This window comes from Georgenia satyanarayanai, assembly GCF_023715365.1.
GTDB classification, from domain to species: domain Bacteria; phylum Actinomycetota; class Actinomycetes; order Actinomycetales; family Actinomycetaceae; genus Oceanitalea; species Oceanitalea satyanarayanai_B.
Genome location: NZ_JAMBNZ010000012.1, coordinates 1 through 55,210 on the forward strand (window position 1 = coordinate 1; position 55,210 = coordinate 55,210).

At 73.1% G+C, this 55,210-nt stretch carries 57 protein-coding genes (1 of these 57 cut by a window edge); 35 read left to right on the forward strand and 22 right to left on the reverse strand.

The features are described from left to right. Positions 1-198 precede the first annotated feature (198 nt). Entirely contained in the window at positions 199-1,104 is a 906-nt protein-coding gene (locus M3148_RS13555; protein WP_251305241.1) for a universal stress protein, read from the forward strand. A 6-nt stretch (positions 1,105-1,110) separates the two neighbouring features. Here M3148_RS13555 and M3148_RS13560 read toward each other — a convergent pair whose 3' ends face one another. Together M3148_RS13560 and M3148_RS13565 are read right to left on the reverse strand one after the other, a co-directional pair. After that, the gene (locus M3148_RS13560; protein WP_251305242.1) at positions 1,111-1,854 is read right to left on the reverse strand and encodes an ATP-binding cassette domain-containing protein; all 744 of its coding nucleotides are present in this window, start codon (positions 1,852-1,854) and stop codon (positions 1,111-1,113) included. A 30-nt stretch (positions 1,855-1,884) separates the two neighbouring features. After that, positions 1,885-2,133, reverse strand: coding sequence for a hypothetical protein (locus tag M3148_RS13565; RefSeq protein ID WP_251305243.1), 249 nt, complete (start codon positions 2,131-2,133; stop codon positions 1,885-1,887). A 59-nt stretch (positions 2,134-2,192) separates the two neighbouring features. On the opposite strand from M3148_RS13565, the gene M3148_RS13570 reads away from it, so the two are divergent. Next, positions 2,193-3,026 (forward strand): LLM class flavin-dependent oxidoreductase, encoded by an 834-nt coding sequence (locus M3148_RS13570; protein WP_251305244.1) that lies wholly within the window; start codon positions 2,193-2,195, stop codon positions 3,024-3,026. Between the two features lie 131 nt (positions 3,027-3,157). After that, positions 3,158-4,420 (forward strand): DNA polymerase IV, encoded by a 1,263-nt coding sequence (gene dinB, locus M3148_RS13575; RefSeq protein ID WP_251305245.1) that lies wholly within the window; start codon positions 3,158-3,160, stop codon positions 4,418-4,420. 7 nt (positions 4,421-4,427) lie between these two features. On the opposite strand, the gene M3148_RS13580 is transcribed toward dinB, so the two are convergent. Next, positions 4,428-5,366 (reverse strand): NAD(P)-dependent oxidoreductase, encoded by a 939-nt coding sequence (locus M3148_RS13580; protein ID WP_251305246.1) that lies wholly within the window; start codon positions 5,364-5,366, stop codon positions 4,428-4,430. 102 nt (positions 5,367-5,468) lie between these two features. Here M3148_RS13580 and M3148_RS13585 point away from each other — a divergent pair, with 102 nt between their 5' ends. After that, entirely contained in the window at positions 5,469-6,707 is a 1,239-nt protein-coding gene (locus tag M3148_RS13585; RefSeq protein ID WP_251305247.1) for an alpha-hydroxy acid oxidase, read from the forward strand. Between the two features lie 3 nt (positions 6,708-6,710). Here M3148_RS13585 and M3148_RS13590 read toward each other — a convergent pair whose 3' ends face one another. Next, positions 6,711-8,474, reverse strand: a complete 1,764-nt coding sequence (locus tag M3148_RS13590) for an alkaline phosphatase D family protein (RefSeq protein WP_251305248.1) — start codon at positions 8,472-8,474, stop codon at positions 6,711-6,713. Between the two features lie 130 nt (positions 8,475-8,604). On the opposite strand from M3148_RS13590, the gene M3148_RS13595 reads away from it, so the two are divergent. Next, complete coding sequence (locus M3148_RS13595; protein WP_251305249.1) at positions 8,605-8,982, forward strand: VOC family protein; 378 nt, start codon at positions 8,605-8,607, stop codon at positions 8,980-8,982. Between the two features lie 3 nt (positions 8,983-8,985). Here the strand turns inward: M3148_RS13595 and M3148_RS13600 are convergent, their stop codons facing one another. After that, positions 8,986-9,333 carry a DoxX family protein gene (locus tag M3148_RS13600; protein ID WP_251305250.1) on the reverse strand — a complete coding sequence of 116 codons (348 nt, stop codon included), beginning with the start codon at positions 9,331-9,333 and terminating at the stop codon, positions 8,986-8,988. A gap of 173 nt (positions 9,334-9,506) precedes the next feature. Here M3148_RS13600 and M3148_RS13605 point away from each other — a divergent pair, with 173 nt between their 5' ends. After that, complete coding sequence (locus M3148_RS13605; RefSeq protein WP_251305251.1) at positions 9,507-10,328, forward strand: SDR family NAD(P)-dependent oxidoreductase; 822 nt, start codon at positions 9,507-9,509, stop codon at positions 10,326-10,328. Positions 10,329-10,410: 82 nt separating this feature from the next. Beyond that, positions 10,411-12,012, forward strand: a complete 1,602-nt coding sequence (sppA, locus tag M3148_RS13610) for a signal peptide peptidase SppA (RefSeq protein WP_251305252.1) — start codon at positions 10,411-10,413, stop codon at positions 12,010-12,012. A 257-nt stretch (positions 12,013-12,269) separates the two neighbouring features. Here sppA and M3148_RS13615 read toward each other — a convergent pair whose 3' ends face one another. Beyond that, a complete protein-coding gene (locus tag M3148_RS13615; RefSeq protein ID WP_251305253.1) occupies positions 12,270-13,007 on the reverse strand; it encodes a LysR family transcriptional regulator substrate-binding protein in 738 nt (245 codons plus the stop codon). A gap of 63 nt (positions 13,008-13,070) precedes the next feature. Between M3148_RS13615 and M3148_RS13620 the strand changes: the two genes are divergently transcribed. After that, positions 13,071-13,445: a DUF5997 family protein gene (locus M3148_RS13620; protein ID WP_251305254.1), complete on the forward strand. Its 375-nt coding sequence runs from the start codon at positions 13,071-13,073 to the stop codon at positions 13,443-13,445. 2 nt (positions 13,446-13,447) lie between these two features. Here M3148_RS13620 and M3148_RS13625 read toward each other — a convergent pair whose 3' ends face one another. Both M3148_RS13625 and M3148_RS13630 read right to left on the reverse strand, forming a co-directional pair. Continuing rightward, positions 13,448-14,188 carry an ABC transporter permease gene (locus tag M3148_RS13625; protein ID WP_251305255.1) on the reverse strand — a complete coding sequence of 247 codons (741 nt, stop codon included), beginning with the start codon at positions 14,186-14,188 and terminating at the stop codon, positions 13,448-13,450. Next, positions 14,185-15,138, reverse strand: a complete 954-nt coding sequence (locus M3148_RS13630; RefSeq protein WP_308203251.1) for an ABC transporter ATP-binding protein — start codon at positions 15,136-15,138, stop codon at positions 14,185-14,187. The genes M3148_RS13625 and M3148_RS13630 overlap by 4 nt, the downstream gene beginning before the upstream one ends. Positions 15,139-15,315: 177 nt before the next feature. Between M3148_RS13630 and M3148_RS13635 the strand changes: the two genes are divergently transcribed. The 10 genes from M3148_RS13635 (at position 15,316) to M3148_RS13680 (ending at position 24,774) form a co-directional block, all read left to right on the forward strand. Next, the gene (locus tag M3148_RS13635; protein WP_251305256.1) at positions 15,316-16,032 is read left to right on the forward strand and encodes a helix-turn-helix transcriptional regulator; all 717 of its coding nucleotides are present in this window, start codon (positions 15,316-15,318) and stop codon (positions 16,030-16,032) included. Continuing rightward, a complete protein-coding gene (gene sufB, locus M3148_RS13640; RefSeq protein ID WP_251305257.1) occupies positions 16,032-17,465 on the forward strand; it encodes a Fe-S cluster assembly protein SufB in 1,434 nt (477 codons plus the stop codon). Before M3148_RS13635 ends, sufB begins: the two co-directional genes overlap by 1 nt. Before the next feature lie 44 nt (positions 17,466-17,509). Further along, positions 17,510-18,685 carry a Fe-S cluster assembly protein SufD gene (gene sufD / locus M3148_RS13645; RefSeq protein ID WP_251305258.1) on the forward strand — a complete coding sequence of 392 codons (1,176 nt, stop codon included), beginning with the start codon at positions 17,510-17,512 and terminating at the stop codon, positions 18,683-18,685. Continuing rightward, on the forward strand, positions 18,682-19,029 hold the full coding sequence (locus M3148_RS13650) for a non-heme iron oxygenase ferredoxin subunit (protein WP_251305259.1): 348 nt from the start codon (positions 18,682-18,684) through the stop codon (positions 19,027-19,029). The genes sufD and M3148_RS13650 overlap by 4 nt, the downstream gene beginning before the upstream one ends. Before the next feature lie 33 nt (positions 19,030-19,062). Next, on the forward strand, positions 19,063-19,821 hold the full coding sequence (gene sufC, locus M3148_RS13655; RefSeq protein WP_251305260.1) for a Fe-S cluster assembly ATPase SufC: 759 nt from the start codon (positions 19,063-19,065) through the stop codon (positions 19,819-19,821). 20 nt (positions 19,822-19,841) lie between these two features. Continuing rightward, complete coding sequence (locus M3148_RS13660) at positions 19,842-21,152, forward strand: SufS family cysteine desulfurase (RefSeq protein ID WP_251305261.1); 1,311 nt, start codon at positions 19,842-19,844, stop codon at positions 21,150-21,152. Then, positions 21,145-21,639 (forward strand): Fe-S cluster assembly sulfur transfer protein SufU, encoded by a 495-nt coding sequence (gene sufU, locus M3148_RS13665; RefSeq protein ID WP_251305262.1) that lies wholly within the window; start codon positions 21,145-21,147, stop codon positions 21,637-21,639. The genes M3148_RS13660 and sufU overlap by 8 nt, the downstream gene beginning before the upstream one ends. Further along, positions 21,636-21,974, forward strand: coding sequence for a metal-sulfur cluster assembly factor (locus M3148_RS13670; RefSeq protein WP_251305263.1), 339 nt, complete (start codon positions 21,636-21,638; stop codon positions 21,972-21,974). Before sufU ends, M3148_RS13670 begins: the two co-directional genes overlap by 4 nt. Positions 21,975-22,162: 188 nt before the next feature. Next, positions 22,163-23,056 carry a KPN_02809 family neutral zinc metallopeptidase gene (gene ypfJ / locus M3148_RS13675; protein WP_251305264.1) on the forward strand — a complete coding sequence of 298 codons (894 nt, stop codon included), beginning with the start codon at positions 22,163-22,165 and terminating at the stop codon, positions 23,054-23,056. 128 nt (positions 23,057-23,184) lie between these two features. Next, the gene (locus tag M3148_RS13680; protein ID WP_285884749.1) at positions 23,185-24,774 is read left to right on the forward strand and encodes an ABC-F family ATP-binding cassette domain-containing protein; all 1,590 of its coding nucleotides are present in this window, start codon (positions 23,185-23,187) and stop codon (positions 24,772-24,774) included. Positions 24,775-24,838: 64 nt separating this feature from the next. Here M3148_RS13680 and M3148_RS13685 read toward each other — a convergent pair whose 3' ends face one another. The 3 genes from M3148_RS13685 to M3148_RS13695 are packed head-to-tail and all read right to left on the reverse strand — an operon-like array spanning position 24,839 to position 26,222. Next, on the reverse strand, positions 24,839-25,672 hold the full coding sequence (locus M3148_RS13685) for an SURF1 family cytochrome oxidase biogenesis protein (RefSeq protein ID WP_251305266.1): 834 nt from the start codon (positions 25,670-25,672) through the stop codon (positions 24,839-24,841). Then, complete coding sequence (locus M3148_RS13690; RefSeq protein WP_251305267.1) at positions 25,669-25,890, reverse strand: hypothetical protein; 222 nt, start codon at positions 25,888-25,890, stop codon at positions 25,669-25,671. Before M3148_RS13690 ends, M3148_RS13685 begins: the two co-directional genes overlap by 4 nt. Then, the gene (locus M3148_RS13695; protein WP_251305268.1) at positions 25,887-26,222 is read right to left on the reverse strand and encodes a DUF3099 domain-containing protein; all 336 of its coding nucleotides are present in this window, start codon (positions 26,220-26,222) and stop codon (positions 25,887-25,889) included. Before M3148_RS13695 ends, M3148_RS13690 begins: the two co-directional genes overlap by 4 nt. An 87-nt stretch (positions 26,223-26,309) precedes the next feature. Here M3148_RS13695 and fabG point away from each other — a divergent pair, with 87 nt between their 5' ends. From fabG to M3148_RS13720, 5 genes are all read left to right on the forward strand, one after another. After that, positions 26,310-27,026, forward strand: a complete 717-nt coding sequence (gene fabG, locus M3148_RS13700) for a 3-oxoacyl-ACP reductase FabG (protein ID WP_251305269.1) — start codon at positions 26,310-26,312, stop codon at positions 27,024-27,026. A gap of 26 nt (positions 27,027-27,052) precedes the next feature. Beyond that, on the forward strand, positions 27,053-27,820 hold the full coding sequence (gene fabI, locus M3148_RS13705) for an enoyl-ACP reductase FabI (protein WP_251305270.1): 768 nt from the start codon (positions 27,053-27,055) through the stop codon (positions 27,818-27,820). Next, entirely contained in the window at positions 27,821-28,327 is a 507-nt protein-coding gene (locus M3148_RS13710) for a SixA phosphatase family protein (protein WP_251305271.1), read from the forward strand. Between the two features lie 88 nt (positions 28,328-28,415). Continuing rightward, entirely contained in the window at positions 28,416-29,141 is a 726-nt protein-coding gene (locus M3148_RS13715; RefSeq protein ID WP_251305272.1) for an ABC transporter ATP-binding protein, read from the forward strand. Then, the gene (locus M3148_RS13720) at positions 29,138-29,851 is read left to right on the forward strand and encodes an ABC transporter permease (protein ID WP_251305273.1); all 714 of its coding nucleotides are present in this window, start codon (positions 29,138-29,140) and stop codon (positions 29,849-29,851) included. The genes M3148_RS13715 and M3148_RS13720 overlap by 4 nt, the downstream gene beginning before the upstream one ends. A gap of 24 nt (positions 29,852-29,875) precedes the next feature. Here the strand turns inward: M3148_RS13720 and serB are convergent, their stop codons facing one another. Beyond that, positions 29,876-30,766: a phosphoserine phosphatase SerB gene (gene serB / locus M3148_RS13725; RefSeq protein WP_251305274.1), complete on the reverse strand. Its 891-nt coding sequence runs from the start codon at positions 30,764-30,766 to the stop codon at positions 29,876-29,878. 126 nt (positions 30,767-30,892) lie between these two features. After that, on the reverse strand, positions 30,893-32,149 hold the full coding sequence (gene glgC, locus M3148_RS13730; RefSeq protein ID WP_251305275.1) for a glucose-1-phosphate adenylyltransferase: 1,257 nt from the start codon (positions 32,147-32,149) through the stop codon (positions 30,893-30,895). A 67-nt stretch (positions 32,150-32,216) separates the two neighbouring features. Between glgC and glgA the strand changes: the two genes are divergently transcribed. Continuing rightward, a complete protein-coding gene (gene glgA / locus M3148_RS13735) occupies positions 32,217-33,428 on the forward strand; it encodes a glycogen synthase (RefSeq protein ID WP_251305276.1) in 1,212 nt (403 codons plus the stop codon). 11 nt (positions 33,429-33,439) lie between these two features. Here glgA and M3148_RS13740 read toward each other — a convergent pair whose 3' ends face one another. Continuing rightward, on the reverse strand, positions 33,440-34,261 hold the full coding sequence (locus M3148_RS13740) for a hypothetical protein (RefSeq protein WP_251305277.1): 822 nt from the start codon (positions 34,259-34,261) through the stop codon (positions 33,440-33,442). A 49-nt stretch (positions 34,262-34,310) separates the two neighbouring features. On the opposite strand from M3148_RS13740, the gene M3148_RS13745 reads away from it, so the two are divergent. From M3148_RS13745 to M3148_RS13775, 7 genes are all read left to right on the forward strand, one after another. Beyond that, positions 34,311-35,105, forward strand: a complete 795-nt coding sequence (locus M3148_RS13745; RefSeq protein ID WP_251305278.1) for an ABC transporter ATP-binding protein — start codon at positions 34,311-34,313, stop codon at positions 35,103-35,105. A 24-nt stretch (positions 35,106-35,129) separates the two neighbouring features. Next, positions 35,130-35,585 carry an NfeD family protein gene (locus M3148_RS13750; protein WP_251305279.1) on the forward strand — a complete coding sequence of 152 codons (456 nt, stop codon included), beginning with the start codon at positions 35,130-35,132 and terminating at the stop codon, positions 35,583-35,585. After that, positions 35,582-36,901 carry an SPFH domain-containing protein gene (locus M3148_RS13755; protein ID WP_251305280.1) on the forward strand — a complete coding sequence of 440 codons (1,320 nt, stop codon included), beginning with the start codon at positions 35,582-35,584 and terminating at the stop codon, positions 36,899-36,901. Before M3148_RS13750 ends, M3148_RS13755 begins: the two co-directional genes overlap by 4 nt. 294 nt (positions 36,902-37,195) lie before the next feature. Then, positions 37,196-38,923, forward strand: a complete 1,728-nt coding sequence (locus M3148_RS13760; protein WP_251305281.1) for an ABC transporter ATP-binding protein — start codon at positions 37,196-37,198, stop codon at positions 38,921-38,923. Further along, the gene (locus M3148_RS13765) at positions 38,920-40,842 is read left to right on the forward strand and encodes an ABC transporter ATP-binding protein (RefSeq protein ID WP_251305282.1); all 1,923 of its coding nucleotides are present in this window, start codon (positions 38,920-38,922) and stop codon (positions 40,840-40,842) included. The genes M3148_RS13760 and M3148_RS13765 overlap by 4 nt, the downstream gene beginning before the upstream one ends. 63 nt (positions 40,843-40,905) lie before the next feature. After that, a complete protein-coding gene (locus M3148_RS13770; protein WP_251305283.1) occupies positions 40,906-41,727 on the forward strand; it encodes a TrmH family RNA methyltransferase in 822 nt (273 codons plus the stop codon). Positions 41,728-41,762: 35 nt separating this feature from the next. Then, positions 41,763-41,933: a hypothetical protein gene (locus tag M3148_RS13775; RefSeq protein ID WP_251305284.1), complete on the forward strand. Its 171-nt coding sequence runs from the start codon at positions 41,763-41,765 to the stop codon at positions 41,931-41,933. 8 nt (positions 41,934-41,941) lie between these two features. On the opposite strand, the gene M3148_RS13780 is transcribed toward M3148_RS13775, so the two are convergent. Both M3148_RS13780 and M3148_RS13785 read right to left on the reverse strand, forming a co-directional pair. Beyond that, the gene (locus M3148_RS13780; protein ID WP_251305285.1) at positions 41,942-42,475 is read right to left on the reverse strand and encodes an OsmC family protein; all 534 of its coding nucleotides are present in this window, start codon (positions 42,473-42,475) and stop codon (positions 41,942-41,944) included. A 91-nt stretch (positions 42,476-42,566) separates the two neighbouring features. Next, a complete protein-coding gene (locus tag M3148_RS13785; protein ID WP_251305286.1) occupies positions 42,567-43,028 on the reverse strand; it encodes a tRNA (cytidine(34)-2'-O)-methyltransferase in 462 nt (153 codons plus the stop codon). A gap of 78 nt (positions 43,029-43,106) precedes the next feature. Between M3148_RS13785 and M3148_RS13790 the strand changes: the two genes are divergently transcribed. Continuing rightward, positions 43,107-43,550 carry a hypothetical protein gene (locus M3148_RS13790; protein ID WP_251305287.1) on the forward strand — a complete coding sequence of 148 codons (444 nt, stop codon included), beginning with the start codon at positions 43,107-43,109 and terminating at the stop codon, positions 43,548-43,550. A gap of 3 nt (positions 43,551-43,553) precedes the next feature. On the opposite strand, the gene M3148_RS13795 is transcribed toward M3148_RS13790, so the two are convergent. The 3 genes from M3148_RS13795 to M3148_RS13805 are packed head-to-tail and all read right to left on the reverse strand — an operon-like array spanning position 43,554 to position 45,901. Continuing rightward, a complete protein-coding gene (locus M3148_RS13795; RefSeq protein ID WP_251305288.1) occupies positions 43,554-44,759 on the reverse strand; it encodes an MFS transporter in 1,206 nt (401 codons plus the stop codon). A gap of 45 nt (positions 44,760-44,804) precedes the next feature. Next, positions 44,805-45,377: a YbaK/EbsC family protein gene (locus M3148_RS13800; protein ID WP_251305289.1), complete on the reverse strand. Its 573-nt coding sequence runs from the start codon at positions 45,375-45,377 to the stop codon at positions 44,805-44,807. Continuing rightward, on the reverse strand, positions 45,374-45,901 hold the full coding sequence (locus M3148_RS13805; protein ID WP_251305290.1) for a YbhB/YbcL family Raf kinase inhibitor-like protein: 528 nt from the start codon (positions 45,899-45,901) through the stop codon (positions 45,374-45,376). The genes M3148_RS13800 and M3148_RS13805 overlap by 4 nt, the downstream gene beginning before the upstream one ends. A gap of 125 nt (positions 45,902-46,026) precedes the next feature. On the opposite strand from M3148_RS13805, the gene M3148_RS13810 reads away from it, so the two are divergent. After that, positions 46,027-46,953 (forward strand): hypothetical protein, encoded by a 927-nt coding sequence (locus M3148_RS13810; RefSeq protein WP_251305291.1) that lies wholly within the window; start codon positions 46,027-46,029, stop codon positions 46,951-46,953. Continuing rightward, on the forward strand, positions 46,953-48,551 hold the full coding sequence (locus M3148_RS13815) for a Y-family DNA polymerase (RefSeq protein WP_251305292.1): 1,599 nt from the start codon (positions 46,953-46,955) through the stop codon (positions 48,549-48,551). Before M3148_RS13810 ends, M3148_RS13815 begins: the two co-directional genes overlap by 1 nt. A 3-nt stretch (positions 48,552-48,554) precedes the next feature. Here M3148_RS13815 and M3148_RS13820 read toward each other — a convergent pair whose 3' ends face one another. Together M3148_RS13820 and M3148_RS13825 are read right to left on the reverse strand one after the other, a co-directional pair. Beyond that, on the reverse strand, positions 48,555-49,133 hold the full coding sequence (locus M3148_RS13820; RefSeq protein ID WP_251305293.1) for a protein-L-isoaspartate O-methyltransferase family protein: 579 nt from the start codon (positions 49,131-49,133) through the stop codon (positions 48,555-48,557). Between the two features lie 45 nt (positions 49,134-49,178). Then, complete coding sequence (locus M3148_RS13825; RefSeq protein WP_251305294.1) at positions 49,179-51,089, reverse strand: LTA synthase family protein; 1,911 nt, start codon at positions 51,087-51,089, stop codon at positions 49,179-49,181. A 92-nt stretch (positions 51,090-51,181) separates the two neighbouring features. Here M3148_RS13825 and M3148_RS13830 point away from each other — a divergent pair, with 92 nt between their 5' ends. Further along, positions 51,182-54,493, forward strand: coding sequence for an error-prone DNA polymerase (locus M3148_RS13830; protein ID WP_251305295.1), 3,312 nt, complete (start codon positions 51,182-51,184; stop codon positions 54,491-54,493). Position 54,494: 1 nt separating this feature from the next. Here M3148_RS13830 and M3148_RS13835 read toward each other — a convergent pair whose 3' ends face one another. Beyond that, positions 54,495-55,210 carry the 3' portion of an AI-2E family transporter gene (locus M3148_RS13835; protein WP_251305296.1) on the reverse strand. It continues 664 nt past the right edge of the window, so only the last 716 of its 1,380 coding nucleotides appear in the window; its start codon lies off the right edge, out of view — the gene reads right to left on this strand; its stop codon occupies positions 54,495-54,497.

The window sequence follows — 55,210 nt, forward strand, 5'->3', positions numbered from 1 at the left end:
GTCGACCTCGTTGTCCAGCCACGCGCTGTGACCTACCAAAGCCGCTACGACGGCCATATTGATGGCGACCCGCCCGTCCCGGCTCACCTCGCGAGCCAAAAGAGCGTCTTGTTCAGCAGTCTCCTAGCCGACTCCGGGCCGAAGGTCCCTGCTCTTCCCTCGCCCGGCGCGGTACCAAGGAGGTGGGAGGCGATGACCATGACCAGTTCATCCGACACCACTCGCCCGATCGTCGTGGGGGTCGACGGCTCGGCACTCGCCGACGCCGCCGTCCTGTGGGCGGCGGCCGAGGCGGACCGCAGGGGGACCTCGCTCCACGTCGTCCACGCGTTCGTCCACCTCCACGCCGTCGGCGGGTACGTCGCGGTCCTCGAGGCCGCCGACCCGCTCGAGATCGGCGGCGAGGTCTGTGAGCGGGCGGCGCGCCCGGCCCGCGAGGCGTTCCCCGGCCTCACCGTCACCACCGAGGTGCGCGTGGGCCGAGCGGCGCCGGAGCTCATCAAGGCCTCGCGCGAGGCCGCCATGGTCGTCCTCGGTGCGCGGGGGCACGGCCGCGTCACCGGCCTGCTCGTCGGGTCGGTGTCGCAGCAGGTGGCGATGTACGCCGGCTGCCCCGTGGTCGTCGTCCGCGGGACCGGCGAGCGCGGGCCCGTCGTCGTCGGCGTCGACGGCTCCCCGGCCGCGGCGAGGGCGCTGCGCTTCGCCGTCGAGCACGCCGCCGCGACGGGTGCGCCCGTGCGGGCGGTGCGGGCCGAGTACGTCGAGATGCCGATGGGCGCGCCCCCGGGCGGCTGGTACGCCGACCTCGTCGACAGGTCGAGCCAGGCCACCGAGGCAGCACGACGGGCCGTCGAGGAGGTCGCGGCCCAGCACCCGGCCGTGGACATCCAGCTGCAGGTCGTGCGCCGCCACCCTGAGGTCGCACTCGTCGAGGAGGCCGCCGACGCGAGCCTGCTCGTCGTCGCCAGCCGCGGCCTGGGCGGCTTCACCGGCCTCATGCTCGGCTCGGTGAGCCAGGGCGTGCTGTCCCGCGCGAAGGTGACCGTCGCCGTCGTGCCCGGCGTCGAGGCGCCCGAGCACCCCGATGACCCGCACGTGCGCTGAGCCGCTCTAGCCCGTGAGGTGGCGCAGGTAGCGCCCGGGGGAGTCGAGGAAGGCACGCCAGTGCCGCACGACCTCCAGGTCCTCCCAGGCGACCGGCGTGATGCCTGAGTCGTCGAGCTGGAGGACGCGGGCGCCGGGCAGGGCGGTGAGGATCGGGGAGTGGGTGGCACACAGCACGTGCCGCTCGGCCGCGGCGAGCTGGACGAGGACGTCGAGGAGCGCGAGGGACGTCGTGAAGGACAGCGCTGACTCCGGCTCGTCGAGGAGGACGACGCCGGCCGTGCGGACCCAGGAGCCGGTGAGCATCTCGACGAAGGACTCCCCGTGGCTCAGCTGGTGGAGCTGGTGGGTGGACGCTGGACCGTCCACCGGCGCGGAGACGTCCTCGAGGTAGCTGACGAAGCGGTGCATCGTCTCCGCGCGGAGGAAGAAGCCCCGGCGCCAGGCGGCGCGGTCACGCCACACGGGCCGCAGGCGGCCGCCGAGGTCGGAGCGGTCACTGGCACGCCCCCGCGCGGCGCCCCCGACGTGGTCGGTAGACCCGCCGTCGGCCGGGATGCCGAGCGCCTCGGCGACCGCCTCGACGATCGTCGACTTCCCCGCCCCGTTCTCCCCGACGAGGAAGGTGACCCCGGGCGGGATCTCCAGCCCGTGCTCGAGCAGGTGGGCGACGGCGGGCACGGAATCCGGCCAGGCGGCCTCGTCGACGGAGGCCTCGAGGTCGAGCTCGATCCTGAGCAGTGCGGTCACGCGCCCCACTGTGCCAGGACGCGCCGACACTCAGCCGCCGGGGCTCGCCCGGACCGCGCTTCTCGCGTACCCGTCGGCCAGGCCCTCGGTGAGAGCGGCGACCAGGGCCGGGACGTCCTCCGCGGCCACCCGGACGGTGCCGGTGCACAGGTGGTCGTGCCACAGCGAGAGGACGGCCACGCCGTCGTCGTGGTGCCAGGACACGCGCAGCGCGCGACCGCCGCCGCGGACGTCCGCGACGACCTCGCCCCGCGCGGGCAGCGCGACGATGCGTCCCATGGGCCCATGATCCTCCGCCGGCCCTGTTCTGGCCAGACCCGCGCGAGTACCGTCGGACCATGAGGTACGGCGTCGTCGCGTCCTTCGGTTCCGTCGAGCAGGTCCGGGAGATGGCGGTGGCCGCCGAGGAGGCCGGCTGGGACGGCTTCTTCACGTGGGACGGCATCAGCGTCGGGACCATGGACACCTTCGACCCGTGGGCGCTGCTCGGGGCGGTGGCCGTCTCGACGACGAGGATCCGGCTCGGCGCGATGGTCTTCGCCCTCGCCCGCCGCCACCCGTGGAAGGTCGCGCGGGAGGCGATCACCGTGGACCACCTCTCCGGCGGACGTCTCGTCATGCCGGTGGGGCTCGGCGCCGCCGACGACGGCGGGTTCAGCCGCGTCTCCGGCGCACCCACCGAGCGGCGCACCCGCGCCGAGCTGCTCGACGACTTGCTCGCCATCCTCGACCTGGCCTGGCGCGGGGAGCCCTTCAGCTACACGGGCACGCACCACCGGGTGGAGGACCTCGTCTTCCGGCCGACGCCGGTGCAGCGGCCCCGGGTCCCGGTCTGGGTGGTGGGCGCGTGGCCCTCGCGGCGGTCGATGGACCGGGCCCTACGCTGGGACGGTGTCCTCCCGCAGCCCATGGGCGGACCCGGGGAGCCGGTGACCCCGCAGATGGTCGCCGACATCCGGGCGCTTGCGGCCGAGAGGCGCGAGGACGGGGGAGCGGGCTTCGACGTCGTCGTCGAGGGCGTGCTCCACGAGGGCGATGCGGCGGCTGCGGCCCGTGTCCGCGACCTCGCCGACGCCGGGGCAACCTGGTGGATCGAGTCGCGCTGGGAAGGGGAAGAGTCGCTGCCGGAGAACATGCTCGCGTACATCCGTCGAGGGCCGCCGCGGGTCTGACCGGGTGGCGGCGCAGCCGCGTAGCCAGAACGGCAGGAGACACGCCTGGCCGCGCAGACGACGGAGCGACCGTTCGCGGCACTTCCCGTGAACTGCTGGGAATCGAACGCACGTTCGAGTATGCTGGTCCAGTGTCCACGACCGGACCGACCGTCCTCCATGCCGACCTTGACGCGTTTTACGCCTCGGTCGAGCAGCTGCTCCAGCCCGCGCTGCGGGGGCGGCCGATCGCCGTGGGCGGCAGCGACCGCGGGGGTGTCGTCCTCTCCGCCTCCTACGAGGCCAAGGCGCACGGCGTCCAGGGCGGCATGGCCGGGTGGAAGGCGGCGCAGCTGTGCCCCGGCCTCACCTTCGTACGCGGCTCCTTCCACCGCTACCAGGCCATCGCCGACGACGTCATGGCGATCCTCGGCGACGTCACGCCCCTCGTCCAGCGCATCTCCATCGACGAGGCCTTCCTCGACGTCTCGGGCTCGACGCACCTCTTCGGCCCGCCCGCCGCCATCGCGGCGCTGCTCCGCGAGCGGGTCCGCACCGAGGTCGGCCTGCCCATCTCGGTGGGCGCGGCTCGCACCAAGCACCTGGCGAAGATCGCCTCGCAGGTGGCCAAGCCGGACGGGCTCGTCGTCGTCGAGCCCGACGACGAGCGCGACTTCCTCGACCCGCTGCCGGTCGGCCTCATCTGGGGTGTCGGGCCGGTGACGAAGCAGCGCCTCGCGGACCGCGGGATCCACACCATCGGTGACCTCGCCCGGACCGAGCGCTCGGCGATGGAGCGCTACCTCGGACGCGCGGCGGGCGGGACGCTGCACAGCCTCGCCCACAACGAGGACCCGCGCCGGGTGAGCACCTCCACCCGCGCGCGCTCCGTCGGCGCGCAGTCCGCCGTAGGCCGCCGCACGGCCACGCCCGAGCTCGTCCGGGAGGTGCTCAGCCACCTCGCCGAGCGGGTGGCCGGCCGGCTGCGCGCCAAGGACCGCGCCGGACGCACCGTCACGGTGCGGGTGCGCTTCCTCGCCATGCGCTCGGTCACCCGCGCCCTCACGCTCCCGGGCCCGATCTCGGCGACGCTCACCCTCACGGAAGTCGCCGAGCGCCTCGTGTGGCAGGCGATCGACGAGGAGGAGAGCGAGCGGCCGGAGATCACGCTGCTCGGCATCTCGGTGTCGAAGCTGACGTCGCAGGCCGCCATCCAGCTCGAGCTGCCGCTCCCGCCGCCCGACCCGTGGCGCCCGGGGTCGGAGACCGGGGCCGCGCGCTGGGCGCTGGACCGCTCGGTCGACGCCGCCCGGGAACGCTTCGGCCGCTCCGCCGTCGGCTACCTGCCCGCCGCCATGGGCTGCGTCGCCGGCGTGCCTGAGGAGTTCCGCGAGCTGGCAGAGAAGGACCTGTGAGCGGCGCTCAGTAGCCCCGGTCGAGGTCAACGACGTGCGGGGGCCGGCGACCGTCGGCCAGCGCGCCGTGTGCCGCCATGAGCGCCTCGACCACGTCCTCGGGCAACGTCGGCCCCGACACGTGCGGCGTCACGGTGACCGCCGGGTGGGTCCAGCGCCAGTCGTCGGCCGGGAGCGGCTCCGCCTCGTGGACGTCGAGCACGGCGCGGCGCACCGTGCCGGCGTCGAGGGCGGCCCGCAGGTCGTCCGCCACGAGGGTCGCGCCACGACCGACGTTGACGACGACGGCGCCGTCGAGCTGGTCGAGCACGCTCGCGTCGAGCAGACCGCGGGTGCCCTCGGTGAGCGGGAGGGCGTTGACGAGCGCCGCGCACGACGCGAGGTACGGGGCGGCGTCGGCCAGGGCGGCGACGTCGTCGAAGGGGTCCGTCACCGTGCCGCGCGTGTTGACGCCGACGGTCCGGTACCCGGCGGCGCGCACCACCCGGGCGACGCCGGCACCGATCTCACCGGTGCCGAGGACGACGACGGCGGCACCCCGGGTGCGGACCGGCTCGAGCGGCACCCACTGCGCCCGCTCCTGCTGGGCGGCGTACGCACGCAGGTGCCACGCGTCGGCGAGCAGATGGGCCAGGACGTAGCTGCCGATCGCCTCCGGCATGCCGCCGACCGTCCGCGTCAGGACGACGTCCGTGCCCCGCAGCTCCTCCACCACACGGTCGACACCCGCCATCGGCAGGTGGACCCAGCGCACGCCGGAGTCGGCGAGGTTCGGCGGCACGGTGAAGCCGGTGTAGCTGTCGGCCCAGGCGGCGTCCTCGGGGCAGAGGGGCCCGTGCGGGACGGTGCGGGTCTCGAGTGCCGGAAGGGCGGAGGTGAGGTCCGCGGCGAGCGCGGCGGCGTCACGCCCGGCGAGGAGCATGCGGCGGAAGGTGTGCTGAGGCATGGTACCGACCGTAGCGACGGCAGTCGCCGTTCGAGCTGCAGGAGCCGGTGTGGCCGCCGCCCCGTAGGGTCGGACACGCAGCCACGTCGAGGAGGTCGGTCCATGGTCAGGCGGCAGGTCCCCAACCCGCGGGAGATCCTCGAGCTGGTCCAGTTCAAGCGGCCCAGCCTCGACGCCCGCAAGCGGCGCCTGGACGCGGCGCTCACCATCGAGGACCTCCGCGCGATCGCCAAGCGCCGCACTCCCGCTGCGGCCTTCGACTACACCGACGGCGCTGCGGAGGGGGAGCTGTCCCTGCGCCGGGCACGGCAGGCCTTCCAGGACATCGAGTTCCACCCCTCGATCCTGCGCGACGTCTCGCGGGTGGACACGAGCACGAGCGTCTTCGGTGGGCCCTCGGCCCTGCCCTTCGGGATCGCGCCCACCGGCTTCACCCGGCTCATGCACACCCAGGGCGAGAGCGCCGGGGCCGCGGCCGCCGGGGCGGCGGGCATCCCCTTCACCCTCTCGACCCTCGGCACGACGTCCATCGAGGACGTGAGGGCCGCCAACCCCCACGGGCGCAACTGGTTCCAGCTGTATGTGATGAAGCAGCGCGAGATCTCCTACGGCCTCGTCGAGCGGGCCGCGGCGGCCGGCTTCGACACCCTGTTCTTCACGGTCGACACCCCGGTGGCCGGGGCGCGGCTGCGTGACACGCGAAACGGCTTCTCCATCCCGCCCCAGCTCACCGTGCGCACCGTGGCCAACGCCGTGCCGCGGCCGTGGTGGTGGGTCGACTTCCTCACCACGCCCAAGCTCGAGTTCGCCTCCCTGTCCTCCACCGGGGGGACGGTGGGGGAGCTGCTCGACTCAGCGATGGACCCCTCGATCGACGACGAGGACCTTGCGACCATCCGGGCCATGTGGCCGGGCACGATCGTCGTCAAGGGCGTCCAGACGGTGGCCGACGCGAAGCGGCTCGCCGACCTCGGCGTGGACGGCATCGTCCTGTCCAACCACGGCGGCCGTCAGCTCGACCGCGCGCCGATCCCCTTCCACCTCCTGCCCGAGGTGGTGCGCGAGGTCGGCAGCGACCTCGAGGTCACCCTCGACACCGGCATCATGAACGGCGCCGACGTCGTCGCGAGCGTCGCCCTCGGCGCCCGCTTCACCTTCATCGGCCGTGCCTACCTCTACGGGCTCATGGCCGGGGGCCGGCAGGGCGTGGACCGCGCGATCGCCATCCTCGCCGACCAGGTCCGCCGCACGATGAAGCTCCTCGAGGTCACCACCCTCGAGGAGCTCGGCCCGCAGCACGTCACCCAGCTCCAGCGCCTCGTGCCCCGGCCGCGCCCCTAGGGCTCAGCGACGGCGGCCGGTGCGCCGCCGCAGCCGGGCCAGCAGCCCGCGCCGCCCGTCGCGGTGCACCCGGGCGAGCGGCCGACGGCGTGCGCTCCCGGCGGGCGGCACGTCGAGCTCGAGGTCGGCGACGGCGACCAGGTCGGGCTGGCCCTCCGGCGCGCCGACCACCCGCCCACCCAGCCAGGTGGTCCGCAGCTGCTCGCCGTCGATCTCGAGCACGGCGAGGTTGTTGTCGAACCACGGCCCGGCGATCCCGTGCCAGCGCCACGGCGGCTCGGGCAGCCGCGCCAGCCGGGAGAGCAGCGCACCCAGCGGGCGGGCCCCGTGGGAACCGAGCGCCGCGAAGGCGCGCAGCGCCCGGGGGAGCGGGTTGCGGATGGGGGAGCACACGAGCTGGAGCATCCGGGAGCCGGACTCGCGGTCCACCTCGGTGATGTAGGAGAAGTGGACGTCACCGGAGAGGAAGAGCACCGACGACGGCGCCGCGCCGCGCCGTCCGTCGGCGACCTCGGTGACCATCTGCGCCACGGCGGTGAAGGACCGGCTGAAGGCGCCCCAGTGCTCGAGGTCGAGCTCCTGGCGCAGCCACTCCCCGGCTCTGGCCAGGTGGTGCCCGAACCGCCCCTCGGCGAGGGCCTCGTCCAACGCCTCCACGCGGTGCAGACCCATCGGCAGGAGGAAGGGCAGCGAGGTCGCCACGAGGAGGTGCTCGACGTCGCCGGTCAGCTGCTCGTCAAGCCAGGCCGTCTCGGCGTCGTCGAGCATGGACCGGCGGGCCGGCGCCAGCTCCCGCGCCGCGCGTGAGTCGACGACCACCAGCCGCGAGCGGCCCAGCGGGTGGGTGTAGCTCCACCGGTAGCTCTCCGGCTCCTGGTCGGCCCGCTCGGCGAAGGCGTCGACGGCGTCGGTGAGGTCGGCCTCGGCATCGGGTGCCGCCTCCTGACGGCGCCGCAGCTCCGCCCACAGCGGGTCCGCGGCCCGCTCGGCCGCGGACATGTTCCCGAGGTGCTGGTAGACCCAGTAGGAGGCGAGGGCGGCGACGATGCGCCCGTGCCACCAGCTCGTCGCCTCCATCTGCCGGCGCCAGGTGAGGGAGGTGTTCCAGTCGTCGCGCACGTCGTGGTCGTCGAAGATCATGAGGGTCGGCAGCCACGACAGCAACCAGCGTAGGGCGGGCTCGTCCCAGGCCAGGCGGTAGAGGTGGGCGTACTCCTCGAAGTCGGCGAGCTCGTCGCCCGGCTCTGCGGAGATGTCCCGCCGCGCCTCGATGAACTCGCGCATCTCGGCGGACGTCGCGTCGGCGTAGACCTGGTCACCGAGGAGCAGGAGGAGGTTCGGCGCCTGCCCCGCCTCGCCGTCGGCCAGCGCCAGCGCGTAGCTGCGCAGGGCGTCGACGCCGTGGGTGAGGTGGTGGACGTCGTCGTGGGGGACGCTCGTGCGGCACGATCCGAAGGCCAGCCGCACCGGCGCGTCGTCCGCCGTCGCCCCCAGCGTGCTCGCGGGGAAGGCGGCGTCCGGAGCCGGCCAGCACACGTCGTCGTCGACGAGCACCTCGTACGGCACCCGGTCACCGCGCGGCAGGCCGGTCACCTCGACGAGCGCGTAGTGGTGCCCGTGGACGGCGAAGGTGTCGGCGGACCAGGCACCGCCGTCGTCGGGGAGGCGGACGGTGACCGTGGCGGCGCGGGCGGTCTCCACCCACACCGCCGCTGTCGTCCCCTCGACGCGGCGGACCATCGGGCCCAGCACCAGCTCCGCTGCCATGCGAGCAGTGTCCCCGTGCGGGGCCGGTCGCGTCGGCGGTTCGGTGGGGTCTGTGCAGCGGGCCCGCCGAGTCCTACGATCGGAGGGTCAGCGCCGGCGCTGCCGCCGGCCTTCGGACGCGGAGGTTCCCATGACTGGTCGAGTGGTCCACTTCGAGATCCCCTTCGAGGACAGGGACCGTGCCAAGCGCTTCTACAGCGACGTCTTCCACTGGCAGGTGGAGGAGATGCCCGAGCTCGACTACGTCGGTGTGCAGACCGGCCCGGCGGGGCAGGACGGCATGGCGAGCGAGCCGGGCTACATCGGCGGCGGCATGACCGCCCGGGCCGGGTCGAACACCGCCACCGTCATCGTCCTCGACAGCACCGACATCGACGCCGACCTCTCCCGGGTGGAGTCCCACGGCGGTGAGGTCCTCGAGGGCCGCACGCCGGTCGGCGACATGGGCTTCGCGGCCTACTTCAAGGACTCCGAGGGCAACGTCGTCGGCCTGTGGCAGAACGCGTAGCCCCTACCGCAGGCTGGTGAGCGTGTAGCCGGCGGCGAGGACGAGCAGGGCGAGCGCGGGCACCATGTCCGCCGGTGCGTCCTTCGCGCGGGCGTGGACGACGACGGCGCCCACCATGAGCAGCACCACGCCGGCACCCGCGGCGACCCCGAGCCACGTCCACCACAGCCCGGCGACGATCCCGGCCACCGCCGCCAGCTCCAGGAACCCGATGGCCCGGTAGCGCGGCCACGGGACACCGAGGTGCGCCGCCATGTCGCGCATCGACTGCTGCTCGGTCACCTTGCTCAGCGCGGCGACGAGCAGCAGGACGCAGGTGAGGGCGGCGAGGACGATCCGTGCGGTCTCCACCCGCTCGAGCCTGCCCCACCCGGGCCGGTGCTGTCCTGCGAATTGGCGGCGGCCAGAGGGGCAGGACCATGGGCCCGCGTTCCGGGCAATTCACCCCGGCACGATGAGGTCAGCCGGGAGACACCGGCAGCCGAGGGGCCCCGCGCGGGCCGCGACACGAGGAGCTGGAGCACATGGACATCGCCGGCAAGGTGTTCGTCGTCACCGGGGGCGGGAACGGCATCGGTCGCGCCGTCGTCCTGGACCTGCTGGCCCGGGGCGCGGGAGTGGCCGCCGTCGACGTCAGCGAGGGCGCCCTCGCCGAGACCGCGGCGCTCGCGGGCAACGCCGGGCTCTTCTCCACCCACGTCGTCGACCTCGCCGACCGGGACGCCGTCGAGGCGCTGCCCGAGGCCGTCATCGCCGCCCACGGGCAGGTGGACGGCGTCCTCAACGTCGCCGGCATCATTCAGCGCTTCGTCCCGGTCAACGACCTCTCCTACGAGGAGGTCGAGAAGGTCATGGCGGTGAACTACTGGGGCGTGGTGCACATGTGCAAGGCGTTCCTGCCCCACCTGCTCGAGCGGCCCGCCGCGAGCATCGTCAACGTCGGCAGCATGGGCGGCCTCTCACCGGTCCCCGGCCAGTCCGTGTACGGCGCGAGCAAGGCCGCCGTCAAGCTCTTCACCGAGGGCCTGTACGCCGAGCTGCTCGACACTCCGGTGGCCGTCACGGTGGTCTTCCCCGGGGCGATCGCGACGAACATCAGCGCGAACTCCGGCGTGGGCGTGAAGCGCGACCCCGAGGCGGGCGACACGAAGATGAGGACGACGACGGCGCAGGAGGCGGCCCGCCAGATCATCGCCGCCGTCGAGAAGGGCTCCTACCGCGCCACGGTCGGCAGCGACGCCCGGATGATCGACCTCCTCTCTCGGCTCATGCCGCGCCGCACCACGGAGATGGTCACGAAGAAGATGGGCGCGATGCTTCAGAGCATGGCTCCCGCCGAGGTCTGAACCCCCCGGGCGGGCACCGGTACGCCGGTGCCCGCCCACACCCGTCGGTGACGGCTGTCACAGGCCCCGGTTAGGGTGCCTCATGGCCTTGATCCCAGAGAAGCTCCGGTTCGCCGTCAGCCGCACCCGCGCGGCGGGCAGCGCCCCCGACTGGATGGTCCTCGACCTCCACGGCAGCTACCCCACGCACGCGCCGGCGGGCGCGGCCGCGGCGCTCCTCCAGCGCGACGACACCTTCGAGGCGCTCACCGAGCGGCTCGACAAGCTCGCCAAGGTCGACTGGCTCACCGGTGTCCTCGTGCGCGTCGGGGAGCTGCAGGTCGGGCTGAGCACGGCGCACGCACTCGCGGCCGCGCTGGGCCGGCTGGCCGCCCACAAGCGCGTGGTCGGCTACGTGCCACAGGTGTCGATGCGCACCCTGCTCGTCATGGCGCAGGCGAGCGAGGTGGTCGTCCCGGAGTCCGCCGAGGTCACGCTGCCGGGCTTCGCGGCCGAGCAGGTCTTCCTCGGGGCCTTCCTCGCCAAGCACGGCATCACGTTCGAGAACCTGCGCATCCGCGAGTACAAGTCCGCGCTCACGGCCTTCTCCGAGGACCGCATGGACGAGTACGAGCGCGAGCAGCTCACCGCCTACCTCGACTCCGCCGAACGCACCTGGCTCGCCGCCGTGGCCGGCGGCCCGGACGCCGCGTCGGTCCTCGGCGCCGGGTTCACGAACGCGGGGGAGCTGCTCGCCGCGGGGCTCGTCAGCCGCATCGCCTACGACGACGAGATCGTCACCGTCGTCGACCAGCACTGGCCGCGTGCCCTCGAGCTGCTTCTGCCGGACCTCTCCGCCCGCAAGGGCGCGAGGAAGGCCGACGCCGTGGCGGTCGTGCCCGTCGTCGGCGCCATCGTCTCGGGCCGGTCGCGGAGCACGCCGCCGCTGCCGATCGGGCCGGGGCCCACGGCCGGCTCGGAGACCGTCGTCACCGCCCTGCGCCGGGCCGAGCGCGACGAGCACGTCAAGGCCATCGTCCTGTGGGTCGACTCCCCGGGCGGCTCCGCGCTGGCCTCCGACGTCATTGGCCGCGCCGTCGCCCGCTGCACGAAGCCCGTCGTTGCCGTCATGGGCGAGGTCGCCGCATCCGGCGGTTACTACGTCCTCACCCATGCCGACCACGTCATTGCCGGCCCGTACACGATCACCGGGAGCATCGGCGTCGTCGTCGGCAAGCCGGTCCTCGCCGAGCTCGACGAGCGCCAGGGTCTCAACCCGCAAACCGTCGGGCGGGAGGCCGCGCTGTTCGCCAGCCCGCACCGGCCCTTCACCGCCGAGCAGCGCGCGTGGGCGGAGAAGATGATGGAGGAGGTCTACGCCCGCTTCGTCGACCGCGTGGCCGGCGGCCGCAGCCTCAGCCACGAGCGCGTGAACGAGATCGGCCGCGGCCGGATCTGGAGCGGGCACGACGCCGCCGGCATCGGCCTCGTCGACGAGCTCGGGGATCTCCACGACGGTGTCGCCGCCGCCCGCCGGCTCGCGGGCCTCGGCGAGGACGCCCCCGTGCGCACCGTGTCCGCGGGGCTGGCGGTGCCCGGCCTGCCGAGTTTCGCCACGCAGCCCGCCGGGGCCGTGGAGCGGCTGTGGCCCTTTGGCTCGGAGAAGGTCCTCACCTGGTTCGACCGCTCCGTCCGGATCCGCTGAGCCCGGGGCACACCATGACGCGGAACCAGCTCCTCGCCCTGAGCCCGACGCCGGTCGTGGCGCTCAACCGGGCGGGCGGTGGCGGTGCCGGAGGTGCGCGGCGCGGAGGCGGCTCAGGAGTACGCGGCAGCGCTGGAGCACACCGCAAACGCTGCGGAGCAGTCCGCCCTGCGTGTCCCGGCGTGTCGGTGACGTGTCGCGGACTTCGGTGCAGGTCACGGCCTGCGCGCGCGGCAGCGTCGCCGAGCGACGAGAGCTCAGCGGCCCGGACGGCCCTTTCGCGGCCCGGCCCCGCCCCGACGGCGGCCGCCACCGGCCGCGCGGCCACGCCCCGGGCCGGGGTGCTTGGCCTCCGGGCGGGCACCGCTGTCGGCCGGCCCGGCGTCGGGCTGTCGCGAGCTGCGCTCGGTGCGTCCCCGGACGATGCCGACGAAGGTCTCCACCCGCGGATCCTCGTTCTCCACCCGCCAGGCGAGGCCCACCTGCGTGGTCGCCACACCCGTCACCGGGACGGCACGCACGTCCTTGCGCTGGTGCAGCCGCGCCACGGACATCGGCAGGACGAGGATCCCCGCCCCGCTCGCGGCCACCTCCACCGCCTGAGCGACCGTCATGGGCGGCGGCTCCACCCGGCGCCCCTCACGCACCTCGTCGGCGACGGCGGCCCACTCGGGGCACGCGTCGGCGGCCTGGAGGAGGTGCTCGGCGGCGAGGTCGGCGACGTCCACCTCATCGAAGGCGGTGACCGGGTGGTCCTTGCCGGCCACGACCACCGGCTGCTCCTCGTACAGCGGGATGAGGTGGAGCCCGTCACGTTCCAGGGGCAGGCGCACGAAGCACATGTCCATCTCGCCGTCGGCGAGGAGCCGCTGCTGGTCCTCGGGCTCGACGAGCCGTGGCGCCAGCGGGGAGTCGGGAAGCCGCTGCTCCCACCGGGTGAACCACTTGCCCGGGCTGACGCCGGGTGCGAAGCCGACACGGAAGGGCTCGGCCATGGCTGCTCCTCGGGGACGGGTGGGGTGGCGCGGGTCGAGACTATCGGCCGATACGATCCAGCAATGGCCAAGCCGCAGATGCTCAAGCCCCTGACCGCCGCTCGCAAGCTCGGGGTGCTCCTCTCCGCGACCCCGCAGGAGTTCCAGGAGGGCGACATCTCCCGCGACGAGCTCAACGCGCTCCAGGCGGACCCGCCGGAGTGGCTGCGCGAGCTGCGCCGCAACGGCCCGCACCCCCGCCAGGAGGTCGCGCGCCGGCTCGGAGTGTCCACCTCCGGCCTGGCCCGCGCGGGTGTCACGGAGCCGCTCACCACGGACGAGATCAAGGTCCTGCTCGACGAGCCGCCCACGTGGCTCAACGAGGAGCGCGTCACCCTCAACCGGGTCCGCGCCGAGGAGGCCCGTCTCGCCGAGCGCCGCGCCGCCGAGCAGGACTGAGCTCAGGCGTCCCAGCGGAAGGCGCGCGTGGCGAGCACGCCGCCGAGCGCGGCCCACGCGGCGAGCACGGCCAGGGCCACGATGTCCACCGTCCCGTCGGCGAGCAGGGTGCGCAGCGCCTCACCGAGCGCCCCCGGAGGCAGGAACGCGAGGACGGTGGCGACGGCGCCGGGGAGCATGTCGAGCGGCAGCACGAGCCCGCCGCCGACGACCATGAGGACGAAGAGCAAGTTGGCGATCGCGAGGACCGCCTCGGGCCGTAGTGTCCCGCCCACGAGCAGGGCGAAGGTGACGAACACCCCGGTCCCCAGCACCATGAGCGCTAGCGCGCCGGCCACCTGGACGACGTCGAGGCCGTCGGGCCGCCAGCCCACCGCCAGCCCGATCGCGCCGAGCAGCACCGTCTGGACGACGAGGACGACGAGCACCGCGCCGAGCTTCCCGGCGAGCAGCCCCCGCGGCCCGAGCGGCGTCGTCGCGAGCATGCGCAGCACGCCCCAGCGCCGGTCGAAGGCGACGGCGATGGCCTGGGAGGTGAAGGACGAGGCCACGGCCATCGCCAGGGCGCTGCCCAGCGCGGCGTGCGCCCGCGGACCGGGCAGCGGCACGAGGTCGGTGGACGCAAGGGCGACGAGCGCGATCGCGGGGAGCAGCAGGGTGAGCAGCAGCTGCTCCCCGTTGCGCAGGACGGCAAGGGTCTCGAACCGCGTCTGCGCGAGGACCCGGCGGCTGGTCGCGCTCACAGCGCGTCCGCCCGCAGCTCGCGCCCGGTGAGGGAGAGGAAGGCGTCCTCGAGGGTGGGCCGGGTGAGAGCGATCTCCGCCGTCCCGTGGCCGGTGTCGGCGAGGGCACGGGCGACGACGGCGAGGGTGGCCGCGTCCACACCCCCACCGCGGACGACGACGTCGCCCTGCTCGGTGGACGTCTCCAGCCCGGCGTGCCCGGCCAGCTCGGCGGCGAGGTCCGTCGCGAGCGTCGCGGGTGGCGTCCCGGGCGGGGGAGTGACGCGCACCTGCGGGGCGCCGCGCAGCTCGGCAGGGCGGCCGGCGGCGACGGTGGCACCGCGGTCGACGACGACGACGTGGTCGGCCAGCTCCTCCACCTCCGACATGAGGTGGGTGGTGAGGACCATCGAGGTGCCCGACTCGCGCAGCTCGCGCACGAGGTCCCACACGGCCAGACGCGCCTGCGGGTCGAGCCCGGCGGTCGGCTCGTCGAGGAAGACGAGCTCGGGCTCCCCGACGATCGCGCAGGCGAGGGCGAGGCGCTGGCGTTGGCCGCCGGACAGGTGCCGCACCCGGGTGCGGGCGACCTTCGTCAGCCCGAGCCGCTCGAGGAGCGGGCCGGCGGCGTCGGGGCGGTCGTGCAGGCTCGCGACGTGCCGGAGCACGGTTCCGGCCTGCGGCGCCATGGGCAGCCCGCCCTCCTGGAGCATGACGCCCACCCGGTGGCGCAGCTCGGCGGCGTTCTCCGGGCGTGCGCGGTCCAGCCCGAGCACCTCGACCCGTCCGCCGTCGGGGCGGCGCAGGCCCTCGCAGCACTCGATCGTCGTCGTCTTCCCGGCCCCGTTGGGCCCGAGGACGGCGGTGAGCTCCCCGCGGGCGGCCCGCATGCTGAGCCCGGAGACGACGTCCCGGTCGCCGTAGCGCTTGCGCAGGCCGTCGACGAGGAGGGCGGGGGAGTCCGTCAGCACGCGGCCCAGCCTAACCGCGGACTGCGGCCGCTCCGGCGCCCGCCGAAGGGGGTGGGACCGGCCACAGTGAGGTATGCCTTGCTTGCCGGGAAGCATTTCGGCAACGAGACTGTTCCCTAATGTGACGGCACGCCCCAGGTGTGCCTCCTACTCGCCAGACAGAAGGAGGAGCGAGCCGTGAGCGAGACCAGCGTCGAGTCTGCGACGCATGACCGCGTCCTCCGTCTCGTCGTCGAGCACGGGCCGATCAGCGCCGCCGAGCTCGCCCGCCTCCTCACCCTCACCCCCGCCGGCGTGCGGCGCCACATCGCCGCCCTCGAGCGTGACGAGCGCATCGTCGTCCACGAGCCCTCCGGCCCCGGCCAGCGTCGTCGCGGGCGCCCCGCGCGCTACTACGTCGCTACCGACGCCGGCCGCTCCGGCCTGTCCCAGGCCTACTCCGACCTCGCCGCCCACGCGCTGCAGTTCATCGGCGACGTCGCCGGGCCCGACGCCGTCGACCACTTCGCCAACCAGCGGGTCAACGGCCTCGAGGAGCGCTACGCGCCCGTCGTCGAGGCCGCGGGGGAGGACGTCGCCGACCGTGCCCGTGCCCTGGCCGGTGCCCTCACCCAGGACGGCTACGCCGCGACGGTCCGCTCCGTCGGCCCGCGGGGCCTGGCGGTCCAGCTGTGCCAGGGCAACTGCCCGGTGCTGGCCGTCGCCGAGTCCTACCACCAGCTCTGCGACGCCGAGACTCGTGCGTTCTCGCGCCTGCTCGGTGTCCACGTCCAGCGCCTGGCTACGCTTGCCGGCGGCGAGCACGTGTGCACCACCCACATCCCCACGACCGTCCCGACCGGCCGCCCGAGCACCACCCCGTCACCGCACGGTGACGACACGGAAGGAATCTGATGACGAGCACGACCGACACCCCGATGACGCAGGACGAGACGATCGATGCGATCGGCAACAGCTACCGGTTCGGGTGGCACGACAAGGACGACGCCGGTGCGACCGCCCGGCGCGGCATCAGCGAGGAGGTCGTGCAGAACATCTCCGAGCTGAAGGACGAGCCGGAGTGGATGCTCAAGCGACGGATGCGCGCCCTGAGCCTGTTCGACAAGAAGCCGATGCCGAACTGGGGCGCCGACCTCTCCGGCATCGACTTCGACAACATCAAGTACTTCGTCCGGTCGACCGAGAAGCAGGCCACCAGCTGGGAGGACCTGCCCGAGGACATCAAGAACACCTACGACCGCCTGGGCATCCCGGAGGCCGAGAAGCAGCGTCTCGTCGCCGGTGTCGCGGCCCAGTACGAGTCCGAGGTCGTCTACCACCAGATCCGCGAGGACCTCGAGCAGCAGGGCGTCATCTTCCTCGACACCGACACCGCGCTCAAGGAGCACCCGGAGATCTTCCAGGAGTACTTCGGGACCGTCATCCCCTCCGGTGACAACAAGTTCGCCGCGCTCAACACCGCGGTGTGGTCCGGCGGCTCCTTCGTGTACGTGCCCAAGGGCGTCCACGTCGAGATCCCGCTCCAGGCCTACTTCCGGATCAACACCGAGAACATGGGCCAGTTCGAGCGGACCCTGATCATCGCCGACGAGGGCTCCTACGTGCACTACGTCGAGGGCTGCACCGCCCCGATCTACCAGAGCGACTCGCTGCACTCCGCGGTCGTCGAGATCATCGTCAAGAAGGACGCCCGCGTCCGCTACACGACGATCCAGAACTGGTCGACCAACGTGTACAACCTCGTCACCAAGCGCGCCACGGTCGAGGCCGGCGGCAACATGGAGTGGGTTGACGGCAACATCGGCTCGAAGGTGACGATGAAGTACCCGGCCATCTACCTCATGGGCGAGCACGCCCGTGGCGAGACGCTCTCGGCCGCCTTCGCCGGCGCCAACCAGCACCAGGACACCGGCGCCAAGATGGTCCACATGGCCCCGAACACCTCCTCCTCGGTGGTGTCGAAGTCCGTGTCCCGCAACGGCGGGCGCTCCTCCTACCGCGGCCTGGTCCAGGTGCTCGAGGGCGCCACGCACTCCAAGTCCACGGTGCTGTGTGACGCGCTCCTGGTCGACACCGTCTCGCGCACCGACACCTACCCGTACGTCGACGTCCGTGTCGACGACGTCGAGATGGGCCACGAGGCCACCGTCTCCAAGGTGAGCGAGGACCAGCTGTTCTACCTCATGCAGCGCGGCCTCACCGAGTTCGAGGCCATGGCGATGATCGTGCGCGGCTTCATCGAGCCGATCGCCCGAGAGCTGCCGATGGAGTACGCGCTCGAGCTCAACCGCCTCATCGAGCTGCAGATGGAGGGGTCCGTCGGCTGATGTCCACCGCCGTCCCGTCCACCACAGCCACAGACAAGGAACCCATGAAGACCGATCACTCCCGCGCCGTCGCCGACGGGGCACACAGCCACGCCGGCCCGGAGCCCGCAGGGCAGCGTTTCACCTCCTTCGAGCTCTCCGACTTCCCCCTGCCCACGGGCCGGGAGGAGGAGTGGCGATTCTCGCCCGCGCACCGCTTCCAGAAGTTCTTCAGCGGTGAGCTGGCAGGTCCTGCTCCCACCGTCGGTGTGGAGACCGCCCCGGGCGTGACGTCGGAGCAGGTGGGGCGCGACGACGAGCGCCTCGGCCGGATCGGTGCGCCCGTCGACCGCGTGGCCGCCGCTGCCTGGAACGCCTTCACCGAGGCGACCGTCCTCACCGTGGGCGCCAAGCAGACCCCCGAGCAGCCCACGTCGGTGACGATCACCGGTGCGGGCGGCAACGAGCCGGGGACCAACCACCTGGTCATCGTGGCGGAGGAGCACTCCCAGGCCACCGTCGTCGTCAACCACGCGGGCTCGGCCCAGCTCGCCCAGACCGTCGAGGTCGACGTGCGTGACGGCGCCCAGCTCACCCTGGTCACGCTCCAGGAGTGGGACGAGGGCAGCGTCCACCTGTCCGCGCACCGCGCCCGCGTCGGGCGGGACGCCAAGCTGCGCCACGTCGTCGTCACCCTGGGCGGCGACGTCGTGCGCATCACCCCCGACGCCGTGCTCGCCGAGCCCGGCGGTGAGGTCGAGGGTCTGGGTCTGTACTTCACCGACGCGGCGCAGCACCAGGAGCACCGCCTCCTCATCGACCACGTCGCCCCGAACTGCATCTCCCGGGTCACCTACAAGGGAGCGCTGCAGGGGAAGGACGCCCACGCCGTGTGGATCGGTGACGTCGTCATCCGCTCCACGGCCGAGGGCACCGACACCTACGAGCTCAACCGCAACCTCGTGCTCACCGAGGGCGCACGCGCGGACTCCGTGCCGAACCTCGAGATCGAGACCGGCGAGATCGAGGGCGCGGGCCACGCCAGCGCCACCGGCCGCTTCGACGACGAGCAGATGTTCTACCTCCGCGCCCGGGGCATCCCCGAGCTCGAGGCCCGTCGTCTCGTGGTGAGCGGCTTCTTCGCCGAGCTCATCAACCAGATCGCGGTGCCCAGCGTGACCGACCGCCTCACGCAGGCGATCGAGGAGGAGATCCGGCACACGGAGGCCGTGTCCGCATGAGCAGCCAGTACGTGTGCGACACCGGTGATCTCGCGCCCGGTGAGGTGATGCGCGTGGACCTGGAGGACGCGGACGGCCGTCCCGTCCCGGTCGCCGTCGTGCGTGACGAGGCCGGTGAGTACCACGCGATCTCCGACATCTGCTCCCACGGGCAGGTGAACCTCTCCGACGGCGAGGTGGAGGGCTCCACCATCGAGTGCTGGCTCCACGGGTCCAGCTTCGACCTGCGCAGCGGCAAGCCGCTGAGCCTGCCCGCCACCCAGCCGGTGCCCGTCTACGCCCTGTCCGTCGAGGGCGACAGTGTCCTCATCGACATCGCTGTGACCGTCGGCGCCAGCGCCTGACTCCCGACCCAGACCAAGGAAGAGAACCTGAGAATGTCCAAGCTTGAGATCAAGAACCTCCACGTCAGCGTCGGGACCCAGGACGGCCCCAAGCCGATCCTCAAGGGCGTCGACCTCACCATCAACAGTGGCGAGATCCACGCGATCATGGGCCCCAACGGCTCCGGCAAGTCGACCCTCGCCTACGCCATCGCAGGCCACCCGAACTACGAGGTGACCGACGGCGAGGTGTACCTCGACGGCGAGAACGTCCTGGAGATGGAGGTCGACGAGCGGGCCCGCGCCGGCCTGTTCCTCGCCATGCAGTACCCGGTCGAGGTCGCCGGCGTGTCGGTGTCCAACTTCCTGCGCACCGCCAAGACCGCCATCGAGGGTGAGGCCCCCGCCCTTCGCACCTGGGTCAAGGACGTCAACGCCGCCATGGCCAAGCTCCGGATGGACCCCGAGTTCGCTCAGCGCGACGTCAACACCGGCTTCTCCGGCGGTGAGAAGAAGCGCCACGAGATCCTGCAGATGAAGCTCCTGCACCCCCGCTTCGCGATCCTCGATGAGACGGACTCGGGCCTGGACGTCGACGCGCTGCGCATCGTCGGCGAGGGTGTCAATGACGCCCAGGCCGACACCAACGCCGGCATCCTCCTCATCACTCACTACACGCGGGTGCTGGACTACATCAAGCCGCACTTCGTTCACGTCTTCGTCAACGGCCGCATCGCCGAGCAGGGTGGCCCTGAGCTGGCCGCCCAGCTCGAGTCCGAGGGCTACGACAAGTACGTCGCGGCCGCGGTCTGAGCCCACTGGAGAGGACGCTCATGAGTGCACCGGTCACCGCCGGCTCGGGCGCGTTGAGCGCGGCCGAGTTGGCGGCCGTGCGCGCCGACTTCCCGATCCTGGGCAGGACGACCCGCAGCGGGAAGCCGCTGGTCTACCTGGACTCGGCGGCCACCTCGCAGAAGCCCCAGTGCGTCCTGGACGCCGAGCAGGACTTCTACGAGAAACGCAATGCCGCCGTCCACCGCGGCGCCCACCAGCTCGCCGAGGAGGCCACCGAGGCCTACGAGGACGCGAGGGCGGCCGTGGCGGCCTTCGTCGGCGTCGCTCCCGACGAGATCGTGTGGACGAAGAACGCCACCGAGGGCATCAACCTCGTGGCCTACGCGATGTCCAACGCCACCCTCGGCCGGGGCGGGGCCCGGGCGCAGGAGTTGTTCGCCCTGCGCCCCGGGGACGAGATCGTCGTCACCGAGGCGGAGCACCACGCCAACCTCGTGCCCTGGCAGGAGGCCTGCGCCCGCACCGGCGCGACCTTGAGGTGGATCTCGGTGGGGCCCGACGGCCGGCTCGACCCGGCGACCTTCGACGTCATCGGTGAGCGCACGCGGCTGGTCGCCTTCACGCACGCCTCGAACGTCACCGGCGCGGTGAGCCCGGTCGCTGATATCGTGGGGCGGGCACGTGCGGTCGGCGCTCTCGTCGTCCTCGACGCCTGCCAGAGCGTGCCCCACTTCGCGGTGGACCTGCGTGCCCTGGACGTGGACTTCGCCGCGTTCTCGGGCCACAAGATGCTCGGCCCCACCGGAGTGGGGGTGCTCTACGGCAAGCGCGAGCTGCTCGCCGCGATGCCGCCGGTGCTCACCGGCGGGTCGATGGTGCAGGTCGTGACCATGGAGACCAGCACCTACGCCGACGCCCCGCAACGCTTCGAGGCCGGCACCCAGATGGTGGCCCAGACGGTCGGCCTGCGCGCCGCCGTGGGCTACCTCGACGAGCTGGGGATGGACGCCGTCGCCGCGCACGAGCAGCTGCTCACCGAGCGGCTGCTCCAGGGCATCTCCACGGTCCCGGGCGTGCGGGTCCTCGGACCGTCCGACGCCCGTGACCGGCTCGCCGTCGTCGCCTTCTCCGTCGACGGCGTGCACCCGCACGACGTCGGCCAGGTGCTCGACAACGCGGGCGTCGCCGTCCGCGTGGGCCACCACTGCGCCCAGCCGGTGCACCAGCGGCTCGGGGTGCACGCCTCGGCCCGCGCGTCCGCGTCCATCTACACCACCGAGCAGGAGATCGACGTCTTCGTCGAGGAGCTCGGCAAGGTGCGTCACTTCTTCGGAGTCGATCATGGCTGACCCGATGGAACAGCTCTACCAGCAGGTCATCCTCGACCACTCGCGCGTGCGGCACGGGGAGGGTGAGCTCGTTCCGTACGACGCCGAGTCCTTCCAGGTGAACCCCACCTGCGGGGACCAGGTCACCTTGCGGGTACGTCTCGCGCACGACGACGGCGGCCCCCGGGTCGAGGAGATCGGCTGGGTCGGTCAGGGCTGCTCGATCTCCCAGGCCTCGCTGTCGGTGCTCAACGACCTTGTCCTGGGCCGGACCGTCCACGAGGTCGACACGCTCAACGAGACCTTCCGCGAGCTCATGCACGGACGCGGGGTCGAGCTCTCGGAGGAGAAGCAGGACACGCTGGGGGACGCGACCGCGTTCACCGGGGTGGCGAAGTACCCGGCGCGCATCAAGTGCGCCCTGCTCGGGTGGATGGCGCTGCGTGACGCCCTCGCCCACGCACTGACCAGCGCGCCCGCCTCGGGCACGCAGGAGGAGGAACGATGAGTGACATCACCCAGACCAACCCGTCCCCCACGACCGCTGCGGACGTCGAGGAGGCGATGAGGGACGTCATCGACCCCGAGCTCGGCATCAACGTCGTCGACCTCGGCCTCGTCTACGGCGTCACCGTGGACCAGCACAACAACGCGGTCATCGACATGACGCTCACCTCTGCGGCCTGCCCGCTCACCGACGTCATCGAGGACCAGTCCCACCAGGCGCTGGACGGCCTGGTCAACGAGATGCGGATCAACTGGGTCTGGATGCCGCCGTGGGGCCCGGAGAAGATCACGCCGGACGGCCGCGAGCAGCTGCGCGCCCTCGGCTTCAACGTCTGAGCCTTCGCACGTGCCGCCGAGAGCCGGATTCCTCCGCCGAGGAATCCGGCTCTCGGTGCGCCGGCGCACGTACCCGGCGCTGACCTCCCCGGTTCTCCTCCGACCTCCCCTGTTCGCACGGCCTCGGGTGGGGTGAACCGGGGAGCTCACCGCGCGCACGGCGCGAGCTCTCGTCGCAAGATCGAGTCATGACGTTCAACGAAGGAGTCCGGGCGGACTCACGGCGGGTCCGCACGTCCGGTGGCGGGCGGCGCGGCATGGCGATCGGCGGCGGGGTCGGCGGGGGCGGGCTGCTGCTCGTCCTGGCGATCATGCTGCTCACGGGACAAGACCCCGCGGGCCTGCTCGGCGGGGGTGGCACAGACACGGGCAGCAGCGGCGCGGGTGTGGACCTCAGCCACTGCCAGACCGGCGCGGACGCCAACGAGCACACCGAGTGCCGCATGGTGCTCACCGCGGACGCCCTGGACATCTACTGGGACGGTGCCATGGCGGAGGTGGGGGAGCAGTACGCCATGCCGGGCTTCGAGATCTTCACCGGCTCGGTCGGGACCGGCTGCGGCTCGGCCACCGCCGCCGTGGGACCCTTCTACTGCCCGGCCGACTCCTCGGTCTACCTCGACCTCGGCTTCTTCGACCAGCTCGAGACCCAGCTCGGCGCGCGCAACGCGCCGCTGGCGCAGATCTACATCGTCGCCCACGAGTGGGGTCACCACGCCCAGCACGCCCTGGGCATCATGGACGCGGCCGACCGCACCGACACCGGGCCCACTGGCGACGCCGTGCGCACCGAGCTCCAGGCAGACTGCTACGCCGGGATGTTCGTCGGGCAGGCGGCCGGCACGGTCGACCCCGACTCCGGTGAGACCTTCCTCCAGCAGCCCACCCGCGACGAGGTGACATCCGCCCTCGAGGCCGCGGCCGCCGTCGGCGACGACCGCATCCAGGAGACGAGCGGCCGGGACGTCGAGCCGCACACCTGGACCCACGGCTCCGCCGAGCAGCGCACCCGCTGGTTCACCACCGGCTACGAGCGGGGCACACTCCAGGCCTGCGACACCTTCGCCGTCGCCACGCCCTGAGACGCATCTCCCGGGAAAGGACTGGCGGGGCGGCCGTAGACTGGACGGCGCCTAGCGGCCCCGCCGTCGGCACCCCACACCCCACCATGCTTTGAGGTCTGCCTGTGATCACCGCCCACGACGTCTCGATGCGCATCGGCGCACGCGAGCTGCTCCACGAGGCGACCTTCCGTGTCGACGCCGGGATGCGGATCGGGCTGGTCGGGCGCAACGGCGCCGGCAAGACGACCCTCACCAAGTTGCTGGCCGGGGAAGACGCGACGTCCGGTGTCGTCCAACACACCGGCACGATCACCCGCACCGGCGAGATCGGCTACCTCCCGCAGGACCCGCGCACCGGAGACATGGACGTCCTCGCCCGGGACCGCGTCTTCTCCGCCCGCGGGATCGACGGCATCCTGCGCCGCATCCGCAAGGCCGAGGCGGACATGGGCACCAAGACCGGTGACGCGCAGGCCAAGGCGATGGAGCGCTACTCCCGCCTCGACGCCGAGTTCGACGCCCAGGGCGGCTGGGCCGCGGAGTCCGAGGCCGCGCGCTTCACCTCCAACCTCGGCCTGCCCACCCGGGTCCTGGACCAGCCGCTCCACACCCTGTCCGGTGGCCAGCGCCGCCGGGTCGAGCTCGCCCGCATCCTCTTCTCCGGCGCCGACACGCTCCTGCTCGACGAGCCGACCAACCACCTCGACCACGACTCGATCGTGTGGCTGCGCGAGTACCTCTCCACCTTCTCCGGCGGCCTCATCGTCATCTCCCACGACGTCGAGCTGCTGCGCGCGACCGTCAACACCGTCTTCCACCTCGACGCCAACCGCGGCGAGCTGGACGTCTACAACCTCGGCTGGGACGCCTACCTCAAGCAGCGCGAGCAGGACGAGCGCCGCCGTCGCAAGGAGCGCCAGAACGCCGAAAAGAAGGCCTCGGTGCTCCTCGCCCAGGCCGACAAGATGCGCGCCAAGGCCACCAAGGCCGTCGCGGCCCAGAACATGATCCGGCGGGCCGAGCGGATGGTTGCCGGGCTGGAGGAGACGCGTCGCGCCGACAAGGTCGCGGCCCTGCGCTTCCCCGACCCCGCCCCCTGCGGCCGGGTCCCGCTCACCGCGGAGGGCCTGTCCAAGTCCTACGGCTCCCTCGAGGTCTTCACCGACGTCAACCTCGCCATCGACCGCGGTGCGAAGGTTGTCGTCCTCGGCCTCAACGGCGCCGGCAAGACGACGCTGCTGCGCATGCTCGGCGGGGTGGAGGAGCCGGACACCGGCGAGGTGATCCCGGGCCACGGGCTCAAGGTCGGCTACTACGCCCAGGAGCACGAGACTCTCGACGTCGAGCGGACCGTCGTGGAGAACCTGCGTTCCGCCGCGCCGGACCTCACCGACACCCAGGTGCGCTCGGTCCTCGGCTCCTTCCTCTTCTCGGGGGACGACGCCGAGAAGCCCGCCAAGGTGCTGTCCGGCGGGGAGAAGACGCGCCTCGCGCTGGCCGTGCTCGTCGTGTCCTCGGCGAACGTGCTGCTCCTTGACGAGCCGACGAACAACCTCGACCCCGCGTCCCGTGAGGAGATCCTCGGCGCGCTGCGGACCTTCACCGGCGCCGTCGTCCTCGTCACCCACGACGAGGGCGCCGTCGAGGCGCTCGAACCGGACCGCGTGCTCCTCCTGCCCGACGGCGACGAGGACATGTGGAACGACTCCTACCGCGAGCTCATCGCCCTGGCCTGAGCCCCGGCGGTTCGCAGCGGCGTACCCGGGGGTAACAACTCAGCGCTCGGCGACGTGGGGCGGGCTACTGGTCCTGGAGCTGGGCGTCGATGAGAGCGTCCTCCTCGTCGGCGTCCGTGCGGCGCCGCGGGGTCCGCGCAGGCCCGGCAGCACGCTCCGGCACGCCCCCGAGCTCCTTCGCCTCCCGGCGCGCGAGGACGACGTAGCCGACGACCGCGCCGAGCGCGAAGACCCACCACTGGAAGGCGTAGGACAGGTGGTTGCCCGGGCTCGTGTCGGGGCGCGGGAAGGGCTCCAGGCCCGTGGCCGGCGCGCCGTCCTCGGCGGTGGCCATGAGATAGCCGTCGAACAGCTCACCGCCCTCGACGCCGGCCGCCTCGGCCACCGTGTCCGGCTCGATCCGGTACACCTGGCCGGCCGGCGCCGTCCGCTCGTCGGTGCCCTCGGCCGCGCGCAGGCGCCCCGCGAGGGTCACCTCACCGGTGGGGTAGTCGGGAAGCTGAGGCTCGCCCTCCCCGAGCGGCACCCACCCGCGGTCGACGACGACGAGCCGGCCGCCGTCGTCGTCCTCCTCGTGCACCTCGAGGACCGCGAGGACGCGCGCGGCCGCGGCGCCGTCGACGGGACGGTTGCGCACGACCACCTGCTCACCGGTGTAGCTCCCCTCGACGACGACGCTGCGCCACACGAGGCCGGCCGGCACGGCGTCCGAGACGACGTCCTCGATGGGCTGCGGGGCGCTGTCGTAGTTGCCGTTGACAAGGGCGTTGGCGGCCGACCGGTCCTCGTGCCGGCTCCACTGCCACGCACCGAGGAAGACGCAGGCCACCGCGATGACGAGGAAGATGACGGCGAGGCCGAGCCACCGGCGGGAGAGCAGGAACCCGTAGCGGCTCATAGGTCGCGGACCGGCACGACCTCACGCAGGAACGAGCGCGACCCGAGGAAGGTCTCCAGGTGCGTGCGGTGCTCCTCGCAGGCGAGCCACGTCTTGCGGCGCTCCTCGGTGTGCAGCCGGGGGTTGTTCCACAGCAGGCCCCACGCGGCGGTCTGACGGCAGCCCTTGGCACTGCAGACCTGCTCGGCGGGCGCGGACTCGTCGGCCGACGTGGTCACCTCAGGTAGCCACCTCTCAGGTCGATGGGCGGGTAGGTCGGGCGCTGCCCGGAGGGAGGCGCCTCGATCTCGGGGAGCTGGAGCTCCATCAGCGTATCCGCTGCGGCGGGGCGCTCCTTGCCCGCGTTGGCCAGGACGACGGCGAAGTACGGCAGGAGGACCGCGCCGGCGACCATGACCCAGCGCAGCCAGCCGTCGGTGAAGAGGATCCCCACGAGGCACGCGGAGCGGATGGCCATCGAGATGACGTAGCGCACGGCCCGGTCGTGGACGTCCTCGCTCAGCGGTCGCCCCACCGAGGTGATCGCGTGAACACGCTGTCTCCTGCTCACTGAGCAAGGGTAGTTCCCGGACGCCTCCCGCGCGTGGCGGCTGCCGTCGGATACCGTTCCACCGGACGAACATCACAGGAGGAGAACGTGAACGACACCGACGCACGCAGCGTGCTCGTCACCGGCGCGAGCCGGGGGATCGGCCGTGCCGTCGCCGAGGCCTTCGTCGCGGCGGGGGACAGGGTGGCGACGATCCACCGCGGTGGGGAGCTGCCCGAGGGCGTCCTCGGTGTCCGCGGTGACATGCGCGACACCGCCGCCGTCGACGCCGCGATCGGGGAGATCGAGACGGCTCACGGGCCCGTCGAGGTGCTCGTCGCCAACGCCGGCATGACCCGCGACCAGCTCCTCATGCGGATGAGCGACGAGGAGTTCGAGGAGGTCCTCGACGTCAACCTCACCGGCGTCTTCCGCTGCGTGCGACGCGTGTCCAAGGGCATGATCCGCAAGCGCGGTGGCCGCATCATCCTCATGGGCTCCGTCGTCGGCATGTACGGCAACGCCGGGCAGGTCAACTACTCCGCCACCAAGTCCGGCCTCATCGGCATGGCGCGGTCCATCACGCGCGAGCTCGGCTCCCGCGGGATCACCGCCAACGTCATCGCCCCCGGCTTCATCGACACCGACATGACCCGCGCGCTGCCGGACGCGCAGCAGGACAAGCTGCGCACCGCGATCCCGGCCGGCCGCTTCGGGGACGTCTCCGACATCGTCGGCGCCGTCCAGTACCTCGCCTCGCCCGCCGCCGCCTACGTCACCGGGGCCGTCATCCCCGTCGACGGCGGACTCGGCATGGGCCACTGACCTCACCTTCGCGACAGGAGACAGCAATGGGACTTCTCGACGGCAAGACCCTCCTGGTCACCGGCGTCCTCAAGGACAACTCGATCGCCTTCCACGTGGCGCGCCTCGCGCAGGAGGAGGGCGCCACGGTCATCCTCACCTCCTTCGGGCGCCAGCTGCGTCTCACGCAGGTCACCGCCCGGCGGCTGCCGGTCGAGGCGCCCGTCGTGGAGCTGGACGTGACCAACCCCGAGGACCTCACCGCCCTCGCCGACCGCGTGCGTGAGCACACCGACCACCTCGACGGCGTGGTCCACTCGATCGGCTTCGCGCCGCAGGCCGTCATGGGCGGCAACTTCCTCGCGGGGGAGTGGGCCGACGTCGCCACCGCGATGGAGGTCTCGGCCTTCTCGCTCAAGTCGCTCGCCGTGGCCACCCAGCCGCTGCTCACCACGGGCGCCGGGATCGTCGGGCTCACCTTCGACGCCTCCTTCGCCTGGCCGGTCTACGACTGGATGGGCGTCGCGAAGGCCGCCTTCGAGTCCACCGCGCGTTACCTGGCCCGTGACCTCGGCCCCGAGGGCATCCGCGTCAACCTCGTCTCCGCCGGCCCGATCCGCACGACGGCCGCCACCTCCATCCCGGGCTTCGAGCAGATGGAGAGCGTCTGGGCCGAGCGCGCGCCGCTCGGCTGGGACGTCAAGGACGCCGAGCCGGCCGCCCGCGCCGTGGTGGCCCTGTGCTCGGACTGGTTCCCGGCGACGACGGCGGAGATCGTCCACGTCGACGGCGGCGTCCACGCGATGGGTCAGTAGGTGGCGCCTCGCACCCTCGTGCTGCTGCGTCACGCCCAGGCCGAGCCGGAGAACGGCCTGGGCGACGAGCAGCGGCCGCTGTCCGCGCACGGCCGGCGGCAGGGGGCCTCGCTCGGGCCGATCCTTGCCGCCCAGGTGGGCGGGTTGGACCGGGCGCTCGTGTCGAGCGCGCTGCGGACCACCGAGACCTACAAGATCGTCGCGTCCGGCTGGGACGGCGCTCCCGCGGCCGACGTCCGGGACGAGCTGTACGAGGCCGGGCCGCGTGACCTCCTGGCCGTCCTCGCCGAGCTGCCGGAGGACGTCCGGCGCGTCCTCGTGGTCGGCCACGAGCCGACGATGTCCTCCCTCGCGCACCTGCTCGACGGGGAGCGCAGCACGCTGGCGGAGATGGTGTCCCTCGGGATGAGCACCGCCAACGCCGCGGTCCTCGAGGTGCCGGTGCCCTGGGCCGAGCTCGACCGCTCGACCGCCCGCCTCGTCACCATCGTGCGTCCCGAGCTCTGAGGTCCTCGGGCCGCCCGGGCGGTCCCTGTCGGTGCAAAGCTCGCCTCGCTACGGTGGGGCCATGGCCGGCGTGGCAGGCGTAGGAGCGGTGGACCGAACGCGTCCAGCGGTCCTCACCGACGGTCTGCACGTGCGACGTGCGCGGACGACGGCGCTCGACGGCGTCGACCTGCGGGTGGCGCCGGGGCGCGTGACCGGGCTGCTCGGTCCGTCCGGGTCGGGCAAGACCACCCTGCTCCGGGCGATCCTCGGGGTCCAGCTCGTGCACCGTGGGACGGTGCAGGTGCTCGGGGAGCCCGCCGGGAGCCGGGGGCTGCGCCGCCGGGTGGGGTACGTGTCCCAGTCGCCCAGCGTGTACGAGGACCTCACCGTCGGTGAGAATTTCCGGTACTTCGCCCGCATCCTCGGCGTGGGGCGTGACCGCGTCGAGGAGGTGCTCGGCGACGTCGACCTCGCGGGGCGGCGGGACCAGCCGGTCCGCACGCTGTCGGGCGGCGAGCTGTCCAGGGTCTCGCTGGGCGCCGCGCTGCTCGGGCGTCCTGAGCTGCTCGTGCTGGACGAGCCGACCGTCGGGCTCGACCCCGTGCTGCGCGAGTCGCTGTGGACGATGTTCCGCGGCCTCGCCGCCGGAGGCACCACGCTCCTCGTCTCCTCTCACGTCATGGACGAGGCCACGCGCTGCGACGAGCTCGTCCTGCTGCGCACCGGCCGCGTCCTCGCCCAGGCCACCCCGGAGGCGCTCCTCGAGCAGACGGGACGGACGACGACGGAGGGTGCCTTCCTCGCCCTCGTCACCGGGGAGGGCGTGCCATGACCGCCACCGCCGTCCGGGTGCTGCAGCAGCTGCGGCACGACCCACGGACCATCGCGATGATCGTCGTCGTCCCCGGCGCCCTCATGACCCTGCTGTGGTGGGTCTACGACGGCGGGCCGGTCTTCCAGCGCATCGGGCCCGCGTTGCTCGCGCTGTTCCCGGTCATCATCATGTTCCTCATCACCTCGGTGACGACACTGCGGGAGCGGCGCTCGGGCACGTTGGAGCGCCTGCTCACGCTGCCGACGAGCAAGCTGTCCCTCATCCTCGGCTACGCGCTGGCCTTCGGGCTCGTCGCCGTCGTCCAGGGGCTCGTCACCACCGGGGTGGCGCTCGGGCCGCTCGGCCTGGAGATCGCCGGGCCGTGGTGGGGCCTCATCGGCCTGGCGGTGCTCGGTGCCGTGCTCGGCGTCGCGCTCGGTCTGTTCGTCTCGGCCTTCGCGCACACGGAGTTCCAGGCGGTGCAGTTCATGCCGGCGGTCATCCTGCCGCAGTTCCTCCTGTGCGGGCTGCTCGTGCCCCGCGGCGAGCTGCCGCGCGCGCTGGAGTACGTGTCGAACGTCCTTCCGCTGTCCTACGCCGTCGACGCGATGGGCAAGATCTCCAGCCGGCCGCGCCCCGACCTGTGGCTGGAGGTCGGGGTCCTGGCCGGAGTCATCGCCGGTGTCCTCGTGCTCGGCGCCGTCACGCTGCGGCGGCGGACGCCCTGAGGGCGCGGGCGGGCTCGATCGAGCTCAGCCGCCGAGGAGGCCGAGCACCGCGTCCAGGCGCGGGAAGGTGACGGCGGCACGGGCCTGCTCCTGGACCACCGGCTTGGCGCAGTAGGCCACGCCCAGCCCGGCGGCGCCGAGCATGTCGAGGTCGTTGGCGCCGTCGCCCACGGCCACCACCCGCTCCAGCGGCACGCCGTCCTCGGCGGCCCACGCCCGCAGGTGGCGCTCCTTGGCGGCGCGGTCGACGACCGGCCCGGCCGTGCGTCCGGTGAGCCGCCCGTCCTCCACCTCGAGCCGGTTCGCGGTGAGGTGGTCGATGCCCAGCTCCTCGGCGATCGGCCCCACCACCTCGAGGAAGCCGCCGGAGACGAGGGCGACCTTCCCGCCGCGCTCGTGCACCGCGGCGACGAGCTCGCGGGCGCCGGCGGACAGCTCGACGGCGGCGCGCACCGTATCCACCACGCCGGCGTCCAGCCCGGCCAGGGTCGCGACCCGCTCGCGCAGGCTCGCGGCGAAGTCGAGCTCCCCGCGCATCGCGCGCTCGGTCACCTCGGCCACCTGCTCGCGGGTGCCGGCGTGCTCGGCGAGCAGCTCGATGACCTCGGCGGTGATGAGGGTGGAGTCGACGTCCATGACGAGCAGGCCCACGCCGTCGGCGGCGAGCGGACCGGCGGTCACCGCGACGTTCACCCCGAGCGCCGTGGCCGGGCCGCGCAGCTCGGCCGTGAGTGCGAGGTCGACGTTCGCGGCCGCACCAGGACGCGCCACGCCCGCCACGGACACCCCGGACCAGCCCGGCCGGGAGGTGTCGGAGGTGGCGACGTCGGCGGCGACGGCGGAGAGCAGCTCGCGCGCGTGGTCGAGGAGCGCGGGGGGGACCGGGCGGGCGGAGACGAGGCCGATGCGGATCACCGGGCCAGGTTACGGGGGCCCGGCGACGGGTCGCCCTTTCCATTCATCCGCGGGCGCCGGGAAGTGCGTCTGATGATCGGAAAGGGCGACGCAAGCGGCAGCGGAGGAGCGGCGCCGGGCCCCGGGTCAGCGCCGGACCGTGGCGCCCTTCGGGACGACGGTGATGCCGGACTCCGTCACGACGAAGCCGCGCTCCATGTCGTGCTCGGGGTCCACGCCCACGTGCGCGCCGTCGGCGATGCGGACGTTCTTGTCGATGATCGCCCGCTCGACGACCGCGTTGCGGCCGATGTCGACGTTGTCGAAGACCACCGAGTCCCGCACCGAGGACCACGAGTTGATCTTCGTGTTCGGGGAGATGACCGAGCCCACCACCTCACCGCCGGAGACGATGACGCCGGGGGAGACGAGCGAGTCCAGCGCGTGGCCCAACCGCTCGCGGTGGCCGTAGACGAACTTCGCGGGTGGCAGGCTGGGCACGCCGGTGAACAGCGGCCACTCCTGGTTGTAGAGGTTGAAGACCGGGGACACCGAGATGAGGTCCTGGTGGGAGTCGTAGTAGGCGTCGATCGTGCCGACGTCGCGCCAGTAGCCGCGGTCCCGGTCGGAGGCGCCGGGCACCTCGTTGTCCTTGAAGTCGTAGACGCCGGCCTGGCCGCGGTCGACGAACCACGGCACGAGGCTGCCGCCCATGTCGTGCTTGGAGTCGGAGTCCTCGGCGTCCACGCGCAGCGCCTCGATGAGCGCGTCGGTCGTCAGGACGTAGTTGCCCATGGAGGCGAGCACCTCGTCGGGGGCGTCGGGCAGGCCCTGCGCCTTTGCGGGCTTCTCGAGGAACGCGCGGATGCGCTTGGGGTCGGCAGGGTCGACGTCGATGACGCCGAGCTGGTCGGCCAGCGTGATCGGCTGCCGGATCCCGGCGACGGTCATCGCGGCGCCCGAGTCGATGTGCTGGTCGACCATCTGGGAGAAGTCCATGCGGTAGATGTTGTCCGCGCCGACGATGACGACGATGTCGGGCTGCTCGTCGTCGATGAGGTTGAGCGACTGGTAGACGGCGTCGGCGCTGCCGAGGAACCAGTGCTTGCCGATCCGCTGCTGTGCGGGGACGGGCGCGACGTAGTTGCCCAGGTGCGTGGACAGGCGCCACGTCTTGGCGATGTGGCGGTCCAGGCTGTGGGACTTGTACTGCGTGAGCACGACGACGCGCAGGTAGCCGGAGTTGACGATGTTCGACAGTGCGAAGTCGATGAGCCGGTAGATCCCACCGAAGGGGACCGCCGGCTTGGCGCGCTCCTCGGTGAGCGGCATGAGCCGTTTTCCCTCGCCGCCGGCGAGCACGATGGCGAGGACTCTGGGCTGATGGGTGCGCCGAGGTGACATGTGGCTGACTCTAGGGCTGCTTAGATGGTCCTGCAGGCTAATCGTCGGTCCCGAAGGAGGGTCCAGCATGCGTGTCGACATGCTTACCAGGGAGTACCCGCCCCATGTGTACGGCGGTGCGGGCGTCCACGTCGCCGAGCTCGCCCGGGTGCTGCGCAGTCGCGCGGACGTCCGGGTCCACTGCTTCGACGGCCCTCGGGAGGGGGAGGAGGGCGTGCGCGGCTACTCCGCCGTCGCGGAGCTCGCGGGCACGAACGCCGCCCTGCAGACCTTCGGCGTCGACCTCGCGATGGCCGACGCCGTCCGCGGCACCGACATCGTCCACTCCCACACCTGGTACGCGAACCTCGCGGGCCACCTCGGCGGGCTGCTCCACGACGTCCCCCACGTCCTGTCCGCCCACTCCCTGGAGCCGCTGCGGCCGTGGAAGGCCGAGCAGCTCGGTGGCGGCTACGCGCTGTCCTCCTGGGCCGAGCGCACCGCCTACGAGGGCGCCGCGGGCGTCGTCGCGGTGAGCGGCGGCATGCGCGACGACATCCTGCGCAGCTACCCCACCGTCGACCCGGACAAGGTCACCGTCATCCACAACGGCATCGACCTCGCCGGCTGGCAGCGTCCCGCCGGGGAGGAGTCCGAGCGCGCCGAGCAGGTGGCCCGCTCGCACGGCATCGACCCGACGCGCCCCGCCGTCGTCTTCGTCGGGCGCATCACCCGGCAGAAGGGGCTGCCTCACCTGCTGCGCGCGGCCCGGGCGCTGCCTGAGGACGTCCAGCTCGTCCTGTGCGCCGGCGCCCCGGACACCCCGGCGCTCATGGCCGAGGTCCAGGCCGGCGTCGAGGAGCTCAAGGCCACCCGCGGCGGAGTCGTGTGGATCGAGCAGATGCTCTCCCGCGCCGATCTCATCGCCGTGCTCACCGCCTGCACCGTCTTCGTGTGCCCCTCGGTCTACGAGCCGCTCGGCATCGTCAACCTCGAGGCGATGGCGGTGGGGCTGCCCGTCGTCGGCTCGGCCACCGGCGGGATCCCCGAGGTCGTCGACGACGGCGTCACCGGCACCCTCGTCCCCATCGACCAGGTGACGGATGGGACCGGCACGCCGGTGGACCCCGCGCGCTTCGAGGCCGACCTCGCCGCCGCGCTCACCGCCGTCGTCGCCGATGGGACCCGTGCCGCCGAGATGGGCGCCGCCGGTCGTCGCCGCGCCGAGGAGCACTTCTCCTGGGAGTCGATCGCCGACCGCACGATGGCGTTCTACGAGCAGGTCCTCGCCGGCTCCTGACGGGGTCGGCCTCAGCGGGAGCGGGAGACACCGCCGGAGACGTGGCTGACGCTCGCGGCGGCCAACGCCCGGCGGGCGGTGTGCTCGAGACCCCGCAGCACCTCCGCGCGCGCCGCACCCTGCCGGGCCACGACCGCACCGCCGTCGTCCTCGAGCGCGAGCTGGACGACGGCGAGCAGCCGCGCCGCGCGCGTGAGCACCTCCACCCGGGCCGGCTCCAGGCCCGGGGGCAGAAGGTCGCTGGAGACGTCCTCCCGCAGCAGGTGCGCCGCCTCGCGGGCCACGTCGGGCCGCCAGCCGGCGAGGTCGAGCTGCTCGAGCGCGTCCCCGGCCGTCACGAGCGCCCGGACGATCTCCTGGCGCGCCTGCCGCAGCGAGCCGGCCAGCCCAAGCAGCGTGGGGACGGGACGCTCGGCGAAGGGGAAGGGGTGGAGCACCCAGCGCACGAGGGTGCCAGGCTCCAGCTCGCTGCCGAAGGACTCGACCTGCGGGACGACGGCCCACGAGCCGCCCTCGGAACGGATGAGCAGGCACTGGCCGGCGTCGACGGCGTCGAGGAGAGCCACGCCCGGCAGGCCGGCGACGTGCCCGGGCGCGGGCAGCACGGCCCCGACGTCGGTCAGCTCATCGCCCACGAGACGTCCGGCCATCTGGCGCAGCGAGCGGACCTCGCCGTCGGGACGGAGGACGACGTGCGTCTCGTCCCCGGCGACGGCACGCAGGGCGGCATCGACGACGTCGCTCCCCTCGCCGCTCCCGGACGGACCGGCGGCGACGACGGACGGGAGCCACAGCGCCCCGAGCACGGCATGAGGGAGAACGAGTTCGGGCACGCCCCCACCGTAGACGGCTCGCGGGCCTGGTGACGGATAGGGTCGGTCCATGAGCGATGTGCTGGAGCTTGCCGACGTGACCCTGCGACGCGGGTCGAAGACGATCCTCGACGGCGTGGGCTGGTCGGTGGACGACGGCGAGCGCTGGGTGGTGCTGGGCCCGAACGGCGCCGGCAAGACGACCGTGCTTCAGATGGCCGCCGGTCGCCTCTTCCCCAGCGAGGGCACGGTCCGCGTCCTCGGGGACCGGCTCGGTGCGGTCGACACCTCCGAGCTGCGCACCCGGATCGGGCTGGCCTCGGCCGCCCTCGCCGATCGCATCCCCGGCGGCGAGCGCGTCCTCGACGTCGTGCTCACCGCCTCCTACGGCGTCACCGGCCGCTGGCGCGAGTCCTACGACGACTACGACACCGCCCGCGCCCGGGACCTGCTCGCCGCCTTCGGGGTGGAGCAGCTCACCGACCGGAAGTTCGGCACCCTCAGCGAGGGGGAGCGCAAGCGCGTCCAGATTGCCCGCGCGCTCATGGCCGACCCCGAGCTGCTCCTCCTCGACGAGCCGGCCGCGGGCCTGGACCTCGGGGGCCGCGAGGAGCTCATGGCCGCCCTCGCCGAGATCGCCGGCGACCACCGCTCGCCCGTCATCGTCCTCGTCACCCACCACGTCGAGGAGATCCCCGAGGGCTTCACCCACGGGCTGCTGCTGCGAGAGGGGCGCGTCGAGGCAGCCGGCCCGCTCGAGGAGGTCCTCACCCCTCAGCACCTGTCGCGCGCCTTCGGCCTCGACCTCGAGGTCGAGCGGCACCGCGGGCGCTGGACCGCCCGCGCGGCCGGACGCGGTCGCTAGGATCGGGGCGGAGGAGGGACGACGATGGCGTGGTTGTGGTGGCTGGGCGGAGCACTCGTCCTCGGTGTGGTCGAGATGCTCACCGTCGACCTCATCTTCCTCATGTTCGCCGGCGGTGCGTTGGCGGCTGGTGGCGTCGCGATGCTCGGAGCGCCGCTGTGGGCGCAGATCCTCACCTTCGCCGTCGTCTCCGTGGTGTTCCTGGCCGTCGTGCGCCCGTGGGCGCTGGGCTACCTCAAGCGCTCCACCCCTGACACGCTGACCAACGTCGCGGCGCACGTGGGCCGCAGCGCCGAGGTCCTCGTCGACGTCACCGACCGGGCCGGGCGCGTCAAGCTCGCCGGAGAGGTGTGGACGGCCCGCGCTGCCGAGCCCGGCAGCCTGCTGCCCACCGGGACCACCGTCCAGGTGGTCCGGATCGACGGGGCGACCGCCGTCGTCGCGCCCCTGCCCGTCACCTACCCCGAAGGAGCCATGTGAACGACAACACCGGGGGCCTCGTGCTCACCGTCGTGCTCGTCCTGCTCGCCCTCTTCGTCATCATCGCGATCTGGCGGGCGGTGCGGATCGTGCCGCAGGCCGTGGCGCTCATCGTCGAGCGGCTGGGCAAGTTCAACACCGTGATGTACGCGGGACTGCACTTCCTCATCCCCTTCGTCGACCGCGTCCGCGCCGGCGTCGACCTGCGTGAGCAGGTGGTCTCCTTCCCGCCGCAGCCGGTCATCACCTCCGACAACCTCGTCGTGTCGATCGACACCGTCATCTACTTCCAGGTCACCGACCCCAAGGCCGCGACCTACGAGATCGCCAACTACATCACCGGTATCGAGCAGCTGACGGTGACGACGCTGCGCAACGTCATCGGCTCGATGGACCTGGAGCAGACGCTCACCAGCCGCGACCAGATCAACGGCCAGCTGCGCGGGGTGCTCGACGAGGCCACCGGCCGCTGGGGCATCCGCGTCAACCGGGTCGAGCTCAAGTCGATCGACCCGCCGCAGAGCATCCAGGGCGCGATGGAACAGCAGATGCGCGCCGAGCGGGACCGCCGCGCCGCCATCCTCACCGCCGAGGGCGTCAAGCAGTCCCAGATCCTCACCGCCGAGGGCGAGAAGCAGTCCTCGATCCTGCGGGCCGAGGGCCAGGCGCAGTCCGCGATCCTCCGGGCGCAGGGTGAGTCCCGCGCGATCCTCCAGGTCTTCGACGCCATCCACCGGGGCAAGCCCGACTCCAAGCTCCTCGCCTACCAATACCTGCAGATGCTGCCGGAGCTGGCAAACAAGGAGTCGAGCAAGTTCTTCGTCATCCCCACCGAGTTCACCGCGGCGCTCGGCGCCATCTCCAAGGGCTTCGGTGGCGGCGGGCCGGTCGGCGGTCCCGACGACGACGACTCGGGCCCGACGCCCGAGGTCGACTTCGGGCCCCACGGCAGCTCCATGGCGGCCGGCCTGGCCGCTGCGAGCCTGCAGGACCCGGACGAGGCGCTGGCCCAGGCCCGCAGCGAGGCCCAGCAGGCCACCTCGGAGGCGAACGCCGCCGGGGAGCGCTCCGGCCGTCCCTTCTCCGACTCCGCCGAGCGCGGCCAGCGGCCGGCGGAGGACGAGCCGCGGGCCGGTGGACGCCGCGCCGCGGACCAGTCCCGCTTCGCCCCGCCCGCGGGAGCGCCCACGCCTCCGCCGCCCGCGCCGGGCTCGCACCGCCAGCCGCCGCCGCCGAGCGCGAACCAGCCCGGCCCCACGGCCGGCCCGCCCACCACGGCACAGCCCGAGCAGGACCCCGACTGGCCCCAGCAGTAGCCAGCGACGACGGCGGCGGACCACCCCCTCGCGGGCGGTGCGCCGCCGTCGTCCTCGCCCCCGCGCCCCGCGCCCCGCCCGCGCCCACCCCCTCACCTTGGGTCGCACTTCTCGATCATGGGGCGCCCTTTCCGGCGGTCATGCAGGAGGAGAAAGGACGACGCAAGGCAGGCCGGTTCAGCCGCCCGGCGACGCCGTCCGGGCCTGCCCTGAGCGAAATCGGTCGGGGGATGTCGGTGGTCCGTCTTACCCTTCTCGGAGCCGCCCCCACCGGTGGCGAAGTGAAAGGCTGACATGCTCCTGACCCTGCTGCGGCGCCACCTGCGCCCGTACCGCCGCGACGTCGTGGTGGTCGTGCTGCTCCAGTTCGTCCAGACGCTCGCCGCGCTGTCGCTGCCCAGCCTCAACGCCGACATCATCGACAAGGGCGTCGTCGTGGGGGACACCGGCTACATCATGCGGGTGGGTGCGCTCATGCTCCTCATCAGCGCCGTCCAGGTCGCCTGCGCGGTGAGCGCGGTCTACCTCGGTGCGCGCGCCGCCACGAGCGTGGGCCGCGACCTGCGCCGCGCCGTCTTCACCCGGGTGCAGCGCTTCTCGGTGGCCGAGGCCGGCCGCTTCGGTGCGCCGTCGCTCATCACCCGCTCGACCAACGACGTCCAGCAGGTCCAGATGGTCACCCTCATGACCTTCACCGTCATCGTCATGGCGCCGATCATGATGGTCGGCGGTGTGGTGATGGCGCTGCGCCAGGACGTCGGACTGTCGGCACTGCTGCTCGTCGTCGTCCCGGTGCTGCTCGGACTCATCGTCGTCATCGCGCTGCGCATGGGGCCGCTGTTCAAGCTCATCCAGGGTCGCATCGACCGGATCAACCTCGTCATGCGGGAGCAGATCTCCGGTGTGCGGGTCATCCGCGCCTTCAACCGTCAGCCCAGCGAGCGGCAGCGCTTCGGCCGCGCCAACAGCGAGCTCATGGGCACGAGCCTGAGCGTCGGCTACCTCATGGCGCTCATGTTCCCCGCCGTCCAGGTGGTCATCAACGCCTCGTCGGTGGCGGTCGTGTGGTTCGGCGCAGGGCGCATCGACTCCGGGGCCATGGAGGTCGGCTCGCTCGTCGCCTTCCTCAACTACCTCATGCAGATCCTCATGTCGGTTCTCATGGCCTCGATGATGTTCATGATGGTGCCGCGCGCCGCGGTCTCCGCCGACCGCATCGAGGCCGTCCTCGGCACCGAGCCCGCGATCGTCGCCCCCGCGCGGCCGCGCCGGCTCCCCGCCGGGCGCGCGGTCATCGAGCTCGACGGCGTGAGCTTCGGCTACGCGGGCGCCGCCGCTTCCGTCCTCCACGACGTCTCCCTGCGCCTGGAACCGGGGCGCACGACGGCGATCATCGGCTCCACCGGCTCGGGCAAGTCCACGCTCGTCAACCTCCTGCCACGGCTCGTCGACGCCACCGGTGGCGTCGTGCGCGCCGGGGGGGTGGACGTGCGCGAGGTCGACCCCGCCGAGCTGCGGTCCCGGGTCTCCGTCGTCCCGCAGCGCGCCTATCTCTTCTCCGGCACTATCGCCTCCACACTGCGCTTCGCGCGGCCCGAGGCCACCGACGAGGAGCTGTGGGGCGCCCTCGAGGCCGCCCAGGCCAGCGAGTTCGTCACCGGGCTCGGACTCGACGCACGCGTGGAGCAGGGCGGGTCGAACTTCTCCGGGGGGCAGCGCCAGCGCCTGGCGATCGCCCGCGCGCTTCTCAAGCCCGCGGACCTCTACGTCTTCGACGACTCCTTCTCGGCCCTCGACTACGCCACCGACGCCCGTCTGCGTGCCGGGCTGCCGATGGCCACCGCGGGCGCCGCCGTCCTCATCGTCGCCCAGCGGGTGGCCACGATCCGTGAGGCCGACGAGATCGTCGTCCTCGACGAGGGCCGGGTGGTGGGCCGCGGCAGCCACTCCGGCCTCATGGAGGACAACCCCACCTACCAGGAGATCGTGCTGTCCCAGCTGAGCGCGCAGGAGGCGGCATGAGCCACCACCGTCCCGGCCCGGGCCTTCCCCCGGGCGAGAAGTCTGCCAACTTCGGCGCCTCGCTGAGGCGGCTGCTGCGGGCCATGGCACCCGAGCGGGTGCGGCTGGTCGTCGTGCTCGTCCTCGCCGTCGTCGCGGTGGGGCTCCAGGTGCTCGGTCCCACGCTGCTCGGGCGTGCCACCGACATCGTCTTCAACGGCGTCGTCGGCCGGATGCTCCCGGAGGGTGCCACCCTCGAGCAGGCCGTCGCCGGCCTGCGCGCCGCCGGTCAGGACCAGGTCGCCCAGATGGTCGGCGGCATGGAGAACGTCGTGCCCGGACAGGGCATTGACTTCGACGCGCTCGGCCGCATGGCCCTGCTCGTCCTTTCCGTCTACGTCGGCTCCGCGGTGTTCCTCTGGATCCAGGGACGGATGCTCGCGGGCATCGTCCAGCGCACCGCCTTCCAGCTGCGCCGCGACGTCCAGGCCAAGATCGACCGGCTGCCGCTGCGCGAGCTCGACTCCCGTGCCCGCGGTGACGTCCTGTCCCGGGTCACCAACGACATCGACAACGTCTCCCAGACCCTGCAGCAGACGCTCTCGCAGGTGGTCACCTCGATCGTCACGGTCGTCGGGGTGCTCGTCATGATGTTCGTCCTGTCCTGGCAGCTCGCGCTCATCGCCCTCGTCACCGTGCCGGTCTCCGCATGGGCGACGGCCGCGATCGCCAAGCGCGCCCAGCCGCACTTCGTGGCCCAGTGGAAGTCCACCGGGGACCTCGGCGGCAAGGTCGAGGAAGCCTTCACCGGCCACGAGCTCGTCACCGCCTTCAACGCCCAGGACTCCGTTCGCGAGGGCTTCGACGAGGACAACGAGCGGCTCTTCCGAGCGACCTTCCGCTCCCAGTTCATCTCCGGGACGATCATGCCGATGATGGGGTTCGTCGGGAACCTCAACTACGTGCTCGTCGCCGTCGTCGGCGGGCTGCGAGTGGCCTCCGGCGACCTCAGCCTCGGCTCGGTGCAGGCCTTCATCCAGTACTCGCGGCAGTTCACCCAGCCGCTGGCGCAGCTGGCCTCGATGGCCAACCTCGTCCAGTCCGGGGTGGCCTCGGCCGAGCGGATCTTCGACATCATGGACGCCGCCGAGCAGTCGCCCGACCCCGAGCCGGGCAAGCGGCCGGCGCAGGTGCGCGGCGCGGTGCGACTGGAGGACGTCGCCTTCAGCTACGACCCCGAGCGCCCGCTCATCACCCACCTCGACCTCGACGTGAAGCCCGGGCAGACGGTCGCCGTCGTCGGACCCACCGGGGCGGGCAAGACCACTCTGGTCAACCTCCTCATGCGCTTCTACGAGATCGACTCCGGGCGCATCCTCATCGACGGCGTCGACACGCGTGAGATGACCCGCCACGACCTGCGCGAGCCGATCGGCATGGTCCTGCAGGACACGTGGCTCTTCGAGGGGACGATCGCGGAGAACATCGCCTTCGGCCGGGACGGCGCCACCGAGGAGGACGTGCACCGCGCAGCCGAGGCGGCGAGCGTCGACCGCTTCGTCCAGAGCCTGCCCGACGGCTACGACACCGTCATCGACGAGGAGGGCGGCGGTGTCTCCGCCGGGGAGAAGCAGCTCATCACCATCGCCCGCGCCTTCCTCGCCGAGCCGCAGCTCCTCATCCTCGACGAGGCCACCAGCTCGGTCGACACCCGCACCGAGATGCTCGTCCAGCAGGCGATGAGCAGGCTGCGCAGCGGGCGGACCTCCTTTGTCATCGCCCACCGGCTGAGCACCATCCGCGACGCCGACGTCATCCTCGTCATGGAGCACGGCGACATCGTCGAGCAGGGCACTCACGACGAGCTCCTCGACGCCGACGGCGCCTACGCCCGCCTCTACCGCAGCCAGTTCGCCGCCCCCGCCCTCGCCGAGGAGTAGCGGCACCCCCACCCCGAGACTCTCTCGCGCCGAGAGCCGCATTTCTCGCGGCAGAATGGTCCGGTGCCGCTCATCCGCATCACCGACCCCACCGACGACCGCCTCCTCGACTACACAGGCCTCACCGACCTCGCGCTGCGCCGACGCCTGGAGACCGAGCGCGGCCTGTACATGGCCGAGAGCACGAACGTCATCACGCGGGCGATCCGCGCGGGCCACCGGCCGCGCTCCTTCCTCATGGCGGAGAAGTGGCTCGGGACGATGACGCCCGTCATCACCGGGGCCTGCGGCGCCGACGACGGCGGAGCCGACGTGCCAGTGTTCGTCGCCGAGGAGCCGGTGCTCGAGGCGCTTACCGGCTTCCACCTCCACCGCGGTGCGCTGGCGGCCATGCACCGCCCGCCGCTGCGTGACGTCGAGGAGGTCGTCGCGGGAGCACGCCGGGTGGCGATCTTCGACGGCATGGTCGACCACACCAACCTCGGTGCCGCCTTCCGCAGCGCCGCAGCACTCGGGGTGGACGCCGTCCTCATGACGCCCACCTCCGCCGACCCGCTCTACCGCCGCTCCGTCCGGGTCTCCATGGGCACGGTGTTCCAGGTGCCGTGGACCCGGCTGGACTCCTGGCCCGGTGCCATCGAGGAGGCTCAGCGCCTCGGCTACACCGTCGCCGCGCTGGCGCTGAGCGACGACTCGGTCAGCCTCGACGAGTACGTGGCCGAGGGCCACGAGCGCTCGGCCTTTGTCTTCGGTCCCGAGGGCCACGGCCTGGCCCCGCGGGTCCTCCAGCTGGCCGACCGGGTCGTCCGCATCCCGATGGCCGCAGGAGTCGACTCGCTCAACGTCGCCGCCTCGGCCGCCGTCGTCTTCTACGCGACGCGGTAGCCGACGGCGCCTCGCCCGGCGCCGGGACCGCTACCGTGGCGAGGTGCCCGCACGGACCCGGCCGACGGTGGCCGCCCCGGCCCGTCGCCGTCGAGTACGCGACGCTGGGCAAGACCGTGCGCGAGCGCGTCGACGCGCTGCTCGCCTGGTCGGCCGCGCACGAGGGGGAGATCGAGGCGGCGCGCGACCGCTTCGACCTCGAGTAGCGCGCGCCTCAGGCGCGGCGCACGGTGACCGGCGGGGGAGCGGTGAGCGTGCGCGCGACGACGCAGTACCGCTCGGTGAGCTCGAGCAGCTTGGCGACGGTGGCGTCGTCGGCGTCCGTGTCGAGGTCGACGAGCACCTCCACGGAGCTGAGCCCCACCGGCGCCTCGCGGTCGACCCCGAGGGTGCCGCGGGCGTCCCACGTGCCGTTGGCCGTGACGCTCGCTGAGCGCAGCTCGACGCCCATCGCCGTCGCGACGGAGGAGAGCGTGACACCGGCGCAGGCGACGAGCGCCTGGAGGACGATGTCCGCCGAGCACGCCTGGCTGCCGTCACCGCCGGTGGCCGGGTGGAGGCCGGCGACGACGTCCCCCGCCCACGTCGGGACGGTCGCGGTCAGCGTGCCCTGGTCGACCCGGGCCGTCGCGGTGCTCGTGATGAGCGCGCCGGCCGGGTCCTCCTTGTAGGCGTCCTTGAGCGGGCGCTGGCGGGCACGGAGGGCGGCTGAGGGTGTCTGCGTCTCGTCGGTGCTGGTCGCGGTCATCGTCGTGCGTCCTCCGTCGGTGCTGGCGTGAGCGCACGGCGCTCGGACGTGTGCATCACATCACACGCCTCCGGGCGTGGGCAACGCCTTCTCACGCTCCGGCGTACCCCTGCTGGCGCCACGCCTCGTAGACGCCGATCGCCGCCGAGTTCGACAGGTTCATCGACCGCACGCCGGGCACCATCGGGATGCGCACCCGCTCCGTGACGCGCGGGTCGGCGAGCAGCTCCGCGGGCAGTCCGGTCGTTTCCGTCCCGAAGAGCAGCGCGTCTCCGGGCACGTAGCGGATCTCGGAGACGCCCACTGTCGCGTGCCCCGTGAAGGCGTACACCCGCCCCGGCGCGACGGCCGCCAGCGCGGCGTCGATGTCCGGGTGGACGACCACCCGCGCGAGGTCGTGGTAGTCCAGGCCCGCCCGGCGCAGGTGCGCGTCGGTGAGGTCGTAGCCGAGCGGCTCGACGAGGTGGAGCGTCGCCCCGGTGCACGCGACCATCCGGATGGCGTTGCCGGTGTTCGGCGGGATCTTCGGCTCGTGGAAGATGACATGGAACACCGGGACATCCTCCCACCGGCGCGCGGGAGGCCGTGCGCAGGACATAGCCTCGGCACAGACGACAAGGAGCAGAGACATATGGGCAAGGTGACGACGATCCTCAAGGCCGCGGCAAAGTTCGGGCCGGTGGTCTACCCCGTGGTGAAGAAGGGGGCCGCCATGCTGCGTGAGAACCCCGAGCTTGCCAAGCAGGCGCAGCGGATCCTCGACGGACTCACCAAAGCCCGCGCCTCCCGCTCCCGCCCAGAGGGGCTGCGCCGCTCCGTCGACGTCCTGCGGGGGCAGGCGCAGCGTGCCCTCGCCACGGCCTCCAGCCCCGAGGACGTCACCCGCGCCGAGGGCTGGCTCGCCCAGGCCGACAAGCTCGATGGCGCGATCAAGCTCATGGCCCTGCACGACCGCAAGGGCCAGACCACCGACGCCGCTGCCATCGAGGCCCGCGTCGAGGAGCTCTTCGCGCAGATCTTCACCGCGCTCGTCGAGCAGGACGGCGACGACCAGCGCAGGCTCCCGCCCGCCTGAGTCTCAGCGCTCCCGGCCGCGCAGCACCCCGGCGAGCAGCAGGGTCCCGACGGCGAGGACCGGCACGACGGCCAGGCCGGCTCGCAGGCCGACGGCGTCACCGATCGCCCCGACGAGCGGCGGGGAGACGACAAAGGCCACCCGCATGAGCCAGGAGACGATGGTGAGGGCGCTCCCTGCCCGCATGCCCGGCATGTCGTCCGCCGCGTTCATCGCCGCGGGTACGAGCGTGGCGGAGCCGAAGCCGGCCAGCGCGAAGCCGACGATGACGGCGACGGCGGACGGCCCCACGACAACCAGCCCCATCCCGACGATGATGAGGACGGCGCCGAACCGCGCGACCGTCCGCTGACCGAGGCGGTCGGTCATCGGGTCCCCGAGGACCCGGCCCACGAACTGGGCACCGACCGTCGCGACAAAGGCCAGACCCGCCAGGGCCGGGCCGGCGTCGAGCTCCTGGGTGAGGAAGACCGCGGACCACGTGTTGCCGGCGTCCTCGACCATCGTCCCGCTCATCGCGATGAGGACGAGCGCGGCGAGGAAGACCGGTGGGCGGCGCAGCCACGCGGCCGCCGGACCACCCGCGACGTGGTGCTCCTCGACGAGCGGCGGCCCCACCGACATCCCGGCCGGGAGCGTGAAGCGGCGCGCGGCGAACGCGACGAGCACCCACACGACGCTCGAGACGGTGAGGTGCAGGCCGAGCGGCATTTCGTTCGCGGCCGCCGCCGTGCCCATGAGGCCCCCGGTCACCGCACCGGCGCTCCACACCGCGTGGAAGGAGTTGATGATCGAGCGCCCGTAGCCGCGCTGGACGGCGATCCCGTGGCTGTTCTGCCCGACGTCGGTGATCGAGTCGGCCGAGCCCGCGACGAACAGGGCGGCGACGATCAGCCACAGCGCCGGCGCCCACCCGACGGCGACGAGCCCGGCCGCCGTGAGCACGGTCCCGATGACGGCGACGTTCGCCGCCCCGAAGCGGCGGATCGCCGCCGCGGCCGCGAGGCCGGAGATGATCGCGCCGACGGGGAAGGCGATGACGACGAGCCCGAACTCGGTGTTGGTGAGGTCCAGCCCGGACTTGATCGCCGGGTAGCGCGGCAGCAGGTTGGAGAACAGTGCCCCGTTCGTGAAGAACAGGGCGCCGGTGGCCACCCGGGCGTGGCGCAGGAGTCGTGACGGCGCGGGGCGGGAGGGGGCGGTGCTCACGGCTCACGATCGTATGGGGTGCACCGCCCCCCACCCGTCCGGCGGTCAGTCGGCGGCCAGGCCCAGCCCCTCGACCGACTCGGCGCCGGGCAGTGCGAGGAGCACCTCGCCGGGCAGCAGCAGCTTGGACCGGCGCACGCCGCTGCCGACGATCACCGGCTCGCCTGCCACCGCGGCGTCCACGAGCAGCCGCCACTCGGCGGGCAGGCCGACGGGCGTGATGCCGCCGTACTCCATGCCCGAGGTCTCCACGGCGCGGTCGGTCGGCCAGAAGGAGGCCTTGCGGACGTCGAGCAGGCGCCGGACGGTGGAGTTGACGTCCGCCCGGGTGGTCGCGCGGACCGCGCAGGCGGCCACCCGCTCCTCACCGGCGCGCTTGCCGGCGACGAGGACGCAGTTGACCGAGGCCTCCAGCGGCAGCTCGTAGGCCTCGGTCATCGCCGCGGTGTCGGCGAGCCCGGGGTCGATCTCGGCGACGTGGACCCGGTCGGTTTGCTCCAGCGCCGCGAGGGCGGCGCGCACGGGCTCGGCGAGCAGGTCCGGGCGCTGCAGGGCCGGTACCCAGGTGAGGGTGCCGTACCGGACCGAGCCGTCCGCCGTCGTCGTCGGCTCGCTCACTTCTGATAGGTGGGGGTGATGACGGCCCGAGCGATGGTGTGGAACAGGGCAGTGAAGGACACCTTCGTCGGGCTGTCGTCGGGGTCGAGCTCGAGGGAGTCGGTGTCGAGGGCGTGGACGGCGAAGACGTAGCGGTGCGGACGGTCCCCGGCGGGCGGGGCCGCGCCGGTGAAGTCGTGGGTGCCGGCGTCGTTGCGCACGTGGTAGGCCGCGCCGGGGAGCGTGAGGTCGCTCTCGCCCCAGCCCTGCTCGAGCTCGGTGAGGTCGGCGGGCAGGTCGACGACGGTCCAGTGCCAGTAGCCGGCCGGCGTGGGGGCGTCGGGGTCGAAGCAGGTGACGAGGAAGCTCTGCGTCTCCTCGGGGAAGCCGGACCACGCGAGCTGCGGCGAGACGCTGTCGCCGTCGGCGGTGAACATCCGGTCGAGGGGCTGCCCGTCGGTGATGTCGGTGCTCGTCACGGTGAATGACGGCACGGGCGGCAGCAGGTCGTAGGGTGCGGGTGCAACGGGGCGCTGCAGGTCCATCAAGGCCTCCTTGGTGTGGGTTCACTCTCAACCTACGGCGTGGGGTCGCGGGATGCCGCGACGGGCACGCCGACGATGTCAGTCCCACCTGTCATCATCGAACAACTGTTCGATAGACTGTGGAGGTGGCGATGACCCCGGCAGAGCGCATGGCGACCGCGCGCCGGGCCCTGGAACGGGCCGAGGCGGCGGCCGGCCTGCGGACGCGGCTGGCGGTCCTTGCCGCCGACGACGACGACGCCGCCTCCCGTCGTCCCGTCGCGTCCCGCCTCCCCGCCGTGCCGGCTCCCGACACCGCGCCGGCTCTCGGCACCGCGCCGGCTCCCGACACCGCGCCGGCTCTCGACACCGTGCCGGCACCCCACGGGCCCGTCACCCCCGCTCCCGTCCCGTCGCGAGCCGGGGCGCGCACCACCGCGGGCGCGGACCACCTGCCGGTCCCCTCGGCCCTGGCCGGCTTCTTCCCGCCCGCCGGGCTGCGCCGGGGCAGCGTCGTCCAGGTGGGCGGCTCCTCCTCCCTGCTCCTCACCCTCCTGGCCGCCGCGCAGGGTGAGGGCTGGGTCGCGCTCGCCGCGCTGCCGGACATCGGGCTGCAGGCCGCGGCCGACGCCGGGCTGCACCTGGGCCGCAGCCTCCTCGTGCCCAAGCCGGGGCCGGAGGCCGCCTCCGTCGTCGGTGCCCTCGTCGACGGCGTCGACGTCCTGGCTGTCGGGGACTGCCGCGCCCTGAGCGCGCGCGACCGGCGGCTGCTGTCCGCGCGGCTGCGTACCCGCGGGGCGGTCCTGCTGAGCACGGCGCACTGGCCGGGCGCCGACGTCGTGCTCCGGGCGGGGGAGGTCCGCGCCGGTGGGCTCGGGCGCGGCTGGGGCCGGGTGGAGGCGGGGGAGATGACCGTCCACGGCCGCGGCCGCAGCGGCGTCGCCGGCCGGGTGCGGGTGCGCCTCACCTCCACGGGCCTGGACGTCGTGGCCGACGGCGGCCGCGCGGCCACCGGTCCGGCCCCCGAGGTGGTGGCGGCCGGTACCCGCTCACGCCTCCAGGCGGTGTCCTGATGACGGCGCCCACCGCGCACCCGGCACAGGCCGGGATGTCGGCCCTGCGCCGGGCGGTGCTGTGGGTGCCGGACTGGCCGGTGGCCGCCGCCGTCGCCGAGGGCGTCGTCGGCAGCCACGAGCCGGTCGCCGTCCACGACTCCCGCGGCGTCCTCGTCTGCTCGGCGGCTGCCCGCGCGGAGGGCGTGCGGCAGGGCATGCGGCGGCGCACCGCCCAGGGCCTGTGCCCCGAGCTCGTCCTGCTGGCCGCGGACGAGAACCGTGACGCCCGCGCCTTCGAGCCGCTCGTCCAGGCGGTCGAGGACGTCGTCGCGGGCGTCGAGGTCGCCCGTCCCGGGGTGCTCCTCATGGCCGCCCGCGGGCCCGCCCGTCACGCCGGGGGAGAGGAGGCGCTGGCCGAGCTGCTCGTCGGCGCGGTCGCGGAGGACACCGGCGCAGAGTGTCAGGTCGGGGTGGCCGACGGCTTGCTCGCGGCCCTCCTCGCCTCCCGGGCCGGGATCGTCGTGCCGCCCGGGCAGGCGCCGGCCTTCCTCGCCCCGCAGGACGTGCGCCGCCTCGAGCTCGCCGCCACCACCCGGGAGCGGCGCGCCGAGCTGGCCGAGCTTACCGACCTCCTGCGCCGGCTCGGGCTGCGCACCCTCGGGGCGCTCGCGGCCCTGGCCGCCGGTGACGTCGCCGCCCGCTTCGGCACCCTCGGCCTGCTCGCCCACCGCCTCACCCGCGGAGGGGACGTCTCCGTGCCGGCGCCCCGCCGCCCGGAGCAGGACGTCACCGTCCGCACCGACCTCGACCCGCCCGCCGCGCGATCCGACGTCGCCGCCTTCGCCGCCCGCGCCCTGGCCGAGGAGCTCGCCGAGCGGCTGCAGCGCCGGGGCGTCGCGTGCGGGCGCGTCCAGGTCCTCGCCCGCACCGAGGACGGCACCGAGCTGGCCCGCACCTGGCGCCTGGACGTCGCCCCCAGCCCCGCTGACCTCACCGACCGCGTGCGCTGGCAGCTGGACGGCTGGCTCTCGGGCCGCAGCGCCCGCCCGCCCAGCGCGCCCCTCGTCCACCTCGAGCTGCTCGCCCAGGAGATCAGCCCCGCCGGCGTCGTGAGCGACGGCCTGTGGGGCCGCCGCGGGCGCGGGGAGGTGCAGGCCGAGCGGGCGGCGCTGCGCGTCCAGGGCCTGCTCGGCGCCGAGGGCGTGCTCGTCCCCGTCCTCCAGGGCGGGCGCGACCCGCGCACCCGGGTGCGGCTGGTCGCCTGGGGCGACGACCCCGTCCCCGTGCTGCGCCCCGACGCCCCCTGGCCCGGCCGCCTGCCCGACCCCGCCCCGGCCACCCTCCTGGACGAGCGGCGCGCCGTCGTCGTCCTCGACGCCGCCGGCGCCCCGGTGACGGTGGACGGGCGGGTGCGGCTCAGCGGCGAGCCCGCGCGGGTGGGCGACGACGACGGCAGCCGGGAGGTCGTCGGCTGGGCCGGCCCGTGGCCGATGTGGGAGCGCTGGTGGGGCAAGGGTCGGCGGCGGGCGTGGCTGCAGGTGGCCCTGTCCGACGGCGTCGCCCAGCTCCTTGCGCTCGAGTCGGGGACGTGGTGGCTGGAGGGGGTGTACGACTGACCGTCAGGGCTGGCGCAGGGGCACGAAGCGGTAGGTGCCGAGGGTGCGGGTGGTGAGCTCGCCGCCGGTGAGGTCCGCGACGACGAGCCTGCCGCCCACGGGGGCGACCATGCGGCCGCCGTCGGTGAGCTGGTCGACCAGGGCGTGGGGAAGCCCGCGCGACTCGGCGGAGACGAGGATGCGCTCGAAGGGGGCGCGGAGCGGCAAACCGAGGGCCCCGGGGACCGCCGGCTCGATCACCGCGGTGACACCGACCGCGGCGAGGTTGGCCCGCCCGGTAGCGACGAGCGCCGGCTCGAGCTCGACACCGACCACCTCGCCACCCGGCGCCACGAGCTCGGCGAGGATCGCCGTCGTCCATCCCGAGCCCGAGCCGACGTCCAGCACCCGCTGCCCCGGACGCGCGTCGAGCAGGGTGAGCATCCGGGCCACCGTGCTGGGCTGGGAGCAGGTGGCGTGGTGGCCGATGGGCAGGGGCTGGTCCGCATCCGCGAAGCGGTGCTGCTCGGGCGGGAGGAACGCGCGACGGTCCAGGCCCGACATGGCGCGCTGGACGCGTTGCGCGGCGTCGGCGTCACGCATCTGTCCATCCTCGCGCCGCGCGCGACCGCCGTCGAGCCGGGCGGGTCAGGGCACGGCGAGCAGGGCGTCCGCGGCGTACCGCTCGCCCACCGCCAGGTCGTACTGCACCAGCCGGTAGTCCTCGAGGAGCTGCCGCGCGCGGGGCGAGAGCTCGTCCGCGCTGACCGGCCGGCCCCGCCCGTCGAGCAGCGCTCCGCGCTGGTGCACGGCGACCTCCTGCGAGAGCTCGGTGAGCAGGGCGGCGTACGGGGACACCGGGGCGTCCGCTGCCGCGAGCAGCTGCGGCAGGAGGAGGTTGGGGGTGAGCACCGGCGGGGGCTCGGCGTCGGCGGTGGCGAAGTTCGCCCAGACGAACCACGGCGTCTCCCGCAGCCGCTGCTCCTCGTTTGCCGCGCGTACGCCGTCGGGCAGGGTCGCGGACAGGTGGTCGCCGTAGAAGAGGACGACAGTGCGCTCCTCGAAGCTTTCGAGCTCGGCGACGAGGGCGGCCAGTGCCTCGTCGCTGTGCCGCAGCCCGCGCAGGTAGTGGCCCATCTCCTCGGCCTCCTCCTGCCCGAAGGGTCCGCTCACGTCGATGGGGTCGGGGTAGCTGCCGACGTGCGGGGTGTGGTTCTGCATGGTCACCACGTTGACGAGGAGCGGGTCGGACGCCCCACGCAGCTCGTCGAGCACCTCGCGGTAGGTGGCGGCGTCGGAGATGTAGGGGCTGTTCTCGATCGTCTCCCGGTGGGCCATGTCCTCGCGGAAGGTCGCCCGGTCGAAGCCGAGGTTCGGGTAGACGACGTCCCGCCGGTAGAAGCTCGCCGCGTAGGGGTGGATCGCGAGGGTGCCGTGCGTCTCGCCCAGCGTGCTGGCGATCGAGGGGAACTGCGGGTGGTGGGGAACCAGCTGCGGGAACGGGGAGTTGAGCTGCGGCTGGAAGTTCGTCACGGCCATGCCGGTGAGCACCTCGAACTCCACGGTCGCGGTGCCTCCGCCGATGCCCCGGGCGAGCATCCTGCCCGAGGGGTTCTCCTCCATGAGCGAGCGCGTGAACGGGATCGGGTCCTCGGCCACCTCGACGCCTTCCAGCCACGTCGGGTCGGAGAAGGTCTCACTGAGGACGATGACGACGTTGGTGTCCTCCAGTGCGCCGGCCTGGCGGGTGGCGTTGGTCTCCGCAGCCACCCGCTCGTAGGTGGCGACGAGCGCTGCCATCCGCTCCTCGCCGTAGTCCTCCGGGCGTTCCATCGCGGGCCCGGGCACGTTGTACAGAGCGCCGGCCACGAACCCGTTCTGCGCGTAGTTCTGGACCTGGTTCCACGGCGCCCACGTCACCGGCACGTCCTCGTAGGCCTGGCGGAGCGGGTTGTCCGGGTTGTTGAAGCCGGAGATGACGACGACGCCGGCGATGCCGGCCACGCCGAGCACGAGGCGCGAGCCCCACCGGAACCACCGGCCCTCGCCCCGGCGCCTGCCGCGGCGCCGCCAGGCCACGACCGCGACGGCGGCCAGGCCCACGAGCACGAGGAGGACCGCGCCGAGGGCGAGGGTCGGGCTGATGCCTGCCGACTCGAGAAGCATGCGCGCACTGCGGAGGTACTCGATGTCCGAGGGGAACAGCGGCTCGCTGCGGTGGACCATCTTCTGGTAGTCCGCGACGGCGATGAGTGCGCCTGCCGCGACGGTGAGGATCGCCGTCGCCCACATCGACCCGGTGACCGCGAGGAGGAGAGCGACGAAGGGCCAGACCGTGAGGGCCCCGAGCACGTGCACCCGGGGCGGGAGTGCCGCCCACCGCTCCTCCGGGGTCACCGGGTGGCTGGTCTGCGCGTGGACCAGCTCGATCCCGCGGGCGACGGCGACGGCGAGCACCGCGGTCACCACGAGCGGCAGCACGACGAAGCGCAGGACGTGCCGCAGTGTCCGCGGCGCCGTGCGGGCGAGGGTGTGTCGTCCGGATGAGGTGCTCGTCATCGTTCCTTTGATCGGCCGTGCAGAGGCCTACGTTAACCGTCCGTTCACCCGCGCCGGGTACGGCGTGCCGCTGCAGGCGTACACTCGAACACATGTACGACCAGGGCCCGCGCTACGCCGAGCTGCACGCGCACTCGGCCTTCAGCTTCCTCGACGGCGCCAACCAGCCCGAGGAGCTCGCGGTCGAGGCACACCGCCTGGGGTTGTCGGCCCTGGCCGTCACCGACCACGACGGCCTCTACGGCGTCGTCCGCTTCGCCGAGGCCGCCCGCCGGATCGGGCTGCCCGCCGTCATCGGAGCCGAGCTCACCCTCGGCTCCGCGGAGCGCGCCACCGGCCAGATGGACCCGCCCGGCACCCACCTCCTCGCCCTGGCCCGCGGCCCGCAGGGCTACCGCAGCCTGTCCCGCGCCATCGCCGAGGCGCACCTCGCCACAGGGGAGAAGGGCCGCAGCGACTACCGCCTGCCGGCGCTCGCGGAGGCCGCGGACGGGCAGTGGCTTGTCCTCACCGGCTGCCGCAAGGGCGCGGTGCGCCGCGCCCTGGAGACCGGCGGCCCGGGGGCCGCCCGCACCGCCCTGGACGAGCTCACCTCGCTCTTCGGGCGGGACAACGTCGCCGTCGAGATCACCGACACCGGGGACCCGCTCGACTCCGCCCGCAACGACGCCCTCGCCGAGCTCGCCGCCGCGGCGCGCCTGCCGCTCGTCGCCACCGGCGCCGTCCACTGCGCCCGCCCCGCCGACCAGCCGCTCGCCGACGTCCTCGCCGCGATCCGTGCCCGCGCCACCCTGGAGGAGATCGACGGCTGGCGCCCGGCCACCGCCGCCCACCTGCGCTCGCCGGCGGAGATGGTCGCGATCCACGCCCGCCACCCGCAGGCGGTGACGACGGCGGCGGACCTTGGCACCGAGTGCGCCTTCGACCTCGCGCTCGTGGCTCCCAACCTGCCGCCGCACCCGGTCCCGGCCGGGCACACCGAGGCCACCTGGCTGCGCGAGCTCACCTACCGCGGCGCGGCCGAGCGCTACGGGCCGCGCGGGGCCGAACGCATCCCCGGCGCCTACGCGATGATCGAGCACGAGCTGCAGGTCATCATCGACCTCGACTTCCCCGGCTACTTCCTCATCGTCCACGAGATCGTCGACTTCTGCCGCGCGCAGGGCATCCTGTGCCAGGGCCGCGGCTCGGCGGCCAACTCCGCGGTGTGCTTCGCGCTGGGGATCACCGCCGTCGACGCCGTCCAGCACCGCCTCCTCTTCGAGCGCTTCCTCTCCCCGGGCCGCTCCGGCCCGCCCGACATCGACCTGGACATCGAGTCCGGACGCCGCGAGGAGGTCATCCAGTTCGTCTACGAGCGCTACGGACGCACCCACGCCGCGCAGGTCGCCAACGTCATCTCCTACCGGCCCCGCTCGGCGGTCCGCGACGCCGCCCGCGCCCTCGGCTACGACCTCGGGCAGCAGGACGCGTGGAGCAAGTCCATCGAGCGGTGGCGCAGCCTGCGCAACCCCGACGACGGCGGTGACGCGCGCGGGGCCCGTGACGGTCGCGGGCCCTCACCCGCCGACGACGTCGCCGGCATCCCCGCCGACGTCGTCGACATCGCCGAGCAGATGCTGCGCCTGCCCCGCCACCTGGGCATCCACTCCGGGGGGATGGTGCTGTGCGACCGTCCCGTCGTCGAGGTCTGCCCGGTGGAGTGGGCCACGATGCCCGGCCGCACCGTCCTGCAGTGGGACAAGGACGACTGCGCCGACGCCGGCCTGGTGAAGTTCGACCTCCTCGGCCTGGGCATGCTCACCGCCCTGCGCCTGGCCTTCGCCGAGGTCAACGCGCACGCGGCGCCCGGCACCCCGCCGGTGGGCCTGCACTCCCTGCCGCAGGAGGACCCCCGCGTCTACGACCTGCTGTGCGCGGCGGACACCGTGGGCCTGTTCCAGGTCGAGTCCCGCGCCCAGATGGCCACCTTGCCGCGCCTGCGGCCACGCTGCTTCTACGACATCGTCGTCGAGGTCGCGCTCATCCGCCCCGGCCCGATCCAGGGCGACTCGGTCAACCCGTACATCAACCGCCGTCGTGGCCGGGAGAAGGTCACCTACCTCCACCCGCTGCTCGAGCCGGCGCTGTCCAAGACCCTCGGGGTGCCACTGTTCCAGGAGCAGCTCATGCAGATCGCCATCGACGTCGCGGACTTCAGCCCGGGGGAGGCCGACCAGCTGCGCAAGGCGATGGGCTCCAAGCGTTCCACCGAGCGGATGGAGGCGCTGCGCGGACGGCTCCTCGAGGGCATGGCTCGCAAGGGCGTCACCGGTGCCGTCGCGGACCAGATCTACGACAAGCTCAAGGCCTTTGCGGACTTCGGCTTCCCCGAGTCCCACGCCTTCTCCTTCGCCTACCTCGTCTACGCCAGCGCGTGGCTCAAGGTCCACCATCCCGAGGCCTTCTACGCGGCGCTCCTCGCCGCGCAGCCGATGGGCTTCTACTCCCCGCAGAGCCTCGTCGCCGACGCCCGCCGCCACGGCGTGCGGGTGCTGCGGGCGGACGTGCAGACCTCCCAGGCCCAGGCCGTGGTGCAGCGCGGGCAGGGTCCAGCTCTCGGCGAGGTGAGGACCGCCCCCGCGCCGACAGCTGGATCACGCCCGCCCGAGGACGTGCCGCGGGACGTGGGCAGCGGGCGGCCGCTGGTCCACCCGCACCCCCACCTGGCCGTCCGGCTGGGGCTGGCCCCGGTCCGCGGCATCGGGGAGAAGACGGCCGAGCGGGTCGCGGCCGAGCGGGAGGCGAACGGTCCCTTCGCCGACATCGCGGACCTCGCCCGGCGGGTGCGGCTCACCGCCGCCCAGCTCGAGGCCCTGGCCACGGCCGGCGCGCTGGACTGCTTCGGCCTGGAGCGGCGCGCGGCACTGTGGGCCGCGGGGGTGCTGGCGGGGGAGCACACCACCCTGCCGCACACCGCCGTCGGCTTCGAGGCCCCGATGCTGCCGGGGATGGACGAGCTGGAGACCGCCGTCGCCGACGTGTGGGCCACCGGGGTGTCCACCGACAGCTTCCCCACCCAGTTCCTGCGCCCCGAGCTCACCGCCCAGGGGATCGCCAGCATCGGCGGGCTGGCCACCGCCGAGGTGGGCAGCAGGGTGGAGGTGGCCGGCGTCGTCACCCACCGGCAGCGGCCCGGGACGGCGGGCGGCGTCACCTTCCTCTCCCTGGAGGACGAGACGGGGCTGCTCAACGTCGTGTGCAGCCCCGGGCTGTGGGCGCGATACCGGCAGACGGCGCGCACGAGCGCGGCCCTCGTGGTGCGCGGGACGGTGGAACGGGGCGACGGCGTGCTCAACCTCGTCGCCGACCACGTGCGCGACCTCCCGCTCCGGGTGGCCTCGCGCTCCCGGGACTTCCGCTGAGTCAGCCCCGCACGGCGCCGACGCTCGGCCGGCCCTCGGCGGCCTCGTCGGTGCCGCGCTCGTTGTGCCGCTGACGACGGCGCTGGACGTCCTCGGCGATGCCGCGAGGGTCGGGCAGGTCGCCCTCGACGGGCGGGTCGGGTTCGTGCAGCGCGGAGTAGACCGCCCAGAGGACGGCCAGGACGGGGATGGCGATGATGGCGCCCAGCAGGCCGGCGAGGAAGGTGCCCGCCGTGACGCCGAGGGCGACGACGACCGGGTGGAGCGAGACCTGCCGGCCCATGACGAGCGGCTGGAGCAGGTGTCCTTCGATCTGCCCGATGAGTGCGATGCCGATCGTCACGATGAGGGCGTCGACGATGCCGCCGGCGGCCAGCGCGACGACGGCCGCGATGACCATCGCGGCCGGGGCCCCGATGAGCGGGATGAAGGCGCCGATGAAGACGAGCACCGCGAGCGGGGCGGCGAGCGGCACCCCGACGATGGCGAGGAGGATGAAGGCGAGGACGCCGTCGGCGAAGGCGATGATGACCGTGCCGCGCGCGTAGCCGGCGAAGGTGTACCAGCCCGAGCTCGCGGCCCGGTGGACGCTCTCCCTGGACCGGGCCGGCAGCTGGTTGATGAACCAGCGCCACATGTCCCCGCCGCGCAGGAGGAAGAACACCGTGGCAAAGATGCTCAGCGCGAGGACGGTGAAGATCAGGGCGACGGCGCCGG

Bases quoted from the DNA above. Each gene is read 5' to 3' on its own strand.
- M3148_RS13765 (WP_251305282.1), top strand. From the start codon at position 38,920: ATGAGCCACCACCGTCCCGGCCCGGGCCTTCCCCCGGGCGAGAAGTCT.
- M3148_RS13805 (WP_251305290.1), bottom strand. From the start codon at position 45,901: ATGGACCTGCAGCGCCCCGTTGCACCCGCACCCTACGACCTGCTGCCG.
- M3148_RS13750 (WP_251305279.1), top strand. From the start codon at position 35,130: ATGGCGTGGTTGTGGTGGCTGGGCGGAGCACTCGTCCTCGGTGTGGTC.
- M3148_RS13790 (WP_251305287.1), top strand. From the start codon at position 43,107: ATGGGCAAGGTGACGACGATCCTCAAGGCCGCGGCAAAGTTCGGGCCG.
- M3148_RS13660 (WP_251305261.1), top strand. From the start codon at position 19,842: ATGAGTGCACCGGTCACCGCCGGCTCGGGCGCGTTGAGCGCGGCCGAG.
- ypfJ (WP_251305264.1), top strand. From the start codon at position 22,163: ATGACGTTCAACGAAGGAGTCCGGGCGGACTCACGGCGGGTCCGCACG.
- M3148_RS13590 (WP_251305248.1), bottom strand. From the start codon at position 8,474: ATGGCAGCGGAGCTGGTGCTGGGCCCGATGGTCCGCCGCGTCGAGGGG.
- sufU (WP_251305262.1), top strand. From the start codon at position 21,145: ATGGCTGACCCGATGGAACAGCTCTACCAGCAGGTCATCCTCGACCAC.
- glgA (WP_251305276.1), top strand. From the start codon at position 32,217: ATGCGTGTCGACATGCTTACCAGGGAGTACCCGCCCCATGTGTACGGC.
- M3148_RS13760 (WP_251305281.1), top strand. From the start codon at position 37,196: ATGCTCCTGACCCTGCTGCGGCGCCACCTGCGCCCGTACCGCCGCGAC.
- M3148_RS13650 (WP_251305259.1), top strand. From the start codon at position 18,682: ATGAGCAGCCAGTACGTGTGCGACACCGGTGATCTCGCGCCCGGTGAG.
- glgC (WP_251305275.1), bottom strand. From the start codon at position 32,149: ATGTCACCTCGGCGCACCCATCAGCCCAGAGTCCTCGCCATCGTGCTC.
- M3148_RS13580 (WP_251305246.1), bottom strand. From the start codon at position 5,366: ATGCCTCAGCACACCTTCCGCCGCATGCTCCTCGCCGGGCGTGACGCC.
- M3148_RS13685 (WP_251305266.1), bottom strand. From the start codon at position 25,672: ATGAGCCGCTACGGGTTCCTGCTCTCCCGCCGGTGGCTCGGCCTCGCC.
- M3148_RS13815 (WP_251305292.1), top strand. From the start codon at position 46,953: ATGACGGCGCCCACCGCGCACCCGGCACAGGCCGGGATGTCGGCCCTG.
- fabI (WP_251305270.1), top strand. From the start codon at position 27,053: ATGGGACTTCTCGACGGCAAGACCCTCCTGGTCACCGGCGTCCTCAAG.
- M3148_RS13825 (WP_251305294.1), bottom strand. From the start codon at position 51,089: ATGACGAGCACCTCATCCGGACGACACACCCTCGCCCGCACGGCGCCG.
- M3148_RS13605 (WP_251305251.1), top strand. From the start codon at position 9,507: ATGGACATCGCCGGCAAGGTGTTCGTCGTCACCGGGGGCGGGAACGGC.
- M3148_RS13720 (WP_251305273.1), top strand. From the start codon at position 29,138: ATGACCGCCACCGCCGTCCGGGTGCTGCAGCAGCTGCGGCACGACCCA.
- sufB (WP_251305257.1), top strand. From the start codon at position 16,032: ATGACGAGCACGACCGACACCCCGATGACGCAGGACGAGACGATCGAT.
- M3148_RS13585 (WP_251305247.1), top strand. From the start codon at position 5,469: ATGGTCAGGCGGCAGGTCCCCAACCCGCGGGAGATCCTCGAGCTGGTC.
- M3148_RS13830 (WP_251305295.1), top strand. From the start codon at position 51,182: ATGTACGACCAGGGCCCGCGCTACGCCGAGCTGCACGCGCACTCGGCC.
- M3148_RS13595 (WP_251305249.1), top strand. From the start codon at position 8,605: ATGACTGGTCGAGTGGTCCACTTCGAGATCCCCTTCGAGGACAGGGAC.
- M3148_RS13745 (WP_251305278.1), top strand. From the start codon at position 34,311: ATGAGCGATGTGCTGGAGCTTGCCGACGTGACCCTGCGACGCGGGTCG.
- sppA (WP_251305252.1), top strand. From the start codon at position 10,411: ATGGCCTTGATCCCAGAGAAGCTCCGGTTCGCCGTCAGCCGCACCCGC.
- M3148_RS13555 (WP_251305241.1), top strand. From the start codon at position 199: ATGACCAGTTCATCCGACACCACTCGCCCGATCGTCGTGGGGGTCGAC.
- M3148_RS13780 (WP_251305285.1), bottom strand. From the start codon at position 42,475: ATGACCGCGACCAGCACCGACGAGACGCAGACACCCTCAGCCGCCCTC.
- M3148_RS13670 (WP_251305263.1), top strand. From the start codon at position 21,636: ATGAGTGACATCACCCAGACCAACCCGTCCCCCACGACCGCTGCGGAC.
- M3148_RS13620 (WP_251305254.1), top strand. From the start codon at position 13,071: ATGGCCAAGCCGCAGATGCTCAAGCCCCTGACCGCCGCTCGCAAGCTC.
- M3148_RS13615 (WP_251305253.1), bottom strand. From the start codon at position 13,007: ATGGCCGAGCCCTTCCGTGTCGGCTTCGCACCCGGCGTCAGCCCGGGC.
- sufC (WP_251305260.1), top strand. From the start codon at position 19,063: ATGTCCAAGCTTGAGATCAAGAACCTCCACGTCAGCGTCGGGACCCAG.
- M3148_RS13820 (WP_251305293.1), bottom strand. From the start codon at position 49,133: ATGCGTGACGCCGACGCCGCGCAACGCGTCCAGCGCGCCATGTCGGGC.
- M3148_RS13680 (WP_285884749.1), top strand. From the start codon at position 23,185: ATGCGCATCGGCGCACGCGAGCTGCTCCACGAGGCGACCTTCCGTGTC.
- sufD (WP_251305258.1), top strand. From the start codon at position 17,510: ATGAAGACCGATCACTCCCGCGCCGTCGCCGACGGGGCACACAGCCAC.
- M3148_RS13565 (WP_251305243.1), bottom strand. From the start codon at position 2,133: ATGGGACGCATCGTCGCGCTGCCCGCGCGGGGCGAGGTCGTCGCGGAC.
- M3148_RS13570 (WP_251305244.1), top strand. From the start codon at position 2,193: ATGAGGTACGGCGTCGTCGCGTCCTTCGGTTCCGTCGAGCAGGTCCGG.